The sequence below is a fragment of the Pseudomonas sessilinigenes genome, from assembly GCF_003850565.1.
Taxonomy (GTDB): Bacteria; Pseudomonadota; Gammaproteobacteria; order Pseudomonadales; family Pseudomonadaceae; genus Aquipseudomonas; species Aquipseudomonas sessilinigenes.
Genome location: NZ_CP027706.1, coordinates 2,037,815 through 2,095,485, shown reverse-complemented (window position 1 = coordinate 2,095,485; position 57,671 = coordinate 2,037,815). Strand labels below are relative to the sequence as shown.

The window sequence follows — 57,671 nt, the reverse complement described above, 5'->3', positions numbered from 1 at the left end:
GCCTATGGCTTCCCTAACCTGACCGACGCCGACTGGCGCTGGGGCGGCGAGCCGGAAACCATCAAGGCCACCATCATGGGCGGTCGTCACGCCGTGATGCCGGCCTGGGTGGATGTGATCAAGGAACAAGGCGTCAGCGACGTTGCCGCCTATGTCCTGACCAACCTCGATGGTCGCAAGCTGCCGGAAGGCATCAAGGCCGACCCGGCCAATGGCCAGAAGCTGTTCGCCGCCAACTGCGCGGTCTGCCACGGTCCGGAAGGCAAGGGCACCCCAGCCATGGGCGCGCCTAACCTGACTCACCCCGCAGCGTTCATCTACGGCTCGAGCTTTGCGCAGCTGCAGCAGACCATTCGCCACGGTCGCCAGGGCGTGATGCCTGCCCAGGAACAACTGCAAGGCAATGACAAGGTTCACCTGCTGGCCGCTTATGTCTACAGCCTGTCCCACGGTGCCAAGCAAGCTGACGCCGAATAAGCGCCAAGCTTGAAGGCAACACCCGACGGCCCCGCCAATGCACATTGGCGGGGCCGTTTTTATTCAAGCGCTGCCCTTATCCGACATCGACCTGGACAATCGTCCGAACCAACAATTGCCCCGCGCCATTGGCTGCTCCGTGCAAGATTCGAAAGGCACCGGGAACAAAACAGTCCATACTCCACAAGTCAATTGATTCAGGTCACTACACCATCGATTGATTTCCCCCAACGCGACCAAAGGTCGCACCATTGCAACGGAGCTAGAGGCGTATCATTGCGCCACTGCAACACCCTTCTGACCCCGGTCGGCACGTACTGACCGAGGCGTTTTTCCACTGCCGTGGGATGCAATGATGAGCAATCAGATTCCTGTACACGATGTAACCCCTCCTGCCAAAAACGCCAGCAAAAGCGTCGACCTCTACGCCTCCAGGGAAAAAATCTACACCCGCGCCTTCACCGGCCTGTTCCGCAACTTGCGGATGGTGGGCGGAGCCGGCCTGTTCCTGCTGTATTTCGGCACCGTCTGGCTCAACTGGGGAGGCCACCAGGCCGTCTGGTGGAACCTGCCGGAACGCAAGTTCTTCATCTTCGGCGCCACCTTCTGGCCCCAGGATTTCATCCTGCTATCGGGCATGCTGATCATCGCGGCCTTCGGCCTGTTCTTCATCACCGTCTACGCCGGGCGTGTCTGGTGCGGCTATACCTGTCCGCAGAGCGTCTGGACCTGGATCTTCATGCGGTGCGAAAAGGTCACCGAAGGTGACCGCAACCAGCGCATCAAGCTGGACAAGGCGCCGATGAGCGCCAACAAGTTCCTGCGCAAGTTCAGCAAGCACAGCCTCTGGTTGCTGATCGGCTTCGTCACCGGCATGACCTTCGTCGGCTACTTCTCGCCGATCCGCGAACTGGTCATCGACTTCTTCACCGGCCAGGCCGATGGCTGGTCATATTTCTGGGTCGGCTTCTTCACCCTGGCCACCTACGGCAACGCCGGCTGGCTGCGTGAGCAGGTGTGCATCTACATGTGCCCCTACGCCCGCTTCCAGAGCGTGATGTTCGACAAGGACACCCTGATCGTGTCCTACGACCCACGCCGTGGCGAAGGCCGCGGCCCACGCAAGAAAGGCGCCGACTACAAGGCCCAGGGTCTGGGCGACTGCATCGACTGCACCATGTGCGTCCAGGTCTGCCCGACCGGTATCGATATCCGCGACGGCCTGCAGATCGAGTGCATCGGCTGCGCGGCCTGCATCGACGCCTGCGACAGCATCATGGACAAGATGGACTACCCTCGCGGGCTCATCAGCTACACCACCGAACACAACCTTTCGGGGCAGAAAACCCATAAACTGCGTCCGCGCCTGATCGGCTACGCCCTGGTGCTGCTGGCCATGATCAGCCTGCTGGTCACCGCGTTCTTCATGCGCTCCCTGGTGGGCTTCGACGTCAGCAAGGACCGAGTCCTTTACCGCGAGAACGCCGAAGGCCGGATCGAGAACGTCTACAGCCTGAAGATCATGAACAAGGACCAGCGCGACCATACCTATGTACTGGACGCCACCGGCCTGCCGGACCTGAAGCTGCAGAGCAAGCGCGAAATCCACGTGGTGGCTGGCGACATCGTCAGCATGCCAGCGGAGCTGTCGATCGCTCCGGACCAACTGCCATCGACCACCAACGAGGTGAAATTCATCCTCAAGGACATCGATGATGACAGCGTCCAGATCGAAGCCAAGAGCCGATTCATCGGCCCACAAATTCGTTAAGAGAAATGACCATGCCTACAGCCGTTGCCACAAACCCCTGGTACAAGCACCTCTGGCCCTGGATCATCATCGGCATCCTCGCCTGCTCGGTCACCCTGACCTTGTCCATGGTGACCATTGCCGTGAACAACCCGGACAACCTGGTCAACGACAACTACTACGAGGCCGGCAAAGGCATCAACCGCTCCCTGGATCGCGAACTGCTGGCCCAGACCCTGAAGATGCGCGCCAGCGTGCACCTTGACGAACTGACCGGCGAAGTCGAGCTGCGCCTGAGCGGCAACAGCCAGCCCAAGACTCTCGAGCTGAACCTGATCTCCCCGACCCAGCCGGAAAAAGACCGCAAGATCGTCCTGACCCGTAGCGAGACCGAGCATGGCCGCTACATCGGGCAGGTCAACGACCAGGTCGAAGGTCGGCGCTTCGTCGAGTTGCTGGGCGTCGAAGGCGACAAGACCTGGCGCATGTTCGAAGAAGAACAGGTCAGCCATGACAAGGACCTGCTGCTGGGCGACGAGCCCCTGCAAGGTGCTGAAGACCTGAACTGATCGACACCCGCCATACATCGCCGGCCTGACGCCTCCCTGCCCCCGGGCAGGAGTCGACTGGCCGGCGATGAGTTTTTCCCAGAGCCAAAAGACTGCCGATGACCACGCCACTGCCTTGCTACCACTGCGCCCTGCCGGTTCCTCCCGGCAGCCGGTTCACCGCCGTCGTGCTCGGCGAATCCAGGGAGTTCTGCTGCCCGGGTTGCCAGGCGGTCGCGGAGGCGATAGTCGCCGGCGGCCTGGAGCATTACTACAGCCATCGCAGCGAAGCCTCGGCCAACCCCGAGGCCTTGCCGGTACAACTGGTGGACGAACTGGCGCTGTACGATCGCGCCGATGTGCAACAACCCTTCGTCCGCCATGAGGGCGAACTGGCGCAGACCACCCTGCTCATGGAAGGCATCAGCTGCGCCGCCTGTGGCTGGTTGATCGAGAAGCACCTGCGCAGCCTGCCAGCGGTGGCCGAGGCCCGCCTGAACCTGTCCAATCACCGCCTGCATGTGAGCTGGGCCGACAGCGAGCTGCCACTGAGCCAACTGCTCGCCCAACTGCGGCATATCGGCTACGCCGCTCATCCCTATCAACCGGACAAGGCCTCTGAGCAATTGGCCGGGGAAAATCGCCTGGCCCTGCGCCAGCTGGGAGTAGCGGGCCTGCTCTGGTTCCAGGCAATGATGGCAACCATGGCCACCTGGCCGGAGTTCAACATCGACCTGAGCCCGGAGCTGCACACCATCCTGCGCTGGGTCGCGCTATTCCTCACCACGCCTATCGTCTTCTACAGCTGCGCGCCGTTCTTCAAGGGTGCGATGCGTGACCTGCGCACTCGCCACCTGACCATGGACGTCTCGGTCTCCCTGGCCATCGGCGGCGCCTACCTGGCGGGCATCTGGACTTCCATCAGCGGAGTGGGCGAGCTGTACTTCGACGCGGTGGGCATGTTCGCCCTGTTCCTCCTCGCTGGCCGCTACCTGGAACGCCGGGCCCGGGAACGAACCGCAGCGGCCACCGCGCAACTGGTCAATCTGCTACCGGCCTCCTGCTTGCGCCTGGACACGAACGGCCAGAGCGAACGCATCCTGCTCAGCGAACTGCGCCTGGGCGACCGGGTGCTGGTGCATCCTGGTGCGGTCCTGCCGGCAGACGGCAAGATCCTCGACGGCCAGTCGAGCGTCGACGAGTCGCTGCTCACTGGCGAGTACCTGCCACAACCACGTAGCCAGGGCGATACCGTCACCGCCGGCACCCTGAATGTCGAAGGCGCGTTGACCGTCGAAGTCCTGGCGCTGGGCCAGGACACCCGCTTGTCCGCCATCGTGCGCTTGCTGGACCGGGCCCAGGCCGAGAAGCCGCGCCTGGCGGAAATCGCCGATCGCGCGGCACAGTGGTTTCTCCTGCTGTCCTTGATCGCAGCCGCCGCCATTGGCCTGCTGTGGTGGCAACTGGATGCCCCAAGGGCATTCTGGATCGTCCTGGCGATGCTGGTGGCGACTTGCCCCTGCGCACTCTCCCTAGCGACCCCGACCGCCCTCACCGCCGCCACCGGCACCCTGCACAAGCTTGGCCTGCTATTGACCCGCGGCCATGTGCTCGAAGGCTTGAACCAGATCGATACAGTGATTTTCGACAAGACCGGCACCCTGACCGAGGGACGCCTGGCCTTACGCACCATCCGCCCGCTGGGAGAGCTGTCCAGCGACGCATGCCTGAGCCTGGCCGCGGCCCTGGAGAATCGTTCGGAGCACCCTATCGCCCGGGCTTTCGGCCGCGCACCAGTGGCCGCCGAAGAAGTCACCAGCAGCCCAGGCCTGGGCCTGGAGGGCCTGGTGGAAAACCAGCGCCTGCGCATCGGCCAACCAGCATTCGTCTGTGAGCTCAGTGGCTGCCCGGTTCCGCCGATGCCTGATGAGGCCGGTCAATGGCTACTACTGGGTAACGAACAGGGCGCCCTGGCCTGGCTGGTGCTCGATGATCGGCTGCGTAGCGACGCACCAGCGCTGGTAGCGGCCTGCAAGGCTCGCGGCTGGCACACCCTGCTGCTATCCGGAGACAGCTCGCCGATGGTCGCCAGCGTTGCCGCCCAACTGCAGATCGACGAGGCCCGTGGCGGCCTGCGCCCGGACGACAAACTGCAGGTCCTGCAACAGTTGCACCAGCAGGGACGCAAGGTGCTGATGCTCGGCGACGGGGTCAACGACGTGCCGGTACTGGCCGCCGCCGATATCAGCGTGGCCATGGGTTCGGCCACCGACCTGGCCAAGACCAGCGCCGACGCGGTACTGCTGTCCAACCGCCTCGACGCCCTGGTGCAAGCCTTCAGCCTGGCACGCCGGACGCGCCGGGTAATCATCGAGAACCTGCTGTGGGCCGGGCTGTACAATGGCCTGATGCTGCCATTCGCCGCCCTTGGCTGGATCACTCCGGTATGGGCGGCGGTCGGCATGTCCATCAGTTCCCTGACCGTGGTGCTCAACGCCCTGCGCCTGACCCGCATGCCGCGCCAGGCCGACAGCGCCGACGCCCCAACAACCCGCCCGCTGCCGGCCTAAGCCGCCGGGCCTGGAGTCCAGATGCCTGCTCTCTACGTGATGATCCCGGCCGCGTTGCTGATCGTGGCCATCGCCATCTACATCTTCTTCTGGGCCGTCGATAGCGGTCAGTACGATGATCTGGACGGTCCAGCCCACAGCATCCTGTTCGATGACCAAGACCCCAGCCATACCGCCGCGGTCGACCAGGCCAAGAACCAGGTCGCGCAAGACGCCGACAGCCTCAAGAAGCCGGAGCCACCTCATGCTTGAACTGGCTCCACTCCTGGTCTCGGCGCTGATTCTAGGGCTCCTGGGCGCAGGGCACTGCCTGGGCATGTGCGGCGGCCTGATGGGCGCCCTGACCCTGGCCATTCCCAAGGAGCAACGCAGCCGCCGCTTTCGCCTGCTATTGGCCTACAACCTGGGACGCATTGGCAGCTATGCCCTGGCCGGCCTGCTGCTGGGGCTGGCAGGCTGGGCGGTAGCCAATAGCCCGCTGGCACTGTTCATGCGCACACTCGCCGGGCTGCTGCTGATCGCCATGGGCCTGTACCTGGCTGGCTGGTGGAGCGGCCTGACCCGCATCGAGGGCCTGGGCAAGGGGCTGTGGCGACACATACAGCCAGTGGCCAACCGCCTGCTACCGGTCTCCAGCCTACCCCGTGCCCTGCTGTTGGGCGCACTCTGGGGCTGGCTACCCTGCGGCCTGGTGTACAGCACCTTGCTATGGTCGGCGAGCCAGGGCAATGCCCTGGACAGCGCCCTGCTGATGCTGGCCTTCGGCCTCGGCACCTGGCCGGTCCTGCTGGCTACCGGCCTGGCGGCGGAGCGGGTCACGGCCCTGTTGCGCCGCCGTAGCGTGCGCCTGGCCGGCGGCCTGCTGGTCATCCTCTTTGGTATCTGGACCCTGCCAGGTCCACACCAGCACTGGTTGATGGGCCACTGAAGCCTTCGCGAAGCGCTACCCCAGCCGCCTGGGAACACCCTTGATACAAATCAAGATGGCTTCAGCCCCTACCCCCTAGACTCGCGAGCATTGCCAGCCTATCCGGGGGAATTCCCGCATGCTCGACGCCATTCGTTGGGACACAGATCTGATCCGCCGCTACGACCTGGCGGGCCCACGCTACACCTCGTACCCGACCGCTGTGCAATTCAACAGCCAGGTCGGCGCCTTCGACCTGCTGCACGCCCTGCGCGACAGCCGCAAGGCCCAGCGCCCGCTGTCGCTGTACGTGCACATCCCGTTCTGCGCCAACATCTGCTACTACTGCGCCTGCAACAAGGTCATTACCAAGGACCGCAGCCGTGCCCTGCCCTACCTTCAACGGCTGGAACAGGAGATGCAGTTGATCGCCTGCCACCTGGCCCCCAACCAGCGGGTCGAACAGCTGCACTTCGGCGGTGGCACCCCGACCTTTCTCAATCATGATGAACTGCGCCAGCTGATGGCCTTGCTGCGCAAGCACTTCAACCTGCTTGATGACGACTCCGGCGACTACGGCATCGAGATCGACCCCCGTGAGGCCGATTGGTCGACCATGGGCCTGCTGCGCGAGTTGGGCTTCAACCGAGTCAGCGTCGGCCTGCAAGACCTGGATCCGGCCGTGCAGCGAGCGGTCAACCGCCTGCAGAGCCTGGAGGAAACCCGGGCAGTGATCGAGGCGGCTCGCACCCTGCAATTCCGCTCCATCAACATCGACCTGATCTATGGCTTGCCCAAGCAGACCCCGGAAAACTTCGCCCGCACCGTGGATGAAGTGATCAGCCTGCAACCCGATCGGCTCTCGGTGTTCAACTATGCCCATCTGCCGGAGCGCTTCATGCCGCAACGCCGGATCAGCAGCACCGAACTGCCGGCACCCGCGGAGAAATTGCAGATGCTGCAACGCAGTATCGAGCAGTTGACCGCTGCCGGTTATCGCTACATCGGCATGGACCATTTCGCCTTGCCCGATGACGAGCTGGCGATTGCTCAGGAAGAGTCGACCCTGCAACGCAACTTCCAGGGCTACACCACTCACGGCCATTGCGACTTGATTGGACTTGGCGTATCGGCCATCAGCCAGATCGGCGATCTGTACTGCCAGAACAGCAGTGACCTGACGCACTATCAAAACGCTTTGGCAGGCGCCCAACTAGCCACTAGTCGCGGCTTGGTCTGTAATGCCGACGATCGTCTGCGCCGTGAAATTATTCAACAACTGATATGCAACTTTAGTCTTAAGTTCGAAGATATCGAACATGCTTTCAATATCGACTTTCGTGGTTACTTCCATGAACTTTGGCCAGAACTTCAGGGAATGGCCGACGACGGCCTGATCGAACTCGATGCTGAAGCGATCAAGGTTCTGCCAGCAGGACGCTTGCTGGTGCGTTCCGTATGCATGGTTTTCGATGCCTACCTAGGCCAGCAGAATCGCCAGCGTTTTTCCCGGGTGATCTAGGACTTCATGAGCAGCGCGGACGCCTTCATCACCTGCTCGGGAGTCAGGCCCTCCTGCCTCATGGCCTTGACCAGGGAAGCGTTGGCGCTCAGCAGGCCGCCGTTGAGCATCGCCAGGTCCGATTGCAGGCTGCCGATCCGGACCTTGGCTTCCTCGGGGCTCAGGCGCTTGTCGGCCATGACCGCCTGAAGCTCGGCAAGCTTCTCTGAAATCTGTTGTTGCAATTTCCTGATCATCTTGAGGATCTGTTTAACACTTTGCGGCAGGCCACTTTCATCGATATCACTGTCGCGCCCAGCAACACTGGAGGATTTCTTCAATCCCGCACCAGACAGCGACACTTTGACGCCCTCCCTGCCTGCAGGTCCGACAACTAACGGAGAATCACTTAGTTCATCGCCATCATTGGTTTTCGAGGACTCTGAAAAAAGCTGCAAGTTATTGTTGCCATTAGTAATACCGCCAACGGACGACATAACCCAAAATCTCCAAGTTGCTTTTGTTAACAGGCTATCGACCTATTAAAGGATTGCTTTACGACTGATCGTGAACACGGCACGGACTGGCCGGAACATCCCCCCGTGAGTTACCCTTACGGCTTATGTGTGCTTTCCCACAAGGATTCTAGAATGTCCGAGCCAGTTAAACTGCGCGCTCATAACCAGGCCCATTGCAAGGATTGCAGCCTGGCCCCTCTCTGCCTGCCACTTTCCCTGAATTTGGAAGACATGGACGCGCTGGACGAAATCGTCAAACGTGGCCGCCCATTGAAAAAAGGCGAATTCCTGTTCCGTCAGGGTGATGGCTTCGACTCGGTCTATGCCGTCCGCTCGGGCGCCCTGAAGACTTTCAGCCTCAGTGACAGCGGCGAAGAGCAGATCACCGGCTTCCACCTCCCCAGCGAACTGGTGGGGTTGTCCGGCATGGACACCGAGAGCCATCCGGTTTCGGCACAGGCCCTGGAAACTACCTCGGTCTGCGAAATCCCCTTCGAGCGCCTGGATGAGCTGGCATTGCAGTTGCCCCAGCTGCGTCGCCAGTTGATGCGGGTCATGAGCCGCGAAATCCGTGACGATCAACAGATGATGCTGCTGCTGTCGAAGAAGACCGCCGACGAGCGTATCGCCACCTTCCTGGTGAACCTGTCGGCCCGTTTCCGTGCCAGGGGCTTTTCCGCCAACCAGTTCCGCCTGAGCATGTCACGCAACGAGATTGGCAACTACCTGGGCCTGGCGGTGGAAACCGTGTCCCGGGTATTCACCCGCTTCCAGCAGAACGAGTTGATTGCGGCCGAGGGCAAGGAAGTGCACATCCTCGACCCAATCCAGCTCTGTGCCCTGGCCGGCGGCTCGGTGGACGCCTGATCCACGCGCGCAGCGACTGAGCCAAGCGGCTCGGTCGCGGGTATACTGGCGCGGCTTATTTCGCCCGCCAGGACACCTGCAGATGGCCTTCGACTCCTTCGACATCAAATCCCTGATCCGCCCCGTCATCGACTTCCCGAAGCCGGGCGTGATCTTCCGCGACATCACCCCCCTGTTCCAGTCTCCACGGGCCCTGCGCCTGGTGGCCGACAGTTTCGCCCAGCGTTATGTCGAGGAAGACTTCAGCCATATCGGCGCCATGGACGCCCGAGGGTTCCTGATCGGTTCGATCATCGCCTACCAGCTGAACAAGCCGCTGATCCTGTTTCGCAAGCAGGGCAAGCTGCCAGCGGATGTATTGGCCGAGGGCTACCAGACCGAATACGGCGAAGCGTTCCTCGAGGTCCATGCCGACAGCCTGTGCGAAGGCGACTCGGTACTGATGTTCGATGACCTGATCGCCACCGGTGGCACCCTGATCGCCGCCGCCAACCTGGTACGGCGCATGGGTGCGAAGATCCATGAAGCTGCAGCCATCATCGATCTGCCGGAACTGGGCGGATCGCAGAAACTGCAAGACATGGGCATCCCGACCTTCTGCCTGACCCAGTTTTCCCTGACCGAGCGCTGATCCGGCCTGCCGTCCCTTCCCCGGGACGGCGCCTCAGCTCATCAGCCGCGCCGCCCCTTGGCTGGCCATGGTGCAATCCGACACATTGGTAGAGCCCACGACAGGCCCGCTGGTGATTCCCAAACCCGGCTAGAGCCCCATCTGCTTGCTGATGATCTCGTTCATCACCTCGCGGGTGCCGCCGCCGATGGACAGGATGCGATTGTCGCGATAGAGGCGCTCAACCAGGCTCTCACGCATGTAGCCCATGCCTCCGAGGATCTGCACCGCGTCATAGGTGATGCGATCGGCGGTATCGGTCGCCAGGTTCTTGGCCATGGAGATTTCCTTGATCACGCTGTTGCCGGCAGCCATCTTGGCCGCCTGGCGATAAGTGAACTCCCGGGACACCTCCACGGCCGTGGCCATTTCCGCCAGCCGATGCTTGATCACCTGGAACTTGGCCACCGGCTTGCCGAACGCCTCGCGTTCGCGTGCCCATTTCAGGCTTTCCTCCAGGGCCAGTTGTGCGGTCATGTTGGCCATCAGCGCCAGGGCCAGGCGTTCGCTCTGGAAGTTGCCCATGATGCAGGCGAACCCCATGTTCTCCACACCGATCAGGTTACCCACCGGCACCCGGCAGTCCTCGAAGAACAGCTCGGCGGTATCGGACGCCCACCAACCCATTTTCTTCAACTGCCGGCCTACGGTGAAACCGGGCGTGCCCTTCTCGATCAGCAACAGGCTGATGCCGCCATAGCCCGGCTCGCCGGTACGCACAGCCACGGTGTAGAAGTCGGCGCGCACGCCACTGGTAATGAACGTCTTGCTGCCGCTGACCCGATAGTGATCACCATCGCGCACTGCGCGGGTCTGCAGGTTGGCCACGTCGGAACCGCCGCCCGGCTCGGTCACCGCCAGGGCGCAAATCTTCTCTCCGGACAGCACCAGGGGCGCGACCCATTCGCGGACCTGGGGACGCGCCCACTTGACGATGGGCGGCAAGCCGATATCCAGTGACCCCAGGCCCGCCACCAGGCCTCCGGAGCCGCTACGCATCAACTCCTCGCTGGCAGCGACCTTGGCGAACAAGTCGCCTTCGTGGCTGCCTCCCAGGGCTTCCGGGTAGCCGATGCCAAGGATGCCGGCCGCGCCGGCCTTGAGATACAGCTCACGGGGAAAGCTCTCGGCTTCCTCCCATTGCTCGATCTCGGGGAGGATCTCGCGCTCGACGAAACGTCGTACGCTGTCGCGGATCAGTTGGTGGCTGGGATCGAAGTATTCCTGGCAGGCAGACATCGGCAAGCTCCTCTGAAGGGTCGGAGGAACTTACCAAGCGCTTGCTTGGTTTTCAAGAGAGCGCAAGCAACCGTCCGCCAGCGATCCGGCAGACGGATCGGGTTACAGGGTGATGGGTTTGCGCCCGGCGAAGGAATGGGCCAGGGTGCCGCCGTCCACCAGCTCCAGCTCGCCCCCCAGGGGCACGCCGTGGGCGATACGCGAGGTGATCAGGCCTTTATCGATCAACAGCTGGGCGATGTAGTGGGCGGTGGCTTCGCCTTCCACCGTGGGGTTGGTCGCCAGGATCACTTCGCTAAAGGTGCCCTGCTCTTCGATTCGCGCCAACAACTGAGGGATGCCGATGGCTTCCGGCCCCAGGCCGTCGAGGGGCGAGAGATGCCCCTTGAGCACGAAATAGCGACCGCGATAGCCGGTCTGCTCCACCGCGTAGACGTCCATCGGCCCCTCGACCACGCACAGCAGGCTGTCGTCGCGGCGTGGGTCAGCACACTGCGGGCAGAGCTCGTCTTCGGTCAGGGTCCGGCACTGGCGGCAATGCCCCACGCCCTCCATGGCCTGGCTCAGGGCCTGGGCCAGGCGCAGGCCACCGCTGCGATCACGCTCGAGCAGTTGCAGGGCCATGCGCTGGGCGGTTTTCTGCCCCACCCCGGGCAAGGTGCGCAGGGCATCGATCAGTTGGCGAATCAGGGGGCTGAAGCTCATGGGCAAGGGTCCGACAAAACGACGAGACGCGGTTTATACCCGCGCCTCGGGGTAGCGTCAAATGCTCCCGTCCGTGGCGACCTTGACCACCAGCTTGCCGAAGTTGCGCCCCTCCAGCAGTCCGATGAGGGCCTGTGGCGCCTGCTCCAGGCCTTCGACCACATCCTCCTTGAACTTGACCTTGCCCTCACGCACCCAAGGCGCCATGGCCTTGATGAATTCCGGCTGGCGGTCACCGTAGTCGTCGAACACGATGAACCCCTGGATCCGCACCCGCTTGGTCAGCAGGCTGCGCTGCAACAACGGCAGGCGATCCGGCCCCGCCGGCAATTGCTGGGCGTTGTACTGGGCAATCAGGCCACACAAGGGAATGCGTGCCTTGGCATTGAGCAACGGCAGTACCGCATCGAACACCTTGCCGCCGACGTTCTCGAAATAGATATCCACGCCCTTGAAGCAGGCCTGGGCCAGCTCGTCGGCGAACTCCGGGCTCTTATGATCGATACAGGCGTCGAAGCCCAGCTCCTCCACCACGTAGCGGCATTTGTCGGCCCCACCGGCGACTCCCACCACCCGCAACCCCTTGAGCTTGGCCACCTGCCCCACCACCGAACCCACCGCCCCGGATGCCGCGGCCACCACCAGGGTCTCCCCGGCCTTGGGCTGGCCGATGTCCATCAACCCCATGTAGGCGGTCATGCCGGGCATGCCCAGCACCCCCAGGGCCATGGACGGGCTGGGCAAGCCCGCCGGCACGGGCACCAGGTTGCGCCCATCGCTGATGCAGTGGCTCTGCCAACCGGTGGCGCCCACCACCAGGTCACCTTCCTGGAACTTGGGGTTCAGCGAACGCTCGACCCGGCTCACGGCACCACCGGTCATGACTTCGTCGATCTCCACCGGCGCCGCGTAGGATGGCGCATCGCTCATGCGTCCACGCATATAGGGATCCAGGGACAGGTACAGGGTCTTGAGCAGCACCTGGCCGTCCGCCAGCTCCGGCAGCGCCACCCGCTCCAGGCGAAAGTTCTCCGGAACCGGCGCGCCCTGGGGGCGCGACACCAGTACTACACGCTGATTGAGGGTCATTGTTTGCGGCATCACAGACACTCCGTTATCGATGAATGGACAAGACTGTATAGGGTGCAGACCGTGGCCAGGCACCAGTGTTCGATGTTTGTGCCGCTGGCCGCAGCTGCACAGTGGCCGTTTCAACCCCTGCCGGGCCAATCGACGGGCAAAAAAATGCCAGGCTCCAGGCCTGGCATTGTTCGTTGCAATCCGATACGCCGCAGCGAATCAGAAAGGCAGCTTCATGCCCGGAGGCAGCTGCATGCCAGCGGTCATGCCGGACATCTTTTCCTGGCTGTTGGCTTCGATCTTGCGCACGGCGTCGTTCACCGCGGCGGCGAACAGGTCTTCCAGCACTTCGCGATCGTCGTCGCTGACGCCTTCCAGCAGGCTCGGGTCGATGCTCACGCGCTTGATGTCATGACGGCCGGTCATGACTACGCTGACCATGTCGCCACCGGCCTTGCCGGTGACTTCGGCGTTGGCCAGTTCTTCCTGCATCTTGGCCATCTTTTCCTGCATCTGCTGCGCCTGCTTCATCAGGCCGGCCATGCCACCTTTCATCATGGGAATTACCTCAAAGTATGGTGATGGAAACGGCGCCCGGCCCTTGGCCGGCGCCCTTTAAGTTAAATGCTCAACCCTGCGCGGCCGGGGCCTCGACAGGTTCAATGGTATCGTGGCGCACCACTGCGCCGAACTCCTGGACCATCCGCTGGATGAACGGATCGCCATGGATCGACTCCTCCGCCTCGCGCTGACGGTCGGCACGACGCCGGGATGCGGCCTGGGCCGGGGTTTCCTGCTCGGGCTTGATCAGCTCGATGTTCAGGCTCAGCGTACGCCCGTGGTACTGGTTCAAGGCATCGTTGAGACGGCGTTGCTGGGTAGCGTTGAACAGCGCGCTATGGGCCGGGTCCAGGTGCAACAGCCACTGGTCGCCATCCACGGCGATCAAGGTGCAGTTGGCAGCAATACTGCCAGTCATGCCGGAAATAGGCAGCTTCGGAAACAGTTCCAGCCACTCCAGGGCCAGGCCGGTGGCCGGCATGGCGGCGGGCTCCGGCTCGGGTTCCGGGGCCGGCTCGGCGATGTGTTCACTGGCCAGTTCATCGAGGTAACTGTAGGCCGAGTCCATGTCCGGCTCGATGTAGTCCTCGTCCAGCGGCGGCTCGTCGTCCAGGTCGCTCCCCGGGGTCGCGGCATCCACCTCGGCCACGCTCGGCTCGGGCATCGGCGCACTGGCCCATTCCGGGATGTCTGGCACCACGCTGTCCGGCACCGGGGTCAGGACCGCTGGCAACGCGGGTGGTTCGGCGATGACATCCAGCATCGGCTCCACCGCCGGCTGTTGTTCCAGCGGCGGCTCCACCGGGTCGTTCCACGGCAGGTCGACCACTTCTTCGGCCTGTGCCGGTTCGGGCTCTGGCTCGGCTTCGATCAAGGCCGGGACCGGCTCGGGTGCTGGCGCAGGTATTGGTGTTGGCACAGCGGCCGGCTCGGCTACCGGCTCCGCAGCAGGAGCGGGAGCGACCGGGACACTGGCCACAGGCGCGGCAGCAGGCACAACCGCTGCTGGCTCCGCCACGGCTTGGGCGGAATCAACTGTGGCCTGGCTGATCCCCACCGGCTTTAGCGGCTGTCTCGGTGCATCCGCGCTGTCCGCTGGCCGGAAGGCCAGCATCCGCAACAGGACCATTTCGAAACCGCCACGCGGGTCCGGCGCCAGGGGCAGGTCGCGGCGGCCGATCAGGCCCATCTGGTAATAGAACTGTACGTCTTCGGCCGGCAGGGCCTGGGCCAGCGCCAGCACTCGCTCGCGATCGCCGTGGCCGTTGTCGACGCCATCGGGCAGCGCCTGGGCGATGGCCACCCGGTGCAGCACATTGAGGATCTCCGAGAGCACGCCGTTCCAGTCCGGCCCCTGCTCCGCGAGGTGGCGCACCGCCTCCAAGAGAGCCTTGGCATCGCCCTCGATCAGCGCGTGGAGCACATCATAGACCTGGCCGTGATCGAGGGTACCCAACATGGCGCGCACATCCGCCGCCATGACCTTGCCCTCGCCAAAGGCGATGGCCTGGTCGGTGAGGCTCATGGCGTCGCGCATCGAACCGTCGGCAGCACGGCCCAGCAGCCACAGGGCGTCGTCCTCGAACGGCACGTTCTCCACGCCCAGGACATGGCTCAAGTGCTCGACCACCCGCTCCGGGGTCATGTTCTTCAAGGAGAACTGCAGGCAGCGGGACAGAATGGTCGCCGGCAGCTTCTGTGGGTCGGTGGTCGCCAGGATGAACTTGACGTAGGGCGGCGGCTCTTCGAGGGTCTTGAGCAAGGCGTTGAACGAATGGCTGGAAAGCATGTGCACTTCGTCGATCAGGTAGACCTTGAAGCGTCCACGACTCGGGGCATATTGCACGTTGTCCAGCAGTTCGCGAGTGTCCTCGACCTTGGTCCGGCTCGCGGCGTCGATCTCGATCAGGTCGACGAAACGGCCTTCGTCGATCTCGGTGCACACCGAACAGGTGCCGCACGGGGTGGAAGTGATGCCTGTTTCACAATTCAGGCATTTGGCAATGATCCGCGCGATGGTGGTCTTGCCCACCCCGCGGGTGCCGGTAAACAGATAGGCGTGGTGCAGCCGCTGGCTGTCCAAGGCATTGATCAGAGCCTTGAGCACATGGGTCTGGCCGACCATTTCGCGGAACGAGCGCGGACGCCATTTACGTGCAAGAACCTGATAACTCATCGAAAACCGTCGCAACTGGAAAGCGGAAGCCGGTAATGCTAGCGGAGCAAGGGCGAAATTGCATCCGGCGCGCTCGCCTAATCTGTCTAAGCTGCATTTTGCCAAGGATTGCTCGACAGCCGTTACCCTGGAGACCGTATGCGTTTGACCTGGGGCGCCCTGCTTCTACTCCTCAGTAGCAACCTGCAAGCCGCCGCGCCGACCCTGCGCTTCGCCATTGCCGACAGCTGGACGATGCCGGCCGTCGCCATCGATGGCGGCCAGCCCAGTACAGGCATCCTCTACGACACCATGGGCCGCCTGGCCCAGCATCTGGGCGCGCAGGCCGAGTTCCACGTCCTGGCCAGGGCGCGGATGCAAAAAGCCATGGCCCAGGGCGAAGTCGACGTCCGCTGCTATGTCGCCCAGGCCTGGCTACCGACCCCGTCGACGGACGACCTGTGGAGCGTGCCGCTGTTCCAGCAACGCAACGTACTGGTCAGCGCCAGCGCGATTCCAGCGGCCGTCAGGCTCGAGGAGCTTTCCCGCCAACGCATCGGCACGGTCCTGAGCTATACCTACACACCGCTACAACCGCTGTTCGACGCCAACCTGCTGATTCGCGACGATGCTCGCAACGAAGAACAAGTGCTGCAAAAACTGGTGGTTGGCCGCTATCGCTACGCCATCGCCAGCCAGTGGACCCTGGAGTGGTTCAACAGGACCCAGGCAGATGGCAACCCTCTGTACAGCGTGGCGGTGGTCCAGGATCAAGCGGTGGGCTGCCACATACGCAGCGATCCAAGCGTACCCGCCCGGAAAATCCTGCATACGTTGCAGCACATGAAGTTATCCGGCGAAATCGACAGCATTGTCGAACGCTACGTCGCCCCGCCCTCCCGAGAACAGGCCTCGACGATTTCCCCCTGAGGTCCCTCGCGCCGCCAGGACCGAGGCGGGCAATAGCCGCGCACCCATTCCAGCACGGCAGCGGCGGGCATCGGCGCGGCGATGAAGTCGCCCAGTGCCACTTCACACCCCAGGGCCATCAGCCGCTCACCGTGCGCCAGGCTCTCCAGCCCCTCGGCCACCACCTGGCGCCCGAATGCCCGGGCCAGCCCCACCATCGCCTGGACCAGGGCCTGGTCGTCCTGGTCGTGGAGCATGTCACGGACAAACACCCGGTCGATCTTGATGGTCTGGGTGCGCAGGTGCTTGAGGTAACTGAGGGACGAGTGCCCGGTACCGAAGTCTCCGAGGGAGAATTGCACGCCGAACCCCTGGCAGGCATCCAGGCAATCGCTGACCTTGCGGATATTGTCGATGGCCACCGACTCGACGATTTCAAGATCCAGCAAAGCGGGCGAAACATCCGGGTAACGGTCGAGCATGCCCTTGAGCCGCTCGACGAAGTCACTGCGCTGGAAATGCCGGGCCGCGACATTCAGGCTAACCGGCCAGTCATGTCCGGCGGCCTGCCAGCTCTGCAACTGGAGCATCACCCGGTCCATGACCCACTCGCCGATGTCGACGATCAGGTCGGTCTCCTCCACCTGCGGCAAGAACTCATGGGCCCCCAGCATCCCGCGCTGCGAGTGCTGCCAGCGCAATATGGCCTCGAACCCCACCACCGCACCGCTGCGCATGTTCACTTTGGGCTGGAAATACAAATGCAGCTGGCCGGCATCCAGGGCCAGGCGCACCTGCTCGACAGTCTGATAGGTGACCATCACCTCGCGGTCGCGCAACACATCGAACAGATGGAAGCGATTGCGGCCACTTTGCTTGGCCACGTACATGGCCTGGTCGGCATGGCGCAGCAAGGTATCGGCGTCATGATTGTCCGTAGGGAACAAGGTAACGCCGATGCTGGCAAAGACGTTGATGTCCTTGCCCTGGATCGAATACGGCTCGGAAATGGTGGCCAGCACTCGCCGCAACGCAGAACGCAGTTCCAGCATGTCGCGCACATAGCGCAGGATCAGCACGAACTCATCGCCGCCCAGGCGAGCCACCACGTCCTCGCCACGGATGATCGAACGCAAGCGCGCGGCCACCTCCACGAGCAACAGATCGCCACAGGCATGCCCGTAGCCGTCGTTGACAGCCTTGAAGCCATCCAGATCGAGCATGCAGACGGCCAGGGGAATGTCTTGCTGGCGGGAGAACTCCAGGGCCTGGTGCAACCGGTCGGAGAGAAAAGCGCGATTGGGCAACCCGGTGAGTACGTCATGCCCGACCCGCCACTGCAGGGAGTGCAGCAGCTGGCGCTTTTCACTGACATCGAAACGAATCGACACATAGCGCACCACCCGTCCGGTACGCTGGTCCACCAGCGGCACCATGGTGCTGTCGACCCAATACAAGCTGCCGTTCTTGGTGCGATTGCAAATCTCACCCTTCCACACCTGCCCTGCCGTAATGGCCTGCCACAAGCCGGCGAAAAACTCGGGCGGGTGCAGCCCTGAGCTGAGCATGCGGTGGTCCGCACCGATCAGCTCCTCACGGCTATAACCCGAGACCTGGCAAAACAGATCGTTGACATAGGTGATGCGCCCACCAAGATCAGTCTCGGAAAAAATGGCGGCGGCATCGACGGCCCTGCGGTATTTCTCATCCATGAGTCGAACTCACTGTCGCTAGCGGTTGAACCGCTCGACCAGGGCATGCAGCCCGGAAGAGATGTTTTCCAACTCAGCACCACGAGAAACGCCGACGCGGGCGTTCTCGGCAGTGCGCTGCACCGTGGCAGCGACACTGTTGATCTGTTCCGAAACCGATTCGGCTACATGGGATTGCTCCTGGGACGCGGCCGCCATCTGCTGGCTCATATCGGTGATGCGCTCGACCGCCGCGCCGATGCCCTGCAACGCCTGCTGGGCCTGCAGGACCTGTTGCACGCCCTGCTCGGCCTCCTCTATGCCAAGGCTGGCGATCTGCACCGCCTCGTCGGCTCCGGCCCGCAGGTTCTGGATGATGCCCTGGATCTGCTGGGTGGACTCACGGGTCTTGCCGGCCAAGGCCCGCACCTCATCGGCCACCACGGCAAAGCCGCGCCCCTGTTCGCCAGCCCGTGCCGCCTCGATGGCAGCATTCAGGGCCAGCAGGTTGGTCTGGTCGGCGATCGACTGGATCATGCTGGCCGCCACCATGATGTCCTGGGTCTGCCCGGCCAGGTCGCCCACCGCCTGGTTGATCTGGGTGACCGTGCGGGCCAGCAGTTGAATGGCATCGCGAGAAGTCCCCGCCACCTGGCTGCCCTGCTGGGCCAGCAGGTTCGCGGTGCGAGCTTCGCTGGCCGTGTGCTGCACATGCTCGGCGACCTCGGTGATGGAGGCTGCCATCTGGGTCATCGCCGCGGCGGTCATGTCGGTTTCCGCGCGCTGTTCCAGCAGGGCCGACTCGGTGCGACTGGACAAGTGGCTGGAGTCGGCCGCGGCCTCGGCCATTTGCCGGGCCAGGTCGCTGAGACGGGTCAAAGCGGTCTTCAACCGAGCCTCCTCACTGACCAGGATCATCTGCAATTGCGCTGCCGCCCCCAAGGACTCGCTGTACGCCAGGGCGCAGATCGGATCGGCAAAGGTATTGGGCGTGCTACTGACGATGTCCTTGAGCTGCAATCCCAGGCGACGCTGGGCCAACAGCCCAACGCCGAGGAAGCCCGACAGCGTCAGCCCCTGGGCCACCAAACTGGGCAACCAGTTGAAAGCGGCCAGGCAACCTGCGGCCACGGCCATCGGCAACAGCAGCGGACGCGCCCCGACCTCCAGGCGCCGCCATGCCGAGACCGGGGCTTTATCGGCCCGCAGTCGTGCATACAGGGTCTCGGCACGGCTGACCTGTTCCCGGGTCGGCTTGACCCGGACCGACTCATAGCCCACCAGCCGCCCACCTTCCAGGATCGGCGTGACATAAGCGCTGACCCAGTAGAAGTTGCCGTTCTTGCAACGATTCTTCACCACACCCATCCAGCTCTGGCCGGCCTTGAGATAGCGCCACATCGACTCGAAGACCGCGGCCGGCATATCCGGATGGCGCACCAGGTTGTGAGTACTGCCAATCAACTCGGCTTGGCTGAAGCCACTCATGGCGGCGAATTCGGCATTGCAGTACGTGATATGACTATTGATATCGGTGGCGGATATGAGCCGCTGCTGGTCGGGGAAGGTCTGCTCAATAGAGCTGACCGGCAAATTGAGACGCACGTTAGAACTCCATAGACAGCCTGCAATCAATAGTTGCCAGGAACCGGCGATAGACCGATTGGCGATTACCTTCCTGGCGGTACGACTCAATCGGATGATTCGCCCGGATTGCAGCCGTACAGCGGGTTTGCGCCGCAGTTGACCGTCTGTTCGACGAAGATCAACTAGGATCAGATAAGGCGTCAGATGGGGGCGGCGGACGGAGCGTTGGCGGGATTAACGAGACGTTCGAGCCTCTGCCAAGTCCTGGGTTTAGGTGAACAAGGGAAATGCAATGATTTCTTGTTTCATAAACCTGCCTTCTGAAACTAGATCACCAAATACCTGTCCGAAGCGCCGATTCTACGAAATACATCACATTTTGCAAATCAAGGTGATGGAACATGGTGTTGTCTAATGCCAAGATTTATCGTTAAGTTCTTGATTCTAAATGGGAATTGAGCGATGCAAATTTCAAGTTTGGGTGCAGCCATCAAGCGCTATCGAAAGGTAGCGGGGCTTACTCAGGCTGAACTAGGTGAAAAAACCGGTTTTGACCCAAAAACCATCAGCCGCTTCGAAACCGGCACCTACACCCCCAGCGTTGAAGCTCTATTTCTGTTGGCCGAAGTACTGGGAGTGAAGCTGAAAGCCTTCTTCGCCGATCTGGGTGATGAAGAGGAACAGCGGGCTTATTTGTTCGGTGTCATTCACAAAGCCACCCCGAAGGATCTGGGAAAGCTGATAGCAGCGGTAGACCAGGCCTTGTCCAAGCCTTGAGCCCCGCAGTCAATCAACCAAGAAAGACCCGTTTGTCACCCCCCGACAAGCGGGTCTTTTTTTCACTTCACGACTCCTGACAGGAACTGACGGACCCGGCGCATAAGCTGCCGCTCCAACCAGCCCCGACCCTAGGAGTCATGATGATCACCAACACCTATTTCCTGCTCTACGTGGAGAACCCCATGGCCAGCGCGGACTTCTACAGCCGCCTGCTGGACAAGCAACCCGTACAGGCCTCTGCGGACTTCACCCTGTTCATTCTCGATTCGGGAATCAAACTCGGGCTCTGGTCCCGCCAGGTCGTCAAGCCCGAAGCCCAGGCAAGCGCGGGCTGCGGCGAGCTGGGCTGGGCCGTGGACAGCCGCGAAGCAGTGGATGAACTGCACCAGCACTGGCGAGCACTGGGTATCACCATCGTCCAGCCCCCGACCGCCATGGGGTTCGGCTACACCTTGCTCGCCCTTGACCCCGACGGGCACCGCCTACGAGTGCTTTATCTGACAGTAGGCTGAGCGGCTTGCTTCTCCAGGGGCGAGGCCGTGCGCCCCTGGACGGCCATCTCCGCTCGTCGGAAATAAATTGAAACATTGGATTGAGCCACGCGCTCCTCATCGTTATCCTTGCGCGCCTACTACTTGTCACAAAATGTAAGGGAATACGATGAAGTACCTGCGCCACCTCATGGCCATGGTCGTGCTCTGCACCACCCCACTGTTGACCAGCGCTGCCGACACGCCCGACACCAAGGACGCTGAAACCCAGACCGCCGAACAGTTTCTCGCCTCCCTCTCCCCGCGCCACGGCAAGGTCCCGCTGCCTGGCGACATCGCCAGCCTCGACCTGAGCAAAGAGTTCTACTACCTCACCCCCAAGGACACCGAGAAGCTGCTCACCGAAGGCTGGGGCAACCCGCCTGGCTTCACCACCCTGGGCATGATCGTCCCCAGTGACGTCAGCCCGCTGTCCGCCGAAGGCTGGGGCGTGATCATCAGCTACAAGAACGACGGACACATCTCCGACGAAGACGCAGCGAAGATCGACTACCAAGACCTGCTCAAAGAAATGCAGGCCGCGGACGAGGAAGACAACAAAGAGCGCAAGGAGCAAGGCTACGGCGCCATCCATCTGCTGGGCTGGGCCGAGCAGCCAAGCTATGACGCGCAATCGCACAAGATGTACTGGGCCCGCGAGCTCAAGGCCGAAGGCGCCGAGAACAACACCCTGAACTACAGCATCCGCGTGCTGGGTCGTGAGGGCGTGCTGGAGCTCAATGCGGTCGCCTCCATGCAAGACCTGCCCACCATCAAGCGCGAGATCCCCAAGGTCCTGGCCTTCACCAACTTCACCGACGGTAACCGCTACGCCGACTACAACCCGAGCACCGACAAGCTGGCTACCTATGGCCTGGCAGCCCTGGTAGCCGGTGGCATCGCCAGTAAGGCCGGCTTGTTCGCCAAGCTCGGGGTCCTGTTGCTGGCCGGCAAGAAGTTCATCGTCATCGGCGTGCTCGCCATCGCTGCCTTCATCGGTCGGCTGTTCAAGAAGAAAAGCTGATCCACCCGCAACGAGGCCCCGTCAAACCGGGGCTTTGTCGTTCATGTCGCGCGCACTGGCGTTCTTGCCAAAGCGCCCCTCCAACTGCATTGCCATCACACTGCCCAGCACCACAGCCGCCCCCAGCACCACCCCGGAGCGCAGCGTCTCGCCCAAGACGATCGCGGCCAGCAACATCGCCACCGGTGGAATCAGGTACATGGCGATCGACGCCCGGCTAACCTCGACCCGCGCCAATACATAAGCCCAAGCCAAGTAGGCCAGCGCGCTGGGAAACAGCCCGAGCAACAGCACGGCCAGGTTCACCCGCCAGGATGCCTGGACAGCGGCCTGGGCCAGGCCAGGGGTGTACACCATCAACAGCAAGGTTCCGCCCCAGACCATGTAGCACGTGGTGGTCAAGAGCCCGTGGCGCCCGGAAAAACGCCGCTGCAGCACGAAATACAGCCCCCAGGAAAAAGCCGCCAGCAGCACCAGCAAGCCCTGCGGCTGGATCGATCCCAGGCCGCGATCACCCACCACCACCAGCAAGGCGCCCACCAGGCCCAGCACCACACAGCTCCAGCGCCAGGCGCTGACCGGCTCCTTGAGCCAGAAAAACGCGATCAGGGTGCTGAAGATCGGCGCCGATTGCGCCAGTACGCTAGACGCCCCGGCACTCAAGCCCTGCTGCCCGTAGTTGAGACTGACGTGATGCAGGGCGATGGCGAAGAACCCCAGCACCAGCAACCAGGGCATGTCGCGCCAACGCGGCAGGGAAATTCCCGCTACCAGCGCAATGCCGACCATGAATACCGAAGCGATAAGAAAGCGCAGCAGCGCCAGGTGCCCGGGACTGTAGCCCTCAAGGCCGATATGGATGCCCACCGGCGAATAGGCCCAGCACAGGATCACCACGGCGGTGGCCAGCACCAACTTGAGCGAGGGCGAGATCTTCACGAGACAAACTTCCAGGCAAGGTAGGGAACTGCAGTGTCGCGCCCTCGAAAGCTCACCACAATTGATCAATACTAAGCCCATCATTCACTGGAAATGAACGATGGAACTGACTCAACTGAAGATGGTGCAAGCCGTGGCCCGCTTCGGCAGCATCGCTCGCGCAGCCGAGCAGTTGCACTGCGTGCCGTCCAATATCACCAACCGCCTCAAGCAATTGGAAAGCGAACTGGGCACTCCCCTATTCACCCGCGTCGGACGCGGCTTGAAGATCAGTCCGGCCGGGGAAATCTTCCTCGGCTACAGCGAGCGCATCCTCGCCCTGGTGGATGAAGCCCGGCGCGCGGTGGATAGCCAGGCCGAACCCAGCGGCCTGCTGCGCCTGGGCTCGATCGAGTCCTGCGCCGGCGGCCGCCTGCCACCGCTGCTGGCCGAGTACCACCGGCGCTACCCGCAAGTCAGCGTGGAGCTGATCACCGGCACCTGGTCGCAGCTCTTCGAAGAACTGCGCCACCAGCGCATCGACGGTGCCCTGGTGGCCATCGATACCCTGCCGGCGAAACTGCAACAAACCGTGCTCTACCACGAACCCCTGGTACTGATTTCCAGTGACGGCAGCGCACCGATCCACAACGCCAGCGACCTGCAAGGCCAGCACCTGTTCATGTGGCCGGCCGGTTGCCCATATCGCCGCGCCCTGGAGAACTGGCTCGGCAAGCACGGCCTGGACCTGCCGATCACCGGTTATGCCAGCTGGGGCACCATCATCGGCTGCGTCAGCGCCGGCGCCGGGGTATCGCTGATCCCCGAGGGCGTACTGGAGCGCTACGCACAATCCTCGACCCTGCGCGTGCAACGCTTCAGCGACCTGGCCCCAGTGGATAACCGGTTCGTCTGGCATCAGGACGTGCAGCAGCACCGTGCCCGGGACGCCTTCGCGCAGTTGCTGCGCGAGACGCTCGGCGCATGAACGCACCCGGCCCCGTCATGCTTGCTGGCTATCCATCACCCCATCGATGAAGGGCGCCTTGCGGGCAAGGTACTCACCGATGCCGTCGCGATTACTGGCCTCCAGTTGCAGCTTCAGCTCCTGATACCGCTGGCGTAGCTCCACATCGGTACGCAACAGGTCGCGAAAGCCCAGCATCCGCTGGATCTGCCCATGCCCCACCAGGCACACGTGTACCTTGTGGGTCCGCACGCCTTGCACATCCCGCCGATAGAACTGATGCCCGACAGACAGGTCACTGCCCCGGACATAGCCCAGAGTCGCCATGAACGCCTCGCGCAGCACCTCGTCCCGATGCCGCGCGACCACCAGCAGCACATCGATTTCCGGCTTGGCTGCAAGTCCCGGGACAGCAGTACTGCCCACATGGTGAATGGCCAGCAGATCATCGGCAAAACCCGGCGCAATACGCTCGCGCTCGGCGGCGAACGCCAGGGGCCATTGCGGGTTGTAGAGGGATATCTTGCTGGTCAACGCCATGGTCACTCCTTGTGTAGGGGTTCGCCGGGCTCGGCTGGGACCCTGCCAGGAAGCCGCCAGGTCAGGTAAAAATCTACAGGCACGACAAAACCTGCACAGCTTGCACTGCACAAGATTCAAGAATTGGGGTGTTGGGTACAACTCATCGAGGAACGACGAGGGCGTTATGGAGGCAACCCCACCAGCCACACCCCGGCACACAATGTTCCCGCTGTGGCTGCTCCCTTCCGGGCCTGACCAGGTTAACGGGTAATCGTTGCGGGGGGACCGATGGGGTCACCATAACGACGCTCACCTGACGGCGAGCCGCGCCATTGTACCTATCTGAGTTGAAGATACAACCGCTCATTGCAGAATTAAAAACTCGAAGAGCTTCAAGCACTTGGCGAGCAACAGAGAAGAACCCGGCTCGCCTCGTCGAGTGGCGGGGCTGACTGACGAAAGCTCTCGCCAGCCAACCCTGCCCTTCAGGCGGAGGCAGGAATACCGTGCTCGCCGAGGAAGGCGACGAACGCTTCCTCGTCCAGCACCTTCAGGCCCAGCTCATTGGCCTTGGCCAGCTTGGAACCGGCGCCGGGACCGGCCACCACGCAGTGGGTCTTCGCCGAAACGGAACCTGCGACCTTGGCCCCCAGGCTCTCCAGCTTGTCCTTGGCCACGTCACGACTCATCAACTCCAGGGAGCCGGTCAGCACCCAGGTCTGGCCAGCCAGCGGCAGCCCTTCGACCACCTTCTTCTCGCTCTGCCAATGCATGCCGAAATCACGCAGCTGCTGCTCGATGGCCTGGGCCAACTGGGCATTATCGGGATTGTCGAAGAACTCGCGCACCGATTTGGCCTGCTTCTCCGGCAAGGCCTGGCGCATGTCCAGCCAGTCGGCGCCAATCACCCCCTGCAAGGAGCCGAACTTGTCCGCCAGCTTCTGCGCAGCGCCTGGGCCCACCGAAGGGATATCGAGCTTGCCGAGCATGCCACCCAGGGTCGTACTGGCGGCGAACTCGGCCGCCAGTTCACCCTGGTCCTGCAGCGCCAGCGCGCACTGATCCTCGGCCAGCAAGGCGCCGATCACTTCCTGGTTGTGACTGTCTTCGAAGAAACTGTGAATTTCATGGGCCACCTCCAAGCCGATGTCCGGCAGGTAGGTCAGCACCTGGGGCAAGGCCTGGCGAACCCGCTCCAGGGTACCCAGGGAGCGAGCCAGGACCTTGGCGGTCTCTTCGCCGACATCGGGAATACCCAGGGCGTAGACGAAGCGCGCCAGTGCCGGGCGCTTGCTGTCTTCGATAGCCTTGAGCAGTTTGTTGCTGGAAACCTCGGCGAAACCTTCCAGGTCGATGATCTGCTCGTACTTGAGCTTGTACAGGTCGGCCGGCGAGGCAATGAGCTTCTCGTCCACCAATTGCTCGATGGTCTTGTCCCCCAGGCCCTCGATATCCATGGCCCGCCGAGACACGAAGTGGATGATCGCCTGCTTGAGCTGGGCGCCACAGGCCAACCGCCCGACACAACGGTAAACCGCGCCCTCGCTGAGGGTTTCACGCCCCTTGCTGCGCTTGACCAACTGCGTGCGCTCGACTTGGGAACCGCAGACCGGACAGCTCTCGGGAATCTGCACCGGACGGGCATCCTCCGGACGACGCTCGGTGACCACTTGCACCACCTGCGGGATCACGTCGCCGGCACGCCGGATGATTACCGTGTCGCCGATCATCAGACCCAGGCGCGCCACTTCGTCCATGTTGTGCAGCGTCGCGTTGGAAACAGTCACCCCGGCGACCTTGACCGGCTTCAAGCGTGCCACCGGCGTCACCGCGCCGGTGCGACCGACCTGGAACTCTACATCCAGCAGTTCGGTGAGCTCCTCCATGGCCGGGAACTTGTGGGCAATGGCCCAGCGCGGCTCTCGGGCCCGAAAGCCCAGTTCGCGCTGGGAGGCGATGCTGTTGACCTTGAACACCACACCATCGATTTCATAAGCCAGCGCGTTGCGCCGCTCACCAATCTCGCGGTAGTACTCCAGGCACTCGTCGATCCCCTTGGCCAGGCGCAACTCGCGGCTAATGGGCATGCCCCATTGCTTGAGCTGCTCGAGGTTGCCGATATGGGTGTCGGCGATGTCCGCCGTGACCTGGCCCAACCCGTAGCAGCAGAACTCCAGGGGCCGGCTAGCGGTGATCTTCGAATCCAGCTGGCGCAGGCTACCTGCCGCGGCATTGCGCGGGTTGGCGAAGGTCTTGCCACCCACCTCCAGTTGCGTTGCGTTCAAGCGTTCGAAACCAGCCTTGGACATGAACACTTCACCGCGCACCTCCAGGGTCGCCGGCCAACCACTGCCCTGCAGCTTCAGCGGAATGTTGCGCACGGTACGCACGTTGACGCTGATGTCTTCACCGGTCGTGCCGTCGCCTCGGGTGGCGCCACGCACCAGCACGCCGTCCTGATACAAGAGGCTGACCGCCAGGCCGTCGAGCTTGGGCTCACAGCTGTACTCCACCGCCGCGCCACCACCGAACAGGTCACCCGCCGGCAGGTCCAGGCCTTCATTGACCCGGCGATCGAACTCACGCATGTCGACTTCTTCGAAGGCGTTGCCCAGGCTGAGCATGGGGATCTCATGGCGAACCTGGGTGAAGGCCGAGAGCGCTGCACTGCCGACGCGCTGGGTCGGCGAATCACTGGTCACCAGCTCCGGATGCTCGGCCTCCAGGGCCTTGAGCTCACGAAACAGGCGGTCGTATTCCGCATCCGGGATGCTCGGCTCGTCGAGCACGTGATAGCGGTAGTTGTGCAGGTCCAGCTCGGCACGCAATTCAAGAATGCGGGTTTCGGCGGCGGTCATGGAGTTCTCTCATAAAGCAAAAGAGCAGCCTAGGCTGCTCGATCTGAAGATTGGGGTTGCAGCTGCGCTGGCCAGCCAGCTCCTACAGGATAGATCCGCAGTGACTGGCCAGCGCCCAGAGATTCAACGTTTCTGGGTCAAGGCGCGGCGCTCGAACTCGACGATGCGCTGGCGGTAGTGCTCGATGGTCTGGGCAGTCAGGACGCTGCGCTGATCGTCCTTGAGCTCGCCATTGAGCTCCTGGGACAGTTTGCGCGCGGCGGCCACCATGACATCGAACGCCTGCTTTGGATGACGCGGACCTGGCAAGCCGAGGAAGAAGCTCACAGCCGGGGTGCTGAAGTGATCGATATCATCCAGATCGAAAATCCCGGGCTTGACCGCGTTGGCCATGGAGAACAGCACCTCGCCATTGCCGGCCATGCTTTCGTGGCGGTGGAAGATATCCATCTCGCCAAAGCGCAGGCCACTTTCGAGAATGTTCTGCAGCAGCGCGGGGCCCTTGAAGCCCGCGGCATCGCGGCAGATCACGCTGATTACCAGCACTTCCTCGGCCTGTGGCTGGTCCTTGTCGCCATGGCTGGACGCCTTGCCTTCATCGGCCGGGAAATCGTCGTCACGGCTGCTGAAGCTCGGGCCGTTGTCCAGATCCAGATCCAGGTTCAGGTCGCCCTGCTGCGGCTCGCTGGCACGCTTGCCACGCTTGGGCGAGGCGCTCTCGCGCGGTTCGCGCGCCGGCATGCTCACCGAAGGCAGATCATGCTCATCCAGCTGCGGTTCCTTATGGGTATCCAGCACGCGGGATGGCCCCAACAATTCGGCATTGCCATCGTCATCCGGCAAATTGGAAAGATTGCGATCAAGGCGGAACTTCAATTTGCCCTTGCCGCCGCGCATGCGCCGCCAGCCATCAAAAAGAATACCGGCGATAACAATAACGCCGATGACGATCAGCCACTCGCGCAGACCGATTTCCATGTAATCCCGTGCCTCTATAAAAAATGCTGAAAAATAAGAGGTTTACAATCTGCAAACCGCTTTAAAACGTGGCGCCAACTCTATGTTCTGAATGGCGTTTTGCCCACGCATAGGAAAAATTGACATTAAACTAGCACGACCAAAGACAACTTTACACCGTCTGTCGCAATGCTCAGGGCCAATATCTTGCGCAATAAGGGAAAATCCCCAACTTGCCCCCGACAGCCACCTCAAACCTGCGGACTCAGGCGTCCACCATCGCCATCGCCTCCTCGACATCCACGGCCACCAGACGCGAACATCCCGGTTCGTGCATCGTCACCCCCATCAACTGGTCAGCCATTTCCATGGCGATCTTATTGTGGGTGATATAGATGAACTGCACTGTCTGCGACATCTCTTTGACCAGCTTTGCATAGCGTCCAACGTTAGCGTCATCCAGCGGAGCGTCAACTTCGTCGAGCATGCAGAAAGGCGCCGGGTTCAACTTGAAGATAGCGAATACCAGGGCCAGTGCGGTCAAAGCCTTTTCACCACCGGAGAGCAAATGAATGGTGCTGTTCTTCTTGCCAGGAGGACGCGCCATGATTGTCACCCCTGTATCGAGTAGATCTTCGCCAGTCAGTTCCAAATAAGCGCTGCCGCCACCGAAAACTTTTGGAAACAATGCCTGCAAACCACCATTGATCTGGTCGAAGGTGTCCTTGAAACGATTGCGGGTTTCCTTGTCGATCTTGCGGATGACGTTTTCCAGGGTCTCCAGAGCCTGCACCAGGTCGGCATCCTGGGCATCCAGGTAGCGCTTGCGCTCGGACTGCTGCTGGTACTCGTCAATGGCCGCCAGGTTGATGGCGCCCAGCCGCTGGATTCGCGCAGCGATCCGCTCCAGCTCTTCCTCGGCGGCCTGTTCACTGGCCTCTCCCGTGAGCGTGGCCAGCACGCCCTCCAGATCATAGCCGTCGGCCAGCAATTGCTCCTGCAAGGTCTTGCGCCGCACGCTCAGGGCCTGCCACTCCATCCGCTGCTGCTCCAGCTGCCCACGGATCAATTGCGATTGCTGCTCGGCCTGGTTACGGCGCTTCTCGGCATCGCGCAACTCCCGATCGGCATCCTCCATGGCGATCTGCGCGCTCTTGAGCTCGACATCCACGCTCATGCGTTTTTCCAGCAACTCCTCGAGCTTGAGGCGCAATTCTTCCAGCGGGGCCTCCCCCTCCTCCAGGTTGAGGCTCAACTGCTCACGCTTCTCGGTCAGGCGCTCCGACTGCATCTCCAGGCGCTCCAGCGCCTGGCGGGTAGAGTCGTGCTGGGCCTTGAGCGAACCCATGCGCACGGCCAACTGATGGGCATGGTCCTTGTGCTGGCGAGCCTCCTGGCGTATCCGGTCAAGGCGTTCACGCAGGCTGTCGCGCTGGGCCAGCAGCAGTTCGCGCTGCTCGGTGTCCAGCGCCATGCTGTCCAGGGCCTCTTGCAACTGCAGGCGCGCCTCGCCAATCTGTTCGTGCTCCAGCTCGCGCTGCTCACCCAGCTCCAGCAGTTCTTCATCGAGGCGACTGCGGCGCAGGTTCAACTGCTCGGCCTTGGCCTTGCCAGCCGAGAGCAAAGCCTTCAACTCACCTTGCTGGCGAGCTTCGTCCTGTAACAGGCGCCGCAGGTGCTCACGACCGTTTTCCTGCTGGCGCTGCTGCGCTCGCAGGTTAAGCAGTTGGCTTTCCAGGTCCTCGACACTGGCTTCGCGCTCATCGCGCTCAAGAAGCAGTTGCTGGATCTCCTGGCCTCGGGCCAACACGCCACTTTCCGCCTCGCCGGCCCGACGCACCCGCAGAAAATGCCGGCCGACCCAGTAACCATCGCGACTGATCAGGCTCTGCCCCGCAGCCAGCTGGCCACGCAGGGCCAGGGCCTGCTCCAGGCTGTCCACCGGCTTGACCTGGCCCAGCCAGGGCGCCAGGTCGACCTGGGACTGCACCTTGTCCAACAAGCTGCCTGGCATGGATGCAAGCTCGCCTGGCAGGCTCAACAGACGCAGGTCGCCCTGCTCGAAACCCGCCAGGTCGATAGCGGAAAAATCCTCGACCAACACCGCGTGCAGATCGGCGCCCAGTACGGTTTCCACCGCCAGTTCCCAGCCCGCCTCCACCTGCATGCCATCGGCCAGGCGTGGCTGCTCGGCCAGTTGCTGCTCACGCAGCCATTGGGCGGTGCCGGTGCCTGGGTCCAACGCGGCCTGCTGCAAGGCCTCTAATGAGGCCAAGCGCCCGTTGAGTCGTTGCAATTCACCCTGGGCCTGCTGCTGGGCCTGACTGGCCTGCTGCAGTTGCTGGCGCAGTTGCTCCAGGCGTTCGACCTGGGACTCTTCGCTAGCCTGCAAATCCTCCAGGGTCGCCTCACTGGCGGCCAGTTGTTCGTTGAGTTCGAGCATCGCCGCATCTTCGGGATCGGCGGTCAGTTGCTCGCGCTCTTCGCCCAGGCGCCGCTGGCGTTCGGCCAGGCGCTCCAGGCTGGCTTCCAGTTGCTGGATGCGCGACTGCTGTACTTCCGCCTGGCGCCTTGGCTCGGCGGAGCTGAGGTTGAAGGCATCCCACTGCTCCTGCCAGCCATGCATGGTGGTCTCGGACTCTTCCAGGGTCGCCGCGGCTTCCTCGGCAGCCGCACTGCTGACCTCCTGCTCGGGCTCGAGCATCGCCAGCTCTTCGCCCAGGGTCGCCAGCAAGGTGCGGTCATGCCCCAGGTGCGACTCGGTCTCCAGGCGCGCGCGCTCGGCTTCTTTCAGATCGTCCTGCAACTGGCGCAGGCGCTGCTGGCCGTGCTGGATGCTCTGCTCGACCCGGGCGATATCGCCGCCGACCGAATAGAAGCGCCCCTGCACCTGGTTGAAACGCTCGGACAGCTCGTGGTGACCATCACGCAGGCGCTCGATGGCGGCATCGGCATTGCGCTGTTCGGCCACCAGTGCCTCGAAGCTGACCTCCTGGCTGCCGATCACCGACTCGCGCTGCCCCACCTGCTCGTTCAGCGCCTGCCAGCGCAGGGCCGACAGCTGCGCCTTGAGCTGGCGCTCCTCGGCCTTGTATTCCTGGTACTTCTCGGCAGCCTGGGCCTGGCGGTGCAAGCGCTCGAGCTGGCGCTCCAGCTCCTCGCGCAGGTCGGTCAGGCGGGCCAGGTTCTCATGGGTGCGGCGAATACGGTTTTCCGTCTCGCGCCGACGCTCCTTGTATTTGGAGATGCCGGCGGCTTCCTCGATGAAGTTGCGCAGGTCCTCGGGCTTGGCTTCGATCAACTTGGAGATCATGCCCTGCTCGATGATCGAGTAGCTGCGTGGCCCGAGGCCGGTGCCGAGGAAGATGTCGGTGATGTCGCGGCGACGGCACTTGGCGCCGTTCAGGTAGTAGCTGTTCTGGCTGTCGCGGGTCACCTTGCGTCGAATGGAGATCTCCGCATAGGCCGCGTACTCACCCACCAGGGTGCCATCGGAATTGTCGAATACCAGCTCGATGCTCGCCTGGCTCACCGGCTTGCGGCTGGTGGAGCCATTGAAGATGACGTCGGTCATCGACTCGCCACGCAGGTTCTTGGCAGAGCTTTCGCCCATGACCCAGCGCACGGCGTCGATGATGTTCGACTTGCCGCAGCCATTGGGCCCGACCACCGCCGCCATGTTACTGGGGAAGTTGACCGTGGTTGGATCGACGAAGGACTTGAACCCCGCCAGCTTGATGCACTTGAGTCGCACGTTTACGCATCCGCCAGGGCAGACACCACCAGGTCGCTGCTGCGCTGGCCGTAGGCCGTCAGCACCCGGCGGATCTGCGCCAGGTCACGGGCCAGTACCGCAGCCAGCAATTGCTCGAACAGTGCCAGGTACTCGCTCATGGACGCCTTGCGCTGGTCCAGCGCCAGGTAATAGGCGCGACTCATGGCCGGCTGCAGGTTCTCGACGGTCTCCTGCAGGTACGGATTGTTGGCGAAGGGATAGGCCGCACGCATCACGTTGAAGCTGTCTTCGACGAATGCACGGATGTCCTGGCCCTGGTAGGCGCTCTCCAGGCGTTGCTGGATCTGCAGGAAAGGCGCCATTTCGCTCTGCTGCTGCCACCCAGTGGCCACCGAGTTGCCCAGCAGGATGTACATCTCGCCCATCAGGGTGCAGAGGCTACGGACCTTGTGCTCGGTGAGCTCGGTCACGTGGGCGCCACGGCGCGGCAGGATGGCGATCAGATGGCGGCGCTCCAGGATCAGCAAGGCCTCGCGGACCGAGCCGCGACTGACATTGAGGGCCAAGGTGACCTTCTGTTCCTGAATGCGCTCACCAGGCTTGAGATCCCCGCGAATGATACGTTCGGCGAGGTGGTGAGCAATTTGCTCGGCGAGGCTGTCCGGCGCCTTGAACGTCATGGTTTTCCTTCAAAATCTTTAATCGGCACAAGCGGCGAAGTGTAGCGCAATTGATACCCCGGCGCGGAGTGCCACGGCAGCGGAATTTGCCATGAAACCGGCAGATAAGCGGCTGTTGGTCGGTCACGGACACCCAGCCTCCAACCCTGCACCGGCGCGCCCCGGGATCTTGGTCATACTTGAATTGTTGGGCGATGAAATTTCCTGACCTTTAAGTCAGAAAATAATTGACCGAAAAGTCAGACATGACTAAATTCGGCTCACGTCGCTTAACAACAATAATGAGTCTGCGAGGCCTTCCGTGATCCAGTTTCTCCTCAACCAGGAGCTCCGTAGCGAGCATGCCCTGGACCCGAACCTGACCGTGCTCAATTACCTGCGCGAACACCTGGGCAAGCCCGGCACCAAGGAAGGCTGTGCCAGCGGTGACTGCGGTGCCTGTACCGTAGTGGTCGGCGAGTTGCAGGTGGACGCCCAGGGCGGTGAATCCATTCGTTATCGCAGCCTCAACTCGTGCCTGACCTTCGTCTCGTCCCTGCACGGCAAGCAGTTGATCAGCATCGAAGGCCTCAAGCATCAGGGCCGCTTGCACAGCGTGCAGCAGGCCATGGTCGACTGCCACGGCTCGCAGTGCGGCTTCTGCACCCCGGGTTTCGTCATGTCGTTGTTCGCCCTGCAGAAGAACAGCAGCCAGCCCGACAGCCACAAGGCCCACGAAGCCCTGGCCGGCAACCTCTGCCGCTGCACCGGCTACCGCCCCATCCTCGCGGCGGCGCAGCAGGCGTGCAGCAGCGGCCAATGCGATCAGTTCGACACGCGCCAGGCCGAGACCATCGCCCGCCTCAAGGCCATTGCCCCCAAGGACACCGGCGAGCTCAACAGCGGTGACAAGCGCTGCCTGGTGCCCCTGACCGTCGCCGACCTGGCCGACCTCTACGACGCCTATCCCCAGGCTCGCCTGCTGGCCGGCGGCACCGACCTGGCACTGGAGGTAACGCAGTTCCACCGCACCCTGCCCGTGATGATCTACGTCGGCAATATCGCCGAGCTCAAGCGTATCGAGTACTTCGACGACCGCCTGGAAATCGGTGCGGCCACTCCCCTCACCGATTGCTACGACGCCCTGCGCGGTGAGTACCCGGACTTCGGCGAACTGCTGCAACGCTTCGCCTCGCTGCAGATCCGCAACCAGGGCACCCTGGGCGGCAATATCGGCAACGCCTCGCCCATTGGCGACTCGCCGCCGCTGCTGATCGCCCTGGGCGCACAGATCGTGCTGTGCAAGGGCCAGGTGCGCCGGACGCTGGCCCTGGAGGATTACTTCATCGACTACCGCGTCACCGCTCGCCAGGACAGCGAGTTCATCGAGAAGATCATCGTGCCCCGCGCCAGCGCCGAGCGCCAGTTCCGCGCCTACAAGGTGTCCAAGCGCCTGGACGACGATATCTCCGCGGTCTGTGCAGCCTTCAACCTGCGGATAGTCGACGGCGTGATCAAGGAAGCGTGCATCGCCTTCGGCGGCATGGCCGCCACTCCCAAGCGTGCCAGGCACTGCGAGGCGATCCTGACCGGCGCCGACTGGACCCAGGCGAGCATCGAGCAGGCCTGCGCGGCCCTGGCCCAGGACTTCACGCCGCTCTCGGATTTTCGCGCGAGCAAGGAGTACCGCCTGCTGAGCGCGCAGAACCTGCTGCGCAAGTACTTCATCGAACTGCACACACCGCACATCGAGACCCGGGTGACCGCTCATGTCTAACCAGCACAAGGTCGAAAAGACCCAGGACGAACTCACGGCCCTGTTTCGCCAGGACCTGACCACCGGCGTCGGTCGCAGCGTCAAGCACGACAGCGCCGAAAAACACGTCTCCGGCGAAGCGGTGTACATCGACGACCGCCTGGAATTCCCCAACCAGCTGCACGTCTATGCCCGGCTCTCGGACCGCGCCCACGCCCGGATCATCAGCATCGATACCGCGCCCTGCCATGCCTTCGAAGGGGTACGCATCGTCATCACCCACGAGGACATTCCCGGCCTCAAGGACATCGGCCCGCTGCTGCCCGGCGACCCGTTGCTGGCCATCGATACCGTGCAATACGTCGGCCAGCCGGTGCTGGCGGTGGCCGCCCGCGACCTGGATACCGCACGCCAGGCCGCCATGGCGGCGATCATCGAGTACGAGGACCTGGAGCCGGTGCTGGACGTAGTCGAGGCCCTGCGCAAGCGCCACTTCGTGCTCGACAGCCACACCCACCAGCGCGGCGACTCGGCCAGCGCCCTGGCCAGCGCCAGGCACCGCATCCAGGGCACCCTGCACATCGGCGGCCAGGAACACTTCTACCTGGAGACCCAGATCTCCTCGGTGATGCCCACCGAGGACGGCGGCATGATCGTCTACTGCTCGACCCAGAACCCCACCGAAGTGCAGAAGCTGGTGGCCGAGGTGCTGGATGTCTCGATGAACAAGATCGTGGTGGACATGCGCCGCATGGGTGGCGGCTTCGGCGGCAAGGAAACCCAGGCTGCCAGCCCTGCCTGCCTGTGCGCGGTGATCGCGCGCCTCACCGGCCAGCCGACCAAGATGCGCCTGCCCCGGGTCGAGGACATGCTGACGACCGGCAAGCGCCACCCCTTCTACATCGAATACGACGTGGGCTTCGACGATAGCGGCCGGCTGCACGGCATCCAGCTGGAGCTGGCGGGCAACTGCGGCTGCTCGCCGGACCTGTCGGCCTCCATCGTCGACCGGGCGATGTTCCACGCCGACAACTCGTACTACCTGGGCGACGCCACGGTCAACGGCCACCGCTGCAAGACCAACACGGCCTCCAACACCGCCTATCGCGGTTTCGGCGGCCCCCAGGGCATGGTCGCCATCGAGGAAGTGATGGATGCCATCGCCCGTCACCTGCACCTGGACCCGCTGGCCGTGCGCAAGGCCAACTACTACGGCAAGACCGAGCGCAACGTCACCCATTACTACCAGACCGTCGAGCACAACATGCTCGAGGAAATGACCGCCGAACTGGAAGCCAGCAGCCAGTATGCCGAGCGCCGCGAAGCCATCCGGCTGTACAACGCCAACAGCCCGGTGCTGAAGAAAGGCCTGGCCCTGACCCCGGTGAAGTTCGGCATCTCCTTCACCGCCAGCTTCCTCAACCAGGCCGGCGCGCTGGTCCACGTCTACACCGACGGCAGCATCCACCTCAACCATGGCGGCACCGAAATGGGCCAGGGCCTGAACACCAAGGTGGCCCAGGTGGTGGCCGAGGTCTTCCAGGTCGATATCGGCCGGGTGCAGATCACCGCCACCAATACCGACAAGGTGCCCAATACCTCGCCGACCGCGGCCTCCAGCGGAGCCGACCTCAACGGCAAGGCGGCGCAGAACGCGGCGCAGACCATCAAGGACCGGCTGGTGGAGTTCGCCGCGCGCAAGTACCAGGTCAGCGAGGAAGACGTGGAGTTCCACAACGGCCACGTGCGGGTTCGCGAGCTGATCCTGACCTTCGAGGAACTGATCCAGCAGGCGTATTTCGCCCAGGTGTCGCTGTCCAGCACCGGCTTCTACAAGACGCCGAAGATCTACTACGACCGCGCCCAGGCCCGTGGCCGGCCGTTCTACTACTTTGCCTTCGGCGCGGCCTGCGCCGAGGTGCTCGTCGATACCCTGACCGGCGAATACAAGATGCTGCGCACCGATATCCTGCATGACGTCGGCGCCTCGCTGAACCCGGCCATCGACATCGGCCAGGTGGAAGGCGGCTTCATCCAGGGCATGGGCTGGCTGACCACCGAGGAATTGGTATGGAACGCCAAGGGCAAGCTGATGACCAACGGCCCGGCCAGCTACAAGATCCCGGCGGTGGCCGACATGCCGGCGGACCTGCGGGTCAAGCTGGTGGAAAACCGCAAGAACCCGGAAGACACGGTGTTCCACTCCAAGGCAGTGGGTGAGCCGCCGTTCATGCTCGGCATCGCCGCCTGGTGCGCCATCAAGGATGCGGTGGCCAGCCTCGGCGACTACCGGCACCAGCCACGGATCGACGCCCCGGCGACCCCGGAGCGGGTGCTCTGGGGTTGTGAACAGATGCGCCAGCTGCAGGTGGCGAAGGCCGTAGAGAGCGAATCCGAGCTGGCTCCGCTCTAGCCCCAGGTGCGCCTGTCGCGGGCAGCCTGGCTCCTACCGTAGGAACCAGGCTGCCCGCGATGAGGCCGGAACAGACAACAGCGATGTCGAGGTGAACATGTACAACTGGATCAGCGCCCTCGCCGACCTGCAGAACCAGGGTGAGCCCTGCGTGCTGGTGACCATCATCGAAGAGCTGGGCTCGACCCCGCGCAACGCCGGTTCGAAGATGGTGGTCAGCGCCAGCCGGGCCTTCGACACCATCGGCGGCGGCCACCTGGAATACAAGGCCATGCAGATCGCCCGGCAGATGCTCGCCAGCGGCCAGCAGGGCACGCATTTGGAGCGCTTCAGCCTCGGCGCCAGCCTCGGCCAGTGCTGCGGTGGGGCCACGGTGCTGCTGTTCGAGCCCATGAGCCAGGTGCAGGCGCAAATTGCCGTATTCGGTGCCGGCCATGTCGGCCGCGCCCTGGTACCCTTGCTCGCCGCGCTGCCCTGCCGGGTACGCTGGATCGACTCGCGGGAGCAGGAATTCCCCGAACAGATTCCCCAGGGGGTACGCAAGATCGTCAGCGAGGAACCGGTGGACGAGATCGACGACCTGCCCCCAGGCAGCTATTGCATCATCATGACCCATAATCACCAGCTGGACCTGGAGTTGACCGCCGCCCTGCTCAAGCGCAACGATTTCACCTATTTCGGCCTGATCGGCTCCAGGACCAAGCGGGTGAAGTTCGAACATCGCCTGCGCGATCGCGGCTTCGACGCCGCCACCGTGCAACGCATGCGTTGCCCCATGGGGCTGGGCGAGGTCAAGGGCAAGCTGCCCGTGGAAATCGCCATCTCCATCGCCGGTGAAATCATCGCCACCTACAACGCCCATTTCGGCCAGCCCAGCGTCACCGCCGAACCCATTGCCCAGCTGCTGCCGGCCTCGCGCCGCAGCCAGGCCTCGAACTGAAACAGCCACACACTTGAGAATGACCATGTCCCAGACTCGCAAAGCCTACCGTGCCGCCATCCTGCACAGCATCGCCGACCCGGCGGAGGTCGGAATCGAAGCCTCCTACGAGTACTTCGAGGACGGCCTGCTGGTGGTGGAGAACGGCCGGATCAGCGCCCTCGGCCATGCCAGCGAACTGCTCGCGAGCCTGCCCGCCGAGGTGCCGGTGAACCATTACCCGGACGCGCTGATCACCCCGGGCTTCATCGACACCCATATCCACCTGCCACAGACCGGCATGGTCGGCGCCTACGGCGAGCAACTGCTGGACTGGCTCAATACCTACACCTTCCCCTGCGAAAGCCAGTTCGCCGACCGGGCCCACGCCGACGAAGTGGCCGATGTGTTCATCAAGGAACTGCTGCGCAACGGCACCACCACCGCCCTGGTGTTCGGCAGCGTGCACCCGCAGTCGGTGGACGCCTTTTTCAGCGCCGCGCAGAAGCTCGACCTGCGGATGATCGCCGGCAAGGTGATGATGGACCGCAACGCCCCGGACTACCTGGTCGACACCGCCGAGTCCGGCTACCAGGACAGCAAGGCGTTGATCGAACGCTGGCATGGCAAGGGCCGCCTGCACTACGCAGTGACCCCGCGCTTCGCCCCCACCAGCACCCCGCAGCAGCTGACCCTGGCTGGCCAGTTGCTCAAGGAGTATCCCGATCTCTACATGCAGACCCACATCAGCGAGAACCTGCAGGAGATCGAATGGGTCAAGGAGCTGTTCCCCGAGCGCAAGGGCTACCTGGACGTCTACGACCACTACCAGTTGCTGGGCGAACGCTCGGTGTTCGCCCATGGCGTGCACCTGTGCGACGACGAGTGCGCGCGCCTGGCGCAGACCGGCTCGGCGGTGGCCTTCTGCCCGACCTCGAACTTCTTCCTCGGCAGCGGCCTGTTCAACCTGCCGATGGCCGAGAAGCACAAGCTCAATGTCGGCCTGGGCACCGATATCGGCGCCGGCACCAGCTTCTCGCTGCTCAACACCCTCAATGAGGCCTACAAGGTCATGCAGTTGCAGGGCGCGCGCCTGAGTCCGTTCAAATCCCTGTACCTGGCCACCCTCGGCGGCGCCCGGGCCCTGCGCCTGGAAGAACGAATCGGTACCCTGCACCCCGGCACCGACGCCGACTTCCTGGTGCTGGACTACAAGGCCACGCCGCTGCTGGAGTACCGCCTGCAACAGGCCAAGAGCATCGCCGAGACCCTGTTCGTGCTGATGACCCTGGGCGACGACCGCACCGTGCTGCAGACCTACGCCGCCGGCCAGCAAGTGCACCAGCGCTGATCGCCCCCAACGCCAAGCATCCCCCGCTCGACGCCGCTCGACCGGGGGATTTTTCATGGTGTCGCAACCTGCTGCGCACGCTTGCGCCGACCATCGGCAAAGCGCTCACGCGGATGGGCCCGCACTGCGTATCATCTGCCCCGTCGCCCGGGCCCTGCTGCTCTGTCCCGGGCCCCATGGAGCAACAAGGGGCATCGCCGCAGGCCGCCCCCGAACCGGAAGAAAACACATGAGAGAGCTAGCCGAACTCGGCATCTACTACCAGAACTGCGTCATCGAACGGCCCATCCCGAGCCTGGATGAGATCGCCGAATTCCAGGCCAGGCAGGGCGTCACCCTGCCCGCGGACTACCTGCAGTTCCTGCGCACGGTCAATGGCGGCGCGCCCACGCTGAACTTCTTCGAGAACGACGAGGCCGCCTTCGCCATCGAGGCCTTCCACTACCTGGCCCTGGAAAACGATCCGGACGACAGCTACAGCATCGCCGTGGCCTCCGAGTGGCCTTGCGAGGAACTGGGCAGGAAGGTGATCGCCATCGCCGGGGACGGCAGCGGCGACCAACTCATCATCGACCCGAGCCTGGGCCCCGAGGTGCGCCTGTGGCGACACGACGACGGTAGCGAGCCGGAGATTCTCGCCCCCAGCTTCGAGGCGTTGCTGGCCGGCCTCAAGCCCGATCCGGAAGAGGACGAGTAAAGCACCGGCCAGTGATCAGCGGTGTTGAACGAGCCCCGGGGGCTTTGACTCCAGGGGCCACCGCTCCAGCTAGAAGGTCACTTCCAGGTTCAGGGTCGGTGCCGAAGTGCGAGTGCCACGGCCGCCATCCACGCCGAACTTGTTGTGCCAGTACTCGTAGCCAACCCCGAGGTAGAGGTTGGGCTTGACGTTCTTGCCCGGCAGCACGGCGAACATCAACGAGGTGCGCATCAGGGTTTCCGGAGCCGTGTCACGGCCGTTGTAGTCATGGCCCTTCTCCCCGATGTAGTTGACGAAGCCCTGGAACTTGGCCGCATGGCTGCCCACCTCGAATGGCCGCATCCAGGCCAGGTTGAGCAGGTAGGTATCGTCGAAGGTATGGTCCGGGTCCTTGGCCCCCGGGATGCCCGAATGGTTGTTTTCCTTGTAGTACAGCAGGCTCAGGTCGAACACACCGACGGTGTTGAACTTCAGGGTCGGGCCGAACACCAGGGCGCGTTTCTTCGCCGACCCCAAGTTGTTGTTGCGGCTGGCGTCGAAACCCAGGGTCAGGGCGTAGTCCTTGACCAGGCCTGTGCCCAGGGGCGTATCCAGCACCCGTGAGGCGAAGAGCTGGTGACGATAGACGCCATACACTTCGCTGCTGCCCTTGTTGGTGCCCTTGCGCGGGTCGTCGTTGTCGGAGAGCAGCACGTCCAGGTGCAGGTAGTTGCTGCCGTACTGGTAGCCGCTGGCGTGGGTGAAGCTGTAGATGCGCTTGCTGATGTAGTGCGGGTTGTTGGGATTGGTGAATTCCTTGCCATAGCGAAAGCCCACGCTATTGCTCATCCATTCCAGGGCGGTCGCTTGCCCCGCTCCGACCAAGGTCATCAGCAGGGTCGCGCCTTGTAGTGCCTTTTTCATTTTTATTATGTCCTGTGGCGGTGTGGCTCATGACAGCTTCGCTGGCTGCCGACCGGCGCAGTATCGGCACAAGCGCCGCAGGAGCCAAAGCACAGAATATCGCCCGGCGTGCTGCCAAAACGGCAGCACCGGGCTAATGCCGGTCAGTTAAGCGAGGCGATCCCCTATAGGCGCGAAGCTTGCTCGCAAGGGTCGTCAACGGTGGCGCGTATTGACTGGGTAAACGCAGCGCTCTGAAGCCCATCGCGGGTACGCCTCGCTCCTACAACTTCCTTAGCTGATCGACATTGAGCGTCGGCTGGCGGCAAGTGCGCTCGGCGCGCTGGCGTGCACCGATCTCTTCATCGAGCAAATGAGCCAGGACCTCCACCGCGCCAGGCAATTCGCGACCGCTGCGGGCATAAAGCCCCAGGTCACTGTAGATGCCGCCCTGGTCGCTCAAGGGGATGTGCAGCAACTCCCCCTTGGCCAGGTCCGCTTCGACCCCGATTCGGGTCTGGAAAGCCACGCCCATGCCGTGCCGGGCCATCTGCCGGGCCAGCTCCAGGGAATTGCTTTGCAATGGCGGCTTGTCCAACAGTCCCAGGCCTTTGTGCAAGGGCGCCAGCAAGTGATGGATCGAGAGCTGGCTCTTGGCCAGGATCAGGCCGTGCTCGGCGCAAGTGGCGAAATTCACGCTGCCGCGGTCGGCCAGGGGATGCTCGGGACTGACCAGCGCCCCCAGGCGAAAGTGACCAACGCTCAGTTGACGAATCTCCGGCGCCCTGGGCAAGGCGAACGCCAGGCCCAGGTCGGCGCGGTTATTGATCAGCGCCAGGGGGATCGCCTGTGAGCCCTGCACAGTGACACCGATCGTCACCTGAGGATGCAGGCTACGCATGCGCCTGAGCACCGCGGGCAACAACTCGACCGTAGCCCCCTCCACCGTGGCGATCTCCACATGCCCACTCTTCAGGCCGCGCAAGGCATCGAACTCCAGCCGCACTCGCTCCAGGTCTTGCAGCACAAGGCTGACATGGCGACTGAAGACTTCCCCGGCCAGGGTCAAGCGCAAGCCACCGGGCAAGCGCTCGAACAGCGATGCACCGATCTCGTCCTCGATCTTGAGGATCTGCCGATTCACGGCCGAAGACGCGACATTCAAGCGCCGGGCCGCCTCGCGGATCGAGTGGCAGCGACGCACCATGTCGAAATAATGGATCGCGGAAGAATGAATACGCAGCGCTCTGCCGCTCATGCCCTGGACTCCTTGCGCGGGACGAAAGGCGACCTCGGGCCGGCAAAATGCCGGCCGCAGGCCTCAAGGCAGCAACTGTATACAATTAACTTAATAAATTAAAACAATCTGTCGCCCGCGACTCTTCATCTTCGCCAAACGAAAATCCCCCGCCCCATGAGCCATGGAGCGGGGGATTCTTAACAGGGCAAGAGCATTACAGCTTGGCGCTGGAGCGACCTGGCTTCTTGGTTTGCAGCAGGTGCGAAAACACCGCGTGCAAGTCGTCCGAGGCACTTTCCTCGTCGAGATTGAGCTTGCTGTCGATGTGATCCATGTGATGCATCATCAGGTTCACCGCCAACTCGGCATCCCGGGCCTCGATGGCATCGATCAGCTGGGTGTGCTCATCGTAGGAGCAATGGGAGCGGTTGCCACTTTCATACTGGGCGATGATCAGCGAAGTCTGGGACACCAGGCTGCGTTGGAAGCTGATCAGCGGGGCATTTTTCGCCGCCTCCGCCAGCTTCAGGTGGAACTCGCCGGAAAGGCGGATGCCGGCACCACGATCGCCACGGGAAAAGCTGTCGCGCTCCTCGTTGACCATCTGCCGCAACTCCAGCAACTGCTCAGTGGTGGCGTGCTGCACGGCCAGCTCGGTGATGGCCCGCTCCACCAGGCGCCGGGCGAGGAACACCTGGCGCGCTTCCTCGACGCTCGGGCTGGCCACTACCGCCCCACGGTTGGGACGCAGCAGCACCACGCCTTCATGGGCCAGACGCGACAAGGCGCGACGGATGATGGTACGGCTGACTCCGAAGATCTCCCCCAACGCCTCTTCGCTCAACTTGGTGCCGGGCGCCAGGCGCTGCTCGAGGATGGCCTCGAAGATGTGCGCGTAGACGATATCGTCCTGGGTACCGCTGCGACCGGCCTTGCCTGCTCGCGGTTGTTTCTTCAGGGGTTGCAACTGTTCGTTCATGGGCACTCGGGTCGGGAGGACTGCGGCGATGTCAGCGTGACTTTAATACGCCACGGTGGGTCGCTGGCAAGTATCGCGTTAAAACAAGCGCACATTGTACACAACCCTTGAGGATCATTAGTAGCGACTGTTTTCGCCTGCCACGACTGTACGGCTGTTTGCAGCCGCGGCTGTATGGCAATGTCCCGCCACTTTTGAGTTTAGGCTTGCCCCCCGGACCTCAGTACCCGCCCATTGCACGCCCAGCGTGGATCAACAGGCCACAACCGTCCGTTGCGTCTTTCAAGAACAAGGAAACAGCAGCAATGCCCGATGCCACTCCCGCGCAATTGCGCCCTCTGGCCGACACTTCGCCTTCTGCCATCGTGGCTGGCTTCATCGCCATGATGACCGGCTACACCAGCTCCCTGGTCCTGATGTTCCAGGCCGGCCAGGCCGCTGGCCTGAGCAGCGGCCAGATTTCCTCGTGGATCTGGGCCCTGTCCATCGGCATGGCGGTGTGCAGCATCGGCCTGTCCCTGCGCTATCGCACCCCCATCACCATCGCCTGGTCGACTCCCGGCGCCGCACTGCTGATCACCAGCCTGGGAGGCGTGACCTACGGCGAAGCCATCGGCGCCTATATCACCTGTGCGGTGCTGGTCATCATTTGCGGGCTCACCGGCAGCTTCGAGCGCCTGGTGAAAAAGATCCCGGCTTCCCTCGCAGCCGCCCTGTTGGCGGGAATCCTGTTCAAGATCGGCAGCGAGATCTTCGTCGCCGCCCAACATCGCACGGGACTGGTGCTGGGCATGTTCTTCACTTACCTGGTGGTCAAGCGCCTGTCGCCGCGCTATGCGGTGCTGGCAGCGCTGCTGATCGGTACCGCCCTCTCCGGCTTGATGGGGCTGCTGGACTTCAGTCATTTCCAGCTGGAAGTGGCCACCCCGGTCTGGACCACGCCGCACTTCTCCCTCGCCGCCACCATCAGCATCGGTATCCCGCTGTTCGTGGTCGCCATGACCTCGCAGAACATGCCTGGCGTCGCCGTGCTGCGCGCCGACGGCTACAACGTACCGGCCTCGCCACTGATCACCGCCACCGGCCTGGCCTCGTTGCTGCTGGCCCCCTTCGGTTCCCATGGCATCAACCTGGCAGCGATCAGCGCAGCGATCTGCACCGGCCCCCATGCCCATGAAGACCATGGCAAGCGCTACACCGCAGCGGTCTGGTGCGGGATCTTCTATGGCGTCGCGGGGACCTTCGGCGCGACCCTGGCCGCCTTGTTCGCGGCCTTGCCCAAGGAGCTGGTGCTGTCGATCGCCGCCCTGGCGCTGTTCGGCTCCATCATCAACGGCCTGAGCATCGCCATGAGCCAGAGCAAGGAGCGTGAAGCGGCGCTGATCACCTTCATGGTCACGGCATCCGGCTTGACCCTGTTCTCCGTGGGCTCGGCATTCTGGGGCATCGTTGCCGGCGTCCTGACCCTGATAATCCTGAACTGGCGCAATGCGTGAAGCCGGTGCCCGGCCTGCCGGGCAAAAGGCGCCCACGACAAGGCCCGGGACTGGCCCGAGGCAGAAACGGCAAGCATTAGGGAAAAATCGACAGGTTGCCCTGGGGCAACAACGCATGGACGGCCCGGACGGGCCGCCCATGCATGACATCACGCGGTCGGGTTGATCGCGTTGTCCGGGTACCAGACGTCCAGCAGCGGGCTGACTTCAACGTTGGTCAGCTCGGTGCGAGCCTTGAGCCAGGCCTCTACGGTGGCACGCTGCTCTTCGCTGACCGAACCACGCTTGCTCAGGCAAACCAGGCCGAAGTCGTCGCCGCCGACATAACCCAGGCCGTTGGCTTCCATCGCCTCTTTGAGAAATGCGTCGAGGAAAGCGTCGATGGCTTCATCGGACAGATCTTCTTTGAAATCCAGGTTCAGCTCAAAACCCAACTCCTGGAACTCATCTACGCAGAGTTTTTTGCGCAGGCGGCGGGAACGGTTAGTGGCCATGGAACAATCCTCATAAGTAATAACGGGCGGCACTTTACCAGCTTAGCCGGGCGATTGCCTGACTCTATGGGAACGCCGGTCGGCCATTGGTAAAAAAAATCCCCCCCTGTCAGGCCGAGGTACGGCACAAGCCACTACACCTTGGGGCATAATGCCGACTCTTTCACGACCACTGAGGGATTTTTGTCTACACCCCTCGCCTTTTCTCCCCTCGACTGCAGGGTTCCATTTCCCATGATCAAATCGTTGCGCCCCCTACTGCTGGCCAGTGCCCTCCTCCCTCTGGCGTTCCAGGCCTACGCCGCCCCCGTCAACACCACCCTGACCCCGAAGGTGCAACAAGCCCTCAAGGCCGCCAAGCTCCCGGACAACGCCTTGTCCCTGGTGATGCTGCCCCTGAACGGACCAGGCACCCCGACCATTTTCAACGCCGATGTCTCGGTCAACCCGGCCTCCACCATGAAGCTGGTGACCACCTACGCCGCCCTGGAAATGCTCGGCCCGACCCACCAGTGGAAAACCGAGTTCTATACCGACGGCACCCTCAGTGGCGGCATCCTCAATGGCAACCTGTACCTCAAGGGCGGCGGCGACCCCAAGCTGAACATGGAGAAGCTCTGGTTGCTGATGCGCGACCTGCGCGCCAACGGCGTGCAGCAAGTCACGGGCGACCTGGTGCTGGACCGCAACTATTTCGTGCAACCGCAGTTGCCGGAATTCAATGACGATGGCAACGACGAGAACAAACCGTTCCTGGTCAAGCCCGACTCGCTGATGGTCAACCTCAAGGCCCTGCGCTTTGTCGCCCGCAACGATTCCGGGCGGGTATTGGTATCGGTGGAGCCGCCAATCGCCAAGATCCGCATCGACAACCAGGTCAAGGCCCTGGGCGGCAAGCAATGCACGGGGGACGTGCGCTACAACCCGGTGACCCAGGCCGACGGCAGCGTAATCGTCACGGTCGGCGGCCAACTGGGCGACGGCTGCAGTTCGCAGACCTACCTGTCGCTGCTGGACCACGCCACCTACACCGCCGGTGCGGTACGGGCGATCTGGAGCGAACTGGGCGGCAGCATCCAGGGCCAGGATCGCCTGGCCGTGGTGCCCAAGGATGCCAAGGTCCTGGCCCGGGCATTCTCCCCGGACCTGGCGGAAGTCATCCGCGACATCAACAAATACAGCAACAACACCATGGCCCAGCAATTGTTCCTGAGCCTGGGTGCCAAGTACCGCAACGAAGCCGATGGCGACGATGCCAAGGCCGCACAGCGGGTTATCCGCCAATGGCTGGCCAAGAAAGGCATTACCTCGCCGCACCTGGTGATGGAGAACGGCTCAGGCCTGTCCCGCGCCGAACGAGTCAGTGCCCGGGAGATGGCCGGCCTGCTGCAAGCGGCCTGGAAAAGCCCCTACGCCGCCGAGTTCATCAGCTCGATGCCGATCGCCGGCATGGACGGTACCATGCGCAAGCGCCTCAAGCGCACGGCGATGTCCGGTGAAGCCCATATCAAGACCGGCACCCTGAACACCGTCCGCGCCATCGCCGGCTACAGCCGCGACGACAATGGCAACACCTGGGCGGTGGTGGCGATCCTCAACGACCCACAACCGTTCGGCGCCTCCTCGGTGCTGGACCAGGTCCTGCTGGACCTGTACCGCCAGCCCAAGCTGGCCGCCAGCGCCTCGGCGCTGTAATCCCGCTGTCGACGGCGGCGCCAGGCGCGCCGTCGTCGCTGTTCAAGGCAGTTCTGGCTGGACCCGGTCGCGCCCAGCCTGCTTGGCGGCATAGACGCCGGAGTCAGCCCGCAGCAGCAAACCATCCGCCCCCTCGCCTTCATGCCAGCTGGCAATGCCGAAACTGGCTGTGACCGTCCCTACCGGATCGATCGGCAAGCCCCTCAGCCCCTGCCACAGCTCCTCGGCCAGGACCAGTGCCTGGCGGCCACTGGTGTCCGGGCACAGGAGCATGAACTCCTCGCCGCCAAGGCGGCAGAACACATCCGTGCGTCGCAGGCGCCGGCCGATGCGCTCGCAGACACTGCGCAACACCTGGTCGCCCACGGCATGGCCATACTGGTCGTTGATGCGCTTGAAGTGATCGATATCCAGCATGATCACCGCCATCTCGCCACCGCTGCGCTCCAGCCGCTGCATCTCGTGCTGCAACTGCTCCTGGAAATACCGCCGGTTGTAAATACCGGTCAGGGAGTCGGTGACCGACAGCGCCCGCAATTCTTCCTCGACCCGCTTGAGATCGGAGATATCCGAGATGTAGCCGTGCCATAGCACGCCGCCACCTGGCAAGCTCTCCGGGCTCGCCGCGCCGCGCATCCAGCGCAGGCCACGCTCCGGCAGGCAGACCCGGTACTCCTCGCGCCAAGGGCTCAAGTTCTGCGCCGAGACCCGGATCGACTGCGTGATTCGCTCCACGTCCTCCGGATGAATACGTTCGAACACCGACGCCGCATCCTCCTGCAGTTGTTGTGGATCGATCTCGTAGATCTCACGAATACCGTCGCTGGCGTAGGTGAAGCTGGTGTGCCCATCGGCGTCCATCTTGAACTGGTAGATGCCGCCAGGAACATGGGCGCTGAGTCTCTTGAGCAGGCGATCCCGGGCCGCCAGGGCCTCGTGCACGCGCTTGCGCTCGGTGATATCGATGCAAATCGCCAGGTGGCCGATCCACAACCCCTGATCATCGAGCACCGGGGTGGCCAGCATGTTCACCGACAAGTGACTGCCATCGCGGCGCACCAGGGTCCACTCCCTGGCCTCGTGCCCGGCCATCATGCCTTCCTCTACCAGCATCGCCTGGGACACCGGGATGGGCTTGCCATAGCGCTGGCTCAGGCTTTGCGCCCAGCTCTCCAGCTCCTGGGGCAGGTGCAGGCTTTCCAGGGTCAGGTGGCCCACTACTTCGGCGCTGCTGTAGCCGAGCATGTGCTCGGCGCCCGCGTTGAACGTGGTGATCACTCCACGCAGGTCGGTCGCGATGATCGCCACTTGGGTGGCGGCATTGAGCACGCTGCGCAGCTGGCTATGGGTGCCACGCAACTCCTGCTCGCGGCTGCGCAGTTGTGCCGTGCGGTGTTCGACCAGGGTCAGGGCCCGTTGCCGCTGGCTCACCAGCACATAGAGCAAGGCGCTGAGCAGCACGCTGAGCAGGCCACCTAGAATCACCAGGCTGCCCAGGGAAAAATGATTGGCATGCAGGAACGCCGCGCCGGGACGGATATCCACCTGGTAGTCACGGTCGGCCAGGCGCAGCAGCCGGCTAGCGGTCAGGTAGCTGTCGATCGGCGGGTTATTCGACTCATAGAGCACCTCGTGCCGGCCCTCAATGGACAGGTCGAGGATACGCACCGAGAGGTTGTCACTGGCCGGCACCGGCAGGCCGTCGGCCACCAGTTGCCGCAGGCTGATCACCGCCAGCACAAAACCATCGGGGCGCGACGACGTGCCTGCATTGTTCGCCGCGCGCCTGACTGGCGCTGCCAGCACCACACCCCTGGCATAGGCCGGATCGACCGCCACCAGGTGCACCGGCGGCGAGACGGCCATGCCGTCCCGTTCCCGCGCACGCTCCAGCGTCGCCCGACGCAGGGGCTGGGCCAGCAGGTCGTAGCCCAGCGGCGAGCCCATTGGACTCTGGGTCTGGCTGTAGAGCACCGGTGCATAGTCATCCTGGTCGCCAGCGGGTTCCATCTCGCCGGCAGCATTCAATTGCAGAATGCTGAACCCCGCCACGCCCTGCTCCCGTACCGCCTGCTCGAACGCCGGGCGCTGGGCCCGACTGACCAGCGGCGCCCAGGCGTAGGCCTGGGTACGACGCAACAGTGGCTTGGCGTAACCATCGAAATCCTGGCGCGTGACCTGATCGGAATTGACGAAGAACCGCCGCAAGCCGTCCAGGCGCTGCTCCTGGTCCTGAAAGCGTTCTTCGATACGGCTATAGCGCTCGCTGGCCAGCAACTGGAAGCGCTGGCGCAGCTGTTGCTTGTTCAGGTTGTAGGTGGACCAGGCCAGCAGCCCGGTCAGGATGCAACCGGCCAGCAGCACCAAAAGGGCCACCAGCCAGGCGGATACTTCTTCACTGATGAAACCCAGGATCTTCGGGCGTACCACATGCAACGGCATAAGTAGAACTCATCACGCCAGCGAGTTTGGGTGTCATTCGAACGTGTTGTGAGTTATAGCCATTAGCCATTAATTTGACCAGTATCAAGCCACTCCAAGGCCTGAAAATTCAGGCCCTGGGGGACTTATCCTGTCATCAGCGAGTGGTGATCTTCCAGGCACGGTGGATCTTGCCGTTACGGGCAAAATCCGGGTCGATGGTGCTCGCCGTGATCTCCTCCACCTGGTAGCGCGCAGCCAGGTTTTCATCCAGCTGGAACTTGCGGAAGTTGTTGGAGAAATACAGCACGCCGCCAGGTGCCAGGCGAGCCATGGCCAAGTCGAGCAACTGCACCTGGTCGCGCTGTACGTCGAACACCCCTTCCATGCGCTTGGAGTTGGAGAAGGTCGGCGGGTCGATGAAGATCAGATCGAACTCATCGCGGCAGGTGTCCAGCCAGGCCATCACATCGCCCTGCTCCAGGCGGTTCTTGTCGGAAAAACCATTGAGCGACAGGTTGCGCCGCGCCCAGTCCAGGTAGGTCTTCGACAGGTCGACGCTGGTGGTGCTGCGCGCTCCGCCCTTGGCGGCGTGCACGCTGGCCGTGGCGGTGTAGCAGAACAGGTTGAGGAAGCGCTTGCCGGCCGCCTCCTTCTGGATGCGCATGCGCATCGGCCGGTGGTCGAGGAACAGCCCGGTATCCAGGTAGTCGGTAAGGTTCACCAGCAGCTTGACCCCGCCTTCGCGGACCTCGGTGAACTGCCCCTGGGCACCCTGGCGCTCGTACTGGCGAGTGCCGCTCTGGCGCTCGCGGCGCTTGATCAGCACACGGCTCTTGTCGACGTTGAGTGCCTGGGGAATCGCTGCCAGGGCATCGAACAGGCGAGCCTGGGCCTTCTCCGGGTCCACCGACTTGGGCGCGGCGTACTCCTGCACGTGCACCCAGTCCTGATACAGGTCGATGGCCAGGGAATACTCGGGCATGTCGGCGTCGTAGACCCGATAGCATTCGATACCCTCACGCTTGGCCCACTTGCCCAACTGCTTGAGGTTCTTCTGCAGGCGGTTGGCGAACATCTGCCCGCCTTCGCTCAGGCGGGCCTGCTCGACTACCGGAGCCGGAGCCGGTTTGATCGGGTTGCCGTTCTTGTTGTACTGGCGCACTGGCGGCTCATCCGCCACGGCCTGGGCCTGTTCGCGCTCCAACTGGCGCTGCTCGGGGCTGCGACGCTCGCCCGTGACGAACTGGTCGGGCAGCACCTTGATCAGCAACAGCTTGCAAGGCAAGGCGCCGTTCCAGAACGAGTACTGCTTGTGGCTGCGGATGCCCATGCGCTTGCCCAGGTCCGGGGCGCCGGTGAACACCGCAGCCTCCCAGTTCAGGCAAGCCTGGCGCAGGCGCTCGCCCAGGTTCTGGTAGAGGTACAACAGGCTGGCCTCGTCACCCAGGCGCTCGCCATAGGGGGGGTTGCAGATCACCAGGCCTTTCTGGTTCTGGTCCGGACGCGGCTCGAAAGTCGCCACTTCGCCCTGGTAGATCTTGATCCAGTCGCTCAGGCCGGCACGCTCGACGTTGTTGCGGCCCGGCTGGATCAGGCGTGGGTCGGCCTCATAGCCACGGATCCACAGCGGCGGCCGTGACAGTCCGGCCTGTGCCCGGGCCAGGGCTTCGTCATGCAGCTTGCGCCACAGCGCGGGCACATGCCCCTGCCAGGCGCTGAATCCCCATTGCTCGCGCTTGAGGTTGGGAGCGATGTCGGCGGCGATCATCGCGGCCTCCACCAGGAAGGTACCGACGCCACACATCGGGTCGGCCAGGGCCCCGCCCTCGGCGGCAATGCGCGGCCAACCGGAACGGATCAGGATCGCGGCGGCCAGGTTTTCCTTGAGCGGTGCGGCGCCTTGCTGCAGGCGGTAGCCACGCTGGTGCAGGCTGTGGCCGGACAGGTCCAGGGAGAGAATGGCTTCGCCACGATCCAGGCGCAGGTGGATACGCAAGTCCGGATTGAGCTTATCCACCGAAGGACGCTCACCGGTGGGCGTGCGCAATTTGTCGACGATGGCATCCTTGACCTTCAGGGCGCCGAAATGGGTGTTGTCGATACCCGAGCCGTGGCCGCTGAACTCCACGGCAAGGGTACCGTCGGCCAGCATGTGGTCCTGCCAGTCGACATCCAGCACGCCCTGGTAGAGGTCATCGGCGTTTTTCATCGGGAAGCGCTTGAGGACCAGCAAGACCCGGTTGGCCAGGCGCGACCACAAGCACAGGCGATAAGCTGTCTCCATGTCGCCCATGCCGCGCACGGCGGAGGTGTGTTCGCGCGCTTGTTCAAGGCCAAGCCCGGTGGCTTCCTCGATCAGCAGGCCTTCAAGGCCTTTGGGACAGGTGAGGAAGAGTTCGTAACGATCCGACATGGAAATACCAGGGCCTTAGGCAAATAAGTGAACGGACAACGCATCGCCCGCTCGGTTTTTAATCAAGCGCTTTTCTTCAAGAGCGCTCGCATGGCACGAGACTGTGCCGCCCCACCCCGGCTAGCATGATTTTTTGCAGGACAAAAAAACTTAGAGGCCGGGGCAGATAAAAAGTCAGGGCAATAAAATGACATAAGTCTACCCTTCGTCGAATAGTAGTTGAGTGCAACCGTTCGACATTCTTACTAAAGCATTAACCTCATCATCTAGTCCGAGGCTAGCCACAGCGGGCTTTGCTTGACAAACACGATACAAAAACCGTCCAGGCTTATGGCCTGGATAGCATTATCGTTACGTCCTTATGACAAAACGATCATTCACTTGCTGTGACCTATTGGTTAGAACTCAACACAGGTTGGCGCCGCAACGGCGTCAACATCAAGGCTCGTGACGCCGGCAGCGAGCACCAACGGCAGAACCGATCTGCCCGACCTCTATGAAGGTCGACGGGACATATACAGTCAACAAGTGAGGGAAACACCCTATGAGAAGACTAAAGCGTGATCCGTTGGAAAGAGCGTTTTTACGCGGATATCAGTATGGCGTTAATGGCAAGTCCCGTGAGCTTTGCCCATTTACTCTACCGTCGGTACGCCAAGCCTGGATCAATGGCTGGCGAGAAGGACGCGGCGACAACTGGGACGGTATGACAGGCACTGCGGGTATACACAGACTCAACGAACTTCGCGCTGTCGGCTGATCAGGGTACATTCCGACACCTGAAAAACTTGAATGCACAACGATTTAACCACGCACGCCCCATCCGGGCGGCGGGCTTCGGCCCAGGGGCTCCTTCGAGGAGCCCTTTTTATTGCCGCCTCACCCGCAACAACCCTCAGCCCATGGCCGCAATGGCATCCACCGACTCGCGGATCAGCGCCGGGCCCTTGTAGATGAAGCCCGAGTACAACTGCACAAGGCTTGCCCCTGCGGCGATCTTCTCCGCGGCGTGCTTGCCTTCGGTAATACCGCCCACGGCAATGATCGGCAGGCGACCGGCGAGCTCCGTAGCCAGGACCTTGACGGTGTGGGTGCTCTTCTCCCGCACTGGCGCACCGGACAAGCCGCCGGTTTCGGCGCCATGTTCCAGGCCCTCGACACCTTCGCGCCCCAGGGTGGTGTTGGTGGCGATCACCGCGTCCATGCCCGTCTCCAGCAGGGCCCGGGCCACTTCCACGGTTTCTTCGTCGCTCATGTCCGGGGCGATCTTGATCGCCAACGGCACGCGCTTGCCATGGATTGCCGCCAGCTCCTGCTGGCGACGGCTCAGGGCTGCCAGCAGTTGCTTGAGCGACTCGCCGAACTGCAGGCTGCGCAGGCCAGGGGTATTGGGCGAACTGACGTTGACGGTGACGTAGCTGGCATGGGCATAGACCTTGTCCAGGCAGATCAGGTAGTCGTCCACCGCCCGCTCGACCGGGGTGTCGAAGTTCTTGCCGATGTTGATGCCCAGCACGCCCTTGTACTTGGCAGCCGCCACCCGCGCCAGCAGATTGTCCACCCCGAGGTTGTTGAACCCCATGCGGTTGATGATGGCTTGCGCCTCGGGCAGGCGGAAGATCCGTGGCTTCGGATTGCCGGGCTGTGGACGGGGCGTGACCGTGCCGATCTCGACGAAGCCGAAGCCCAATTGGGAGAAGCCGTCGATGGCCGCGCCATTCTTGTCCAGGCCGGCCGCCAGCCCCACGGGATTGGCGAACTCCAGCCCCATGACCTTGACCGGCAACTGCGCCGGGGCCTTGCACAATAGGCCGTTGAGGCCCAAACGCCCGCCCGCGCCGATCAGGTCCAGGGACAGATCGTGGGAGGTTTCCGGGGAGAGTTTGAACAGCAGCTGGCGGGCCAGGGTATACATGGGCGGGATGAACTCGGTTGGCGGCGAAATAGGTCGCCGATTATAGCCGCGCCCGGGGCTTGCACGCGAGGCACCCACGCAAATCCGCCTGTCGATGGCATATGCCTTGCACTCTCTTGCTCCAACCCGCCCGGGGCAACGCTTGCCCGGGCCCAAGGACAGTGCCAGCGCCCTCTCCCACCCCGTCCGGGCGAATGGCCAAGAGGCTTTTCACACAGGGTGCCCCCATGATCGAACGCCCACACTCGCCATTGGCCTGGGTCAACGGCAGCGATGCCCCGGAAAAGCCCGAGCTGGACCTGGGCTTCATGCCCCTGACCGACTGCGCCTCCCTGGTGGTTGCCGCCACCCAGGGCTTCGCCCAGCCCTACGGCCTGACCCTAAACCTCAAGCGCCAGGGCTCCTGGGCCGGCCTGCGGGACAAACTGGTCAGCGGCGAACTGGACGCCGCCCACAGCCTGTACGGACTGATCTATTCAGTGCACCTGGGCATAGGCGGCACCGGCCCTTGCGACATGGCAGTGCTCATGGGCCTGAATCACAACGGCCAGAGCATCAACCTGTCCCGGAACCTGCAAGCGCTCAAGGTGACCAGCCCTGAGGCACTGGAGCAGCATGTGCACCAAAGCCGGGCGCGCCTGACCTTCGCCCAGACCTTTCCCACCGGCACCCACGCCCTATGGTTGTATTACTGGCTCGCCAGCCAGGGCATCCATCCCTTGCTGGACGTGGACAGCGTGGTGGTGCCGCCGCCGCAAATGGTCGCCCACCTGCAGGCCGGGCGAATAGACGGTTTCTGCGTTGGCGAGCCCTGGAGTGCCAGCGCCGCGCAACAGGACCTGGGGTTCACCCTGGCCACCAGCCAGGCCATCTGGCCTGACCACCCAGAGAAGGTCCTGGGCTGTACCCGAGCCTTTGTCGAGCAGTACCCCAACACGGCCCGAGCCCTGGTGATGGCCGTTCTGGAGGCCAGCCGCTTCATCGAGCAAAGCCAGGAGAACCGTCGCAGCACCGCGCGCCTGCTCAGTGCCAGCGACTACCTCGATACCTCGCTGGCCTGCATCGAGCCGCGGCTACTGGGCGACTATGCCGATGGACTGGGCAATCGCTGGCAAGACGCCCATGCCCTGAGCTTTTACAACCAGGGCGCGGTGAACCCGCCCTACCTGTCCGACGGCATGTGGTTCATGACCCAGTTCCGCCGCTGGGGCCTGCTACGCGAAGACCCGGATTACCTGGCCGTGGCCCGCCGGGTGCAGCAACTGGAGCTGTATCGCCAGGCCGCCGCACAGCTTGGCCTGGCCAACAGGCCAGACATGCGCAGCAGCCAGCTGATCGATGGCAAGGTCTGGGATGGCACACAGCCGGCCGCCTACGCCCGCAGCTTCCGCCTGCATGCCCTGAGCGAAACCCCGGCCCTCGTGGCCCGACGCTGAGCGGAGCCTGTGACGATGCTACGTATCCTGTTGATCGACGACACCGCGAAAAAAGTCGGGCGACTCAAGACCGCGCTCAGTGAAGCCGGGTTCGAAGTCATCGATGAGTCAGGCCTGACCATCGACCTGCCCGGACGCGTCGAAACGGTGCGCCCGGACGTGATCCTGATCGATACCGAGTCGCCCGGGCGCGACGTCATGGAGCAAGTGGTGCTGGTCAGCCGCGACCGCCCCCGGCCCATCGTGATGTTCACCGACGAACATGACCCGGGGGTGATGCGCCAGGCGATCAAGTCCGGGGTCAGCGCCTACATCGTCGAAGGCATCCAGGTCCAGCGCCTGCAGCCGATCCTCGATGTGGCCATGGCCCGTTTCGAGAGCGACCAGGCCCTGCGCGCCCAGTTGCAGGCCCGGGACCAGCAACTGGCGGAGCGCAAGCGCATCGAGCTGGCCAAAGGGCTACTGATGAAGATGAAGGCCTGCGACGAGGAACAGGCCTATACCCTGATGCGCCGCCAGGCCATGAGCCGACAGCAGAAGCTGATCCAGGTGGCGGAGCAGATCATCGCCATGCAGGAACTGCTGGGCTGACCGGGGCCTGGCTGGCCCGGCTCTTGCTATCGGATCTGCATCGGTAACCAACGGCGGTTGCCCCACCCACGACAAAGACGTCGCGCATCCTGCTCGCCCACCGCGAGCCGGGTGCCGGCGTCTTTTCGTTCTGGCCCCACTGCACGGGGCTGGTGGTGCGGCCGGCGTGGCGCACCCCCTGAAGGCCCATGACCACTCCCACGATTGCTGTCAGCTGAGGTGCGCGATGAATTCAAGCTTCTGGAAATCCGGCCACGCCCCGACCCTGTTCGCGGCCTTTCTCTATTTCGACCTGAGTTTCATGGTCTGGTACCTGCTGGGGCCCCTGGCGGTGCAGATCGCCAGCGACCTGCAACTGACCACCCAACAGCGCGGCCTGATGGTGGCCACGCCGATCCTCGCCGGCGCGGTGCTGCGCTTCGCCATGGGCCTGCTGGCCGATCGCCTGTCACCCAAGACCGCCGGCCTGATCGGCCAGGTGATCGTCATCGGCGCGTTGTTCGGCGCCTGGACGCTGGGGGTCCACAGCTACCAACAGGCCCTGCTGCTGGGAGTGTTCCTGGGTATGGCCGGCGCGTCGTTCGCAGTGGCCCTGCCCCTGGCCTCGCAGTGGTATCCGCCGCAACACCAGGGCAAGGCCATGGGTATCGCCGGCGCGGGCAACTCCGGCACGGTGTTCGCCGCGCTGCTGGCCCCGGCGCTGGCCGCGGCCTACGGCTGGAGCAATGTGTTCGGCTTCGCCCTGATCCCGCTGCTGCTGACCCTGGTGCTGTTCGCCTGGCTGGCGCAAAACGCCCCCGAACGGCCCCGGGCCAAGTCCATGGCGGACTACCTCAAAGCCCTGGGCGACCGCGACAGCTGGTGGTTCATGTTCTTCTACAGCGTCACCTTCGGCGGCTTCATCGGCCTGGCCAGCGCCCTGCCCGGCTACTTCAACGACCAGTACGGACTGAGCCCGGTGACGGCCGGCTACTACACCGCGGCCTGCGTCTTCGGCGGCAGCCTGATGCGCCCCCTGGGCGGGGCCCTGGCGGACCGCTTCGGCGGCATCCGCACCTTGCTGGCGATGTACAGCGTGGCGGCGGTCTGCATCGCCGCGGTGGGTTTCAACCTGCCCAGCTCCTACGCCGCCCTGGCGCTGTTCGTCTGCACCATGCTTGGCCTCGGAGCGGGCAATGGCGCGGTGTTCCAGCTGGTGCCGCAACGCTTCCGACGGGAAATCGGCGTGATGACCGGGCTGATCGGCATGGCCGGCGGCATCGGCGGTTTCGCCCTGGCGGCCGGCATGGGGGCGATCAAGCAAGGCACCGGCAGCTACCAGTTGGCGCTGTGGTTGTTCGCCAGCCTAGGCTTGCTGGCCTGGTTCGGCCTGCATGGGGTCAAACGTCGCTGGCGCACCACCTGGGGCTCGGCTGCCGTGACCGCGGCCCGGGTCTGACACTGCATGGCCCTGCAACTGAGCCACGCCCAGGCCAGCGCCACCGGCCCCCGGGCCGAGAACCAGGATGCCCTGCGCCGAGTGACCCCGGAGCCGGTCCTGGCCGCGAGCAAGGGCCTGCTGTTCGCCATTGCCGACGGTGTCAGCCAGTGCGCCGATGGTGGCCTGGCAGCCCGTTCCAGCTTGCAGGCGCTGGCCCTGGACTACTATGCGACACCAGAAACCTGGGGCGTGGCCGAATCCCTGGAGCGCCTGCTGAACGCGCAGAATCGCTGGCTGCAGGCCAATGGTGGCGGCCAACCGCTGCTCACCACCCTCAGTGCCCTGGTGTTGCGCGGGCGGCGCTTCACCCTGGCCCACGTCGGCGACTGCCGGGTCTACCGCTGGCACCAGCAACGCTTGCAGCGCATCAGCGAGGATCATGTCTGGGAGCAGCCAGGCATGCAGCATGTGCTCAAGCGCGCCCTGGGGCTGGACCAGCACCTGGTACTGGACTTCCTCGACGGGGAACTGCGCCAAGGCGAGAGCTTCCTGCTGCTCAGCGACGGGGTCTGGGCCACCCTGGGCGACACCGCCATCGCGGCGATCCTGCGCGACCAGCCAGACCTGGAGAGCGCTACCCGAACCCTGGTCAGCGCCGCCCACCTGGCCGGCAGCCAGGACAACGCCAGTGCCCTGCTGGTACGGGTCGATGCCCTGGGTGAACAGAGCATCGGCGATGCCCTGCTGCACCTGCGGCAATGGCCCCTGCCGCCGCCATTGAAGCCCGGCCAGATGTTCGAGGGCTGGCAGGTCGAGGCGCTGCTGGGCCAGAGCCGGCAGTCGCTGCTGTATCGGGTGCGCGAC

At 63.3% G+C, this 57,671-nt stretch carries 47 protein-coding genes, 1 other RNA gene and 1 pseudogene (2 of these 49 running past the window's edge); 26 read left to right on the top strand and 23 right to left on the bottom strand.

Annotated features, from left to right (window positions below; genetic code table 11):
* From ccoP to hemN, 7 genes are all read left to right on the top strand, one after another.
* Positions 1 to 477 carry the end of a cytochrome-c oxidase, cbb3-type subunit III gene (gene ccoP / locus C4K39_RS09920; RefSeq protein WP_068588102.1) on the top strand. The gene continues 501 nt to the left of window position 1, outside the view, so the window shows 477 of its 978 coding nt (coding positions 502–978); the start codon falls outside the window, past its left edge; its stop codon occupies positions 475 to 477.
* Between the two features lie 355 nt (positions 478 to 832).
* Entirely contained in the window at positions 833 to 2,248 is a 1,416-nt protein-coding gene (ccoG, locus tag C4K39_RS09915; protein ID WP_124346253.1) for a cytochrome c oxidase accessory protein CcoG, read from the top strand.
* A gap of 11 nt (positions 2,249 to 2,259) precedes the next feature.
* A complete protein-coding gene (locus C4K39_RS09910) occupies positions 2,260 to 2,796 on the top strand; it encodes a FixH family protein (RefSeq protein ID WP_068588105.1) in 537 nt (178 codons plus the stop codon).
* Positions 2,797 to 2,894: 98 nt separating this feature from the next.
* Positions 2,895 to 5,345: a heavy metal translocating P-type ATPase gene (locus tag C4K39_RS09905; protein WP_124346252.1), complete on the top strand. Its 2,451-nt coding sequence runs from the start codon at positions 2,895 to 2,897 to the stop codon at positions 5,343 to 5,345.
* Between the two features lie 21 nt (positions 5,346 to 5,366).
* Positions 5,367 to 5,597, top strand: coding sequence for a cbb3-type cytochrome oxidase assembly protein CcoS (ccoS, locus tag C4K39_RS09900; RefSeq protein WP_068588092.1), 231 nt, complete (start codon positions 5,367 to 5,369; stop codon positions 5,595 to 5,597).
* Entirely contained in the window at positions 5,590 to 6,273 is a 684-nt protein-coding gene (locus C4K39_RS09895; protein ID WP_068588089.1) for a sulfite exporter TauE/SafE family protein, read from the top strand. The genes ccoS and C4K39_RS09895 overlap by 8 nt, the downstream gene beginning before the upstream one ends.
* Before the next feature lie 118 nt (positions 6,274 to 6,391).
* Positions 6,392 to 7,774, top strand: coding sequence for an oxygen-independent coproporphyrinogen III oxidase (gene hemN / locus C4K39_RS09890; protein ID WP_124346251.1), 1,383 nt, complete (start codon positions 6,392 to 6,394; stop codon positions 7,772 to 7,774).
* Here hemN and C4K39_RS09885 read toward each other — a convergent pair.
* Positions 7,771 to 8,250 carry a hypothetical protein gene (locus C4K39_RS09885; RefSeq protein WP_124346250.1) on the bottom strand — a complete coding sequence of 160 codons (480 nt, stop codon included), beginning with the start codon at positions 8,248 to 8,250 and terminating at the stop codon, positions 7,771 to 7,773. The genes hemN and C4K39_RS09885 overlap by 4 nt on opposite strands.
* Positions 8,251 to 8,403: 153 nt before the next feature.
* Between C4K39_RS09885 and fnr the strand changes: the two genes are divergently transcribed.
* Both fnr and C4K39_RS09875 read left to right on the top strand, forming a co-directional pair.
* Positions 8,404 to 9,138: a fumarate/nitrate reduction transcriptional regulator Fnr gene (fnr, locus tag C4K39_RS09880; protein WP_022643317.1), complete on the top strand. Its 735-nt coding sequence runs from the start codon at positions 8,404 to 8,406 to the stop codon at positions 9,136 to 9,138.
* A gap of 82 nt (positions 9,139 to 9,220) precedes the next feature.
* Entirely contained in the window at positions 9,221 to 9,769 is a 549-nt protein-coding gene (locus C4K39_RS09875) for an adenine phosphoribosyltransferase (RefSeq protein WP_022643316.1), read from the top strand.
* Between the two features lie 129 nt (positions 9,770 to 9,898).
* On the opposite strand, the gene C4K39_RS09870 is transcribed toward C4K39_RS09875, so the two are convergent.
* The 5 genes from C4K39_RS09870 to dnaX all read right to left on the bottom strand — a co-directional run bounded on the left by C4K39_RS09870 (position 9,899) and on the right by dnaX (position 15,569).
* Positions 9,899 to 11,047, bottom strand: coding sequence for an acyl-CoA dehydrogenase family protein (locus C4K39_RS09870; protein ID WP_124346249.1), 1,149 nt, complete (start codon positions 11,045 to 11,047; stop codon positions 9,899 to 9,901).
* A 102-nt stretch (positions 11,048 to 11,149) separates the two neighbouring features.
* On the bottom strand, positions 11,150 to 11,752 hold the full coding sequence (gene recR, locus C4K39_RS09865; protein ID WP_068577202.1) for a recombination mediator RecR: 603 nt from the start codon (positions 11,750 to 11,752) through the stop codon (positions 11,150 to 11,152).
* Positions 11,753 to 11,809: 57 nt separating this feature from the next.
* Positions 11,810 to 12,853 (bottom strand): NADPH-dependent curcumin/dihydrocurcumin reductase, encoded by a 1,044-nt coding sequence (curA, locus tag C4K39_RS09860; RefSeq protein ID WP_124346248.1) that lies wholly within the window; start codon positions 12,851 to 12,853, stop codon positions 11,810 to 11,812.
* 198 nt (positions 12,854 to 13,051) lie between these two features.
* Positions 13,052 to 13,390 (bottom strand): YbaB/EbfC family nucleoid-associated protein, encoded by a 339-nt coding sequence (locus C4K39_RS09855; RefSeq protein ID WP_031321305.1) that lies wholly within the window; start codon positions 13,388 to 13,390, stop codon positions 13,052 to 13,054.
* Positions 13,391 to 13,460: 70 nt separating this feature from the next.
* Positions 13,461 to 15,569: a DNA polymerase III subunit gamma/tau gene (dnaX, locus tag C4K39_RS09850; protein ID WP_124346247.1), complete on the bottom strand. Its 2,109-nt coding sequence runs from the start codon at positions 15,567 to 15,569 to the stop codon at positions 13,461 to 13,463.
* A gap of 138 nt (positions 15,570 to 15,707) precedes the next feature.
* On the opposite strand from dnaX, the gene C4K39_RS09845 reads away from it, so the two are divergent.
* Positions 15,708 to 16,478: a substrate-binding periplasmic protein gene (locus C4K39_RS09845; protein WP_068577210.1), complete on the top strand. Its 771-nt coding sequence runs from the start codon at positions 15,708 to 15,710 to the stop codon at positions 16,476 to 16,478.
* Here the strand turns inward: C4K39_RS09845 and C4K39_RS09840 are convergent.
* From C4K39_RS09840 to C4K39_RS32185, 3 genes and pseudogenes are all read right to left on the bottom strand, one after another.
* Entirely contained in the window at positions 16,430 to 18,169 is a 1,740-nt protein-coding gene (locus C4K39_RS09840; protein WP_068577212.1) for a putative bifunctional diguanylate cyclase/phosphodiesterase, read from the bottom strand. The two genes, C4K39_RS09845 and C4K39_RS09840, sit on opposite strands and share 49 nt — an antisense overlap.
* An 18-nt stretch (positions 18,170 to 18,187) precedes the next feature.
* On the bottom strand, positions 18,188 to 19,285 hold the full coding sequence (locus C4K39_RS09835; RefSeq protein ID WP_437179380.1) for a methyl-accepting chemotaxis protein: 1,098 nt from the start codon (positions 19,283 to 19,285) through the stop codon (positions 18,188 to 18,190).
* Positions 19,286 to 19,474: 189 nt separating this feature from the next.
* Positions 19,475 to 19,753, bottom strand: a pseudogene (locus C4K39_RS32185) (PAS domain-containing protein); the annotation flags it as partial.
* A gap of 444 nt (positions 19,754 to 20,197) precedes the next feature.
* Between C4K39_RS32185 and C4K39_RS09830 the strand changes: the two are divergent.
* The 3 genes from C4K39_RS09830 (at position 20,198) to C4K39_RS09820 (ending at position 22,069) form a co-directional block, all read left to right on the top strand.
* Positions 20,198 to 20,512 (top strand): helix-turn-helix domain-containing protein, encoded by a 315-nt coding sequence (locus tag C4K39_RS09830; RefSeq protein WP_011060220.1) that lies wholly within the window; start codon positions 20,198 to 20,200, stop codon positions 20,510 to 20,512.
* A gap of 143 nt (positions 20,513 to 20,655) precedes the next feature.
* A complete protein-coding gene (locus tag C4K39_RS09825) occupies positions 20,656 to 21,027 on the top strand; it encodes a VOC family protein (protein ID WP_124346245.1) in 372 nt (123 codons plus the stop codon).
* Positions 21,028 to 21,175: 148 nt separating this feature from the next.
* Positions 21,176 to 22,069, top strand: a complete 894-nt coding sequence (locus C4K39_RS09820) for a DUF2167 domain-containing protein (protein ID WP_068577218.1) — start codon at positions 21,176 to 21,178, stop codon at positions 22,067 to 22,069.
* Positions 22,070 to 22,090: 21 nt separating this feature from the next.
* On the opposite strand, the gene C4K39_RS09815 is transcribed toward C4K39_RS09820, so the two are convergent.
* Entirely contained in the window at positions 22,091 to 23,008 is a 918-nt protein-coding gene (locus C4K39_RS09815) for a DMT family transporter (RefSeq protein WP_124346244.1), read from the bottom strand.
* A gap of 100 nt (positions 23,009 to 23,108) precedes the next feature.
* Between C4K39_RS09815 and C4K39_RS09810 the strand changes: the two genes are divergently transcribed.
* Positions 23,109 to 23,975, top strand: coding sequence for a LysR family transcriptional regulator (locus C4K39_RS09810; protein WP_124346243.1), 867 nt, complete (start codon positions 23,109 to 23,111; stop codon positions 23,973 to 23,975).
* Positions 23,976 to 23,990: 15 nt separating this feature from the next.
* Here C4K39_RS09810 and C4K39_RS09805 read toward each other — a convergent pair whose 3' ends face one another.
* The 6 genes from C4K39_RS09805 to C4K39_RS09780 form a co-directional block, all read right to left on the bottom strand.
* On the bottom strand, positions 23,991 to 24,494 hold the full coding sequence (locus C4K39_RS09805) for a GrpB family protein (RefSeq protein ID WP_124346242.1): 504 nt from the start codon (positions 24,492 to 24,494) through the stop codon (positions 23,991 to 23,993).
* Positions 24,495 to 24,670: 176 nt separating this feature from the next.
* Positions 24,671 to 24,767, bottom strand: an RNA gene (gene ffs / locus C4K39_RS09800) — signal recognition particle sRNA small type.
* A gap of 194 nt (positions 24,768 to 24,961) precedes the next feature.
* Positions 24,962 to 27,334, bottom strand: coding sequence for an NAD-dependent DNA ligase LigA (ligA, locus tag C4K39_RS09795; protein ID WP_124346241.1), 2,373 nt, complete (start codon positions 27,332 to 27,334; stop codon positions 24,962 to 24,964).
* Positions 27,335 to 27,457: 123 nt separating this feature from the next.
* Positions 27,458 to 28,312: a cell division protein ZipA gene (zipA, locus tag C4K39_RS09790; protein ID WP_068577227.1), complete on the bottom strand. Its 855-nt coding sequence runs from the start codon at positions 28,310 to 28,312 to the stop codon at positions 27,458 to 27,460.
* Positions 28,313 to 28,556: 244 nt separating this feature from the next.
* On the bottom strand, positions 28,557 to 32,045 hold the full coding sequence (smc, locus tag C4K39_RS09785) for a chromosome segregation protein SMC (RefSeq protein WP_124346240.1): 3,489 nt from the start codon (positions 32,043 to 32,045) through the stop codon (positions 28,557 to 28,559).
* A gap of 2 nt (positions 32,046 to 32,047) precedes the next feature.
* Positions 32,048 to 32,707, bottom strand: a complete 660-nt coding sequence (locus C4K39_RS09780) for a GntR family transcriptional regulator (protein ID WP_068577232.1) — start codon at positions 32,705 to 32,707, stop codon at positions 32,048 to 32,050.
* A 301-nt stretch (positions 32,708 to 33,008) separates the two neighbouring features.
* Between C4K39_RS09780 and xdhA the strand changes: the two genes are divergently transcribed.
* The 5 genes from xdhA (at position 33,009) to C4K39_RS09755 (ending at position 39,822) form a co-directional block, all read left to right on the top strand.
* Complete coding sequence (xdhA, locus tag C4K39_RS09775) at positions 33,009 to 34,463, top strand: xanthine dehydrogenase small subunit (RefSeq protein ID WP_124346239.1); 1,455 nt, start codon at positions 33,009 to 33,011, stop codon at positions 34,461 to 34,463.
* On the top strand, positions 34,456 to 36,855 hold the full coding sequence (gene xdhB / locus C4K39_RS09770; RefSeq protein ID WP_068577236.1) for a xanthine dehydrogenase molybdopterin binding subunit: 2,400 nt from the start codon (positions 34,456 to 34,458) through the stop codon (positions 36,853 to 36,855). Before xdhA ends, xdhB begins: the two co-directional genes overlap by 8 nt.
* 97 nt (positions 36,856 to 36,952) lie before the next feature.
* The gene (gene xdhC / locus C4K39_RS09765; RefSeq protein ID WP_124346238.1) at positions 36,953 to 37,795 is read left to right on the top strand and encodes a xanthine dehydrogenase accessory protein XdhC; all 843 of its coding nucleotides are present in this window, start codon (positions 36,953 to 36,955) and stop codon (positions 37,793 to 37,795) included.
* Positions 37,796 to 37,820: 25 nt separating this feature from the next.
* The gene (gene guaD / locus C4K39_RS09760) at positions 37,821 to 39,125 is read left to right on the top strand and encodes a guanine deaminase (protein WP_053135927.1); all 1,305 of its coding nucleotides are present in this window, start codon (positions 37,821 to 37,823) and stop codon (positions 39,123 to 39,125) included.
* A gap of 229 nt (positions 39,126 to 39,354) precedes the next feature.
* The gene (locus C4K39_RS09755; RefSeq protein WP_068577239.1) at positions 39,355 to 39,822 is read left to right on the top strand and encodes an SMI1/KNR4 family protein; all 468 of its coding nucleotides are present in this window, start codon (positions 39,355 to 39,357) and stop codon (positions 39,820 to 39,822) included.
* A gap of 69 nt (positions 39,823 to 39,891) precedes the next feature.
* Here the strand turns inward: C4K39_RS09755 and C4K39_RS09750 are convergent, their stop codons facing one another.
* The 3 genes from C4K39_RS09750 to C4K39_RS09740 form a co-directional block, all read right to left on the bottom strand.
* Complete coding sequence (locus C4K39_RS09750) at positions 39,892 to 40,725, bottom strand: nucleoside-binding protein (RefSeq protein ID WP_124346236.1); 834 nt, start codon at positions 40,723 to 40,725, stop codon at positions 39,892 to 39,894.
* A 262-nt stretch (positions 40,726 to 40,987) separates the two neighbouring features.
* Positions 40,988 to 41,962 (bottom strand): LysR family transcriptional regulator, encoded by a 975-nt coding sequence (locus C4K39_RS09745; RefSeq protein ID WP_124346235.1) that lies wholly within the window; start codon positions 41,960 to 41,962, stop codon positions 40,988 to 40,990.
* 196 nt (positions 41,963 to 42,158) lie between these two features.
* On the bottom strand, positions 42,159 to 42,923 hold the full coding sequence (locus C4K39_RS09740) for a GntR family transcriptional regulator (protein WP_022643289.1): 765 nt from the start codon (positions 42,921 to 42,923) through the stop codon (positions 42,159 to 42,161).
* Positions 42,924 to 43,228: 305 nt separating this feature from the next.
* On the opposite strand from C4K39_RS09740, the gene C4K39_RS09735 reads away from it, so the two are divergent.
* The gene (locus tag C4K39_RS09735; RefSeq protein ID WP_068577245.1) at positions 43,229 to 44,419 is read left to right on the top strand and encodes a benzoate/H(+) symporter BenE family transporter; all 1,191 of its coding nucleotides are present in this window, start codon (positions 43,229 to 43,231) and stop codon (positions 44,417 to 44,419) included.
* A gap of 149 nt (positions 44,420 to 44,568) precedes the next feature.
* Here C4K39_RS09735 and C4K39_RS09730 read toward each other — a convergent pair whose 3' ends face one another.
* Positions 44,569 to 44,913, bottom strand: a complete 345-nt coding sequence (locus tag C4K39_RS09730; protein ID WP_022643287.1) for a YggL family protein — start codon at positions 44,911 to 44,913, stop codon at positions 44,569 to 44,571.
* A 234-nt stretch (positions 44,914 to 45,147) separates the two neighbouring features.
* Between C4K39_RS09730 and dacB the strand changes: the two genes are divergently transcribed.
* Positions 45,148 to 46,608 carry a D-alanyl-D-alanine carboxypeptidase/D-alanyl-D-alanine endopeptidase gene (gene dacB, locus C4K39_RS09725; protein ID WP_068577247.1) on the top strand — a complete coding sequence of 487 codons (1,461 nt, stop codon included), beginning with the start codon at positions 45,148 to 45,150 and terminating at the stop codon, positions 46,606 to 46,608.
* A 42-nt stretch (positions 46,609 to 46,650) separates the two neighbouring features.
* On the opposite strand, the gene C4K39_RS09720 is transcribed toward dacB, so the two are convergent.
* The gene (locus tag C4K39_RS09720; protein ID WP_124346234.1) at positions 46,651 to 49,050 is read right to left on the bottom strand and encodes a sensor domain-containing diguanylate cyclase; all 2,400 of its coding nucleotides are present in this window, start codon (positions 49,048 to 49,050) and stop codon (positions 46,651 to 46,653) included.
* Between the two features lie 136 nt (positions 49,051 to 49,186).
* Positions 49,187 to 51,445, bottom strand: a complete 2,259-nt coding sequence (gene rlmKL, locus C4K39_RS09715; protein ID WP_068577251.1) for a bifunctional 23S rRNA (guanine(2069)-N(7))-methyltransferase RlmK/23S rRNA (guanine(2445)-N(2))-methyltransferase RlmL — start codon at positions 51,443 to 51,445, stop codon at positions 49,187 to 49,189.
* A gap of 544 nt (positions 51,446 to 51,989) precedes the next feature.
* On the opposite strand from rlmKL, the gene rmf reads away from it, so the two are divergent.
* The gene (gene rmf / locus C4K39_RS09710) at positions 51,990 to 52,205 is read left to right on the top strand and encodes a ribosome modulation factor (RefSeq protein ID WP_016965693.1); all 216 of its coding nucleotides are present in this window, start codon (positions 51,990 to 51,992) and stop codon (positions 52,203 to 52,205) included.
* A gap of 135 nt (positions 52,206 to 52,340) precedes the next feature.
* Here the strand turns inward: rmf and C4K39_RS09705 are convergent, their stop codons facing one another.
* Positions 52,341 to 53,360 carry a quinone-dependent dihydroorotate dehydrogenase gene (locus C4K39_RS09705; RefSeq protein WP_124346233.1) on the bottom strand — a complete coding sequence of 340 codons (1,020 nt, stop codon included), beginning with the start codon at positions 53,358 to 53,360 and terminating at the stop codon, positions 52,341 to 52,343.
* Between the two features lie 227 nt (positions 53,361 to 53,587).
* Here C4K39_RS09705 and C4K39_RS09700 point away from each other — a divergent pair, with 227 nt between their 5' ends.
* The 4 genes from C4K39_RS09700 to C4K39_RS09680 form a co-directional block, all read left to right on the top strand.
* Entirely contained in the window at positions 53,588 to 54,796 is a 1,209-nt protein-coding gene (locus C4K39_RS09700) for a CmpA/NrtA family ABC transporter substrate-binding protein (protein ID WP_124346232.1), read from the top strand.
* A gap of 15 nt (positions 54,797 to 54,811) precedes the next feature.
* Positions 54,812 to 55,387: an ANTAR domain-containing response regulator gene (locus C4K39_RS09695; RefSeq protein ID WP_068577257.1), complete on the top strand. Its 576-nt coding sequence runs from the start codon at positions 54,812 to 54,814 to the stop codon at positions 55,385 to 55,387.
* 226 nt (positions 55,388 to 55,613) lie between these two features.
* Positions 55,614 to 56,825, top strand: a complete 1,212-nt coding sequence (locus C4K39_RS09685; RefSeq protein WP_124346230.1) for a nitrate/nitrite transporter — start codon at positions 55,614 to 55,616, stop codon at positions 56,823 to 56,825.
* Between the two features lie 6 nt (positions 56,826 to 56,831).
* Positions 56,832 to 57,671, top strand: partial view of a bifunctional protein-serine/threonine kinase/phosphatase gene (locus C4K39_RS09680; protein ID WP_124346229.1) — the 5' portion only. Its footprint extends 831 nt past the window's final position; only the first 840 of its 1,671 coding nucleotides appear in the window; the start codon lies at positions 56,832 to 56,834; its stop codon lies off the right edge, out of view.

Coding starts and splice junctions, on each gene's coding strand:
- ccoG (WP_124346253.1), top strand. CDS start 833: ATGAGCAATCAGATTCCTGTACACGATGTAACCCCTCCTGCCAAAAAC.
- C4K39_RS09910 (WP_068588105.1), top strand. CDS start 2,260: ATGCCTACAGCCGTTGCCACAAACCCCTGGTACAAGCACCTCTGGCCC.
- C4K39_RS09905 (WP_124346252.1), top strand. CDS start 2,895: ATGACCACGCCACTGCCTTGCTACCACTGCGCCCTGCCGGTTCCTCCC.
- ccoS (WP_068588092.1), top strand. CDS start 5,367: ATGCCTGCTCTCTACGTGATGATCCCGGCCGCGTTGCTGATCGTGGCC.
- C4K39_RS09895 (WP_068588089.1), top strand. CDS start 5,590: ATGCTTGAACTGGCTCCACTCCTGGTCTCGGCGCTGATTCTAGGGCTC.
- hemN (WP_124346251.1), top strand. CDS start 6,392: ATGCTCGACGCCATTCGTTGGGACACAGATCTGATCCGCCGCTACGAC.
- C4K39_RS09885 (WP_124346250.1), bottom strand. CDS start 8,250: ATGTCGTCCGTTGGCGGTATTACTAATGGCAACAATAACTTGCAGCTT.
- fnr (WP_022643317.1), top strand. CDS start 8,404: ATGTCCGAGCCAGTTAAACTGCGCGCTCATAACCAGGCCCATTGCAAG.
- C4K39_RS09875 (WP_022643316.1), top strand. CDS start 9,221: ATGGCCTTCGACTCCTTCGACATCAAATCCCTGATCCGCCCCGTCATC.
- C4K39_RS09870 (WP_124346249.1), bottom strand. CDS start 11,047: ATGTCTGCCTGCCAGGAATACTTCGATCCCAGCCACCAACTGATCCGC.
- recR (WP_068577202.1), bottom strand. CDS start 11,752: ATGAGCTTCAGCCCCCTGATTCGCCAACTGATCGATGCCCTGCGCACC.
- curA (WP_124346248.1), bottom strand. CDS start 12,853: ATGCCGCAAACAATGACCCTCAATCAGCGTGTAGTACTGGTGTCGCGC.
- C4K39_RS09855 (WP_031321305.1), bottom strand. CDS start 13,390: ATGATGAAAGGTGGCATGGCCGGCCTGATGAAGCAGGCGCAGCAGATG.
- dnaX (WP_124346247.1), bottom strand. CDS start 15,569: ATGAGTTATCAGGTTCTTGCACGTAAATGGCGTCCGCGCTCGTTCCGC.
- C4K39_RS09845 (WP_068577210.1), top strand. CDS start 15,708: ATGCGTTTGACCTGGGGCGCCCTGCTTCTACTCCTCAGTAGCAACCTG.
- C4K39_RS09840 (WP_068577212.1), bottom strand. CDS start 18,169: ATGGATGAGAAATACCGCAGGGCCGTCGATGCCGCCGCCATTTTTTCC.
- C4K39_RS09835 (WP_437179380.1), bottom strand. CDS start 19,285: ATGGCCGTGGCCGCAGGTTGCCTGGCCGCTTTCAACTGGTTGCCCAGT.
- C4K39_RS09830 (WP_011060220.1), top strand. CDS start 20,198: ATGCAAATTTCAAGTTTGGGTGCAGCCATCAAGCGCTATCGAAAGGTA.
- C4K39_RS09825 (WP_124346245.1), top strand. CDS start 20,656: ATGATCACCAACACCTATTTCCTGCTCTACGTGGAGAACCCCATGGCC.
- C4K39_RS09820 (WP_068577218.1), top strand. CDS start 21,176: ATGAAGTACCTGCGCCACCTCATGGCCATGGTCGTGCTCTGCACCACC.
- C4K39_RS09810 (WP_124346243.1), top strand. CDS start 23,109: ATGGAACTGACTCAACTGAAGATGGTGCAAGCCGTGGCCCGCTTCGGC.
- C4K39_RS09805 (WP_124346242.1), bottom strand. CDS start 24,494: ATGGCGTTGACCAGCAAGATATCCCTCTACAACCCGCAATGGCCCCTG.
- ligA (WP_124346241.1), bottom strand. CDS start 27,334: ATGACCGCCGCCGAAACCCGCATTCTTGAATTGCGTGCCGAGCTGGAC.
- zipA (WP_068577227.1), bottom strand. CDS start 28,312: ATGGAAATCGGTCTGCGCGAGTGGCTGATCGTCATCGGCGTTATTGTT.
- C4K39_RS09780 (WP_068577232.1), bottom strand. CDS start 32,707: ATGACGTTCAAGGCGCCGGACAGCCTCGCCGAGCAAATTGCTCACCAC.
- xdhB (WP_068577236.1), top strand. CDS start 34,456: ATGTCTAACCAGCACAAGGTCGAAAAGACCCAGGACGAACTCACGGCC.
- xdhC (WP_124346238.1), top strand. CDS start 36,953: ATGTACAACTGGATCAGCGCCCTCGCCGACCTGCAGAACCAGGGTGAG.
- guaD (WP_053135927.1), top strand. CDS start 37,821: ATGTCCCAGACTCGCAAAGCCTACCGTGCCGCCATCCTGCACAGCATC.
- C4K39_RS09755 (WP_068577239.1), top strand. CDS start 39,355: ATGAGAGAGCTAGCCGAACTCGGCATCTACTACCAGAACTGCGTCATC.
- C4K39_RS09750 (WP_124346236.1), bottom strand. CDS start 40,725: ATGAAAAAGGCACTACAAGGCGCGACCCTGCTGATGACCTTGGTCGGA.
- C4K39_RS09745 (WP_124346235.1), bottom strand. CDS start 41,962: ATGAGCGGCAGAGCGCTGCGTATTCATTCTTCCGCGATCCATTATTTC.
- C4K39_RS09740 (WP_022643289.1), bottom strand. CDS start 42,923: ATGAACGAACAGTTGCAACCCCTGAAGAAACAACCGCGAGCAGGCAAG.
- C4K39_RS09735 (WP_068577245.1), top strand. CDS start 43,229: ATGCCCGATGCCACTCCCGCGCAATTGCGCCCTCTGGCCGACACTTCG.
- C4K39_RS09730 (WP_022643287.1), bottom strand. CDS start 44,913: ATGGCCACTAACCGTTCCCGCCGCCTGCGCAAAAAACTCTGCGTAGAT.
- dacB (WP_068577247.1), top strand. CDS start 45,148: ATGATCAAATCGTTGCGCCCCCTACTGCTGGCCAGTGCCCTCCTCCCT.
- C4K39_RS09720 (WP_124346234.1), bottom strand. CDS start 49,050: ATGCCGTTGCATGTGGTACGCCCGAAGATCCTGGGTTTCATCAGTGAA.
- rlmKL (WP_068577251.1), bottom strand. CDS start 51,445: ATGTCGGATCGTTACGAACTCTTCCTCACCTGTCCCAAAGGCCTTGAA.
- rmf (WP_016965693.1), top strand. CDS start 51,990: ATGAGAAGACTAAAGCGTGATCCGTTGGAAAGAGCGTTTTTACGCGGA.
- C4K39_RS09705 (WP_124346233.1), bottom strand. CDS start 53,360: ATGTATACCCTGGCCCGCCAGCTGCTGTTCAAACTCTCCCCGGAAACC.
- C4K39_RS09700 (WP_124346232.1), top strand. CDS start 53,588: ATGATCGAACGCCCACACTCGCCATTGGCCTGGGTCAACGGCAGCGAT.
- C4K39_RS09695 (WP_068577257.1), top strand. CDS start 54,812: ATGCTACGTATCCTGTTGATCGACGACACCGCGAAAAAAGTCGGGCGA.
- C4K39_RS09685 (WP_124346230.1), top strand. CDS start 55,614: ATGAATTCAAGCTTCTGGAAATCCGGCCACGCCCCGACCCTGTTCGCG.